Raw genomic sequence first — 57,671 nt, 5'->3', positions numbered from 1 at the left:
ATTAAAAATAGTCAGGTTTTACTCTCATTAGGTATCAATGATGACTGGCGATTTGATAAAGAGTTTCAGGCATTCAACCCGGATTGCCGGGTGGTGGGGGTAGACTATACCGTCGGACTTGGCTTTATTGTTCGTAAAACCCTGCAAAATAGCATCAAGTCTTTGCTCAACACCTTGCTGTTTCGCCATGATAAACGCCAAAAATACTGGACGCGTTTGTTAAACTGCGTGTTCTTTTACAGCTTCTTCCGAGGTAAAAACAGCCATTTGCAACGCCGTGTTAGCAAGACTTCAGGCCAGCTGGATATCAGCCTGGATGAGCTCATTCAGCAACATTGCGGGACGCCGGAAGACACGGTTTTCCTGAAAATGGATATTGAAGGCGCGGAATATCAGGTGATTGATGACCTGTGCAAGCATGCCGACCGCATCAATGTGGTTGCTGCCGAGTTTCATCATCTGGATACGCACACAGAGCACTTCAACCAGTTTATTGCAGCGATGTCTGAGCGCTTTCATATTGTGCATATTCACGGCAACAACTATGGCAGATATGTCGATACCATCGACTTTCCCGAAACCGTAGAAATCACTTTTATCAATAAAACCCTGATGCCGGACGCACGACCTTCAACTCACTCCTATCCGGTTGCAGGGCTAGACTTTCCAAATAACCCTAAAAAGCCAGATTATTCGTTAGCGTTCGAATAATCAGATCTTAATCACCTCACCACGCAATGGTGCCAGCCTGGCCAGGATCTGGTTTTGCGTGGTGTGGGCAATACCCGCTTCGGTCATGGCGTTGATCAGCAGCTCAACCACACGGTTAAAGTCGGCTTCGGTGATCTGCATACCGGTGTGGATCTGTACCATAGAGTCGCCCTGATAGTCGCAAGGGCCGTCCAGGGTGTCGCACAAGTGCGTGATAAAGCCCTGGCGGAAGTGACTTACATTGGCTTTGGCAAAATAGGGTAAAATGACTTTATCACGTCCTATCTGGTCAATAAATAAATCCACCAGACTTTCCAGCCCAGCCTCGCCACCAATTTGTTGATACAAAGTGGGCTGGCTGGCAGACTGACAGCCACTTAATCCGACGCTGGCCAACAGTAAAATCAGGCCATACAGCACACGACTGGCATTGCGTGTTAGTTTCTTCACCACAGCGCTTCCTTAAAAATAGCCTGTGACAGACACATACCAGCCGGTTTGGTCCGACTGACCGGCAATGCTGCCCAAATCCAGCCAGGCCGCGGTAATATTGATCTGCTTATTGATAAACCAGGCGACAAACACATCCTGCCACTGTTGCTCGCCAAGTCCCAGGTTGTCGGGTTTTTCACGGTACTCGTAGCCCAGCGCCAGGTTTTGACTGAGAAAAATAGCCGTACTGGCTTCGAGATAAATACGTTCGCTGCCCTGCTGGCCACCATAGCCCAGCAGACCAAGTTGATTGGCCTCGGTATGGCGCGCGGTGATATTCCAAAATGTGTTAAAGCCACCCAGTGCCCCCAAGTGCAGCTTGCTGGCAGCCAGATAGATATCGGTGCCGCTGTCATCCTCAGCGCCCAGCAAAGCGGCAACGGCATCGTCTTTGAGTGATTTATGCTGCATACCCAAACTCAACTGCGGCCAGGTGCTGTAAACAATATCCCCATACAGGCGCACTTTAACGCCGCTGACCGACTGTTCTATATCGGTATTGAGTGCCGGTACGGCAAAGCTTTGCTCGGCATAACTGAGCTCAACACGGTCAAACAGGTTGGCCTGAATACCACACACATCAAGGCGATAATCATCGACGCTGGCGCGGCTGCAAAAGCCGCCGAGGCTCCACTGCTCTTCGCTGGCATAACCTGCCAGTTGTGCCCAGGGCACGATGCCCCCCCCTGCGCTCCCTTCGACCTGAGACACGCCAGGAGTGGCCAGTAACTTACCTGATCCGGCAATGCCTGGCGTACTGATACCTAGCGCACAGCAGGCCAAAACAAACCTGCACAAGTTAGCCCGCTTCATGATACTGCCCAAGCCATTGCGTCAATAACTCCGCCTTCAACGGCTTACTCAAGTAATAGCCCTGAGCGTAATCACAGCCCATTTCTTTAAGCAGCTCCAAAGAGGCTTTATCTTCTACCCCTTCAGCAACTACAGAGAAGCCAAGTTGATGTCCCAGACTGATGGTGGAGCGCACAATACACTGATCCTGATGGGTTTCAGCCAGTTTGAGAATAAACACTTTATCCAGCTTAAGTTCATCAATGGGCAGCATTTTTAAGCGGCCCAGTGAGGTTTGCCCGACCCCGTAATCGTCCAGCGAGATATGCACACCGATTTCTTTGAGCACTTTCAGCGCCGCGATGCCTTTTTCTTCATTTTCAATCATATCTCTCTCGGTCAGCTCTATGGTGATCAGTGACGGCGATATCTGGTAGCGATCCAGCATGGCTTCAAGGTGTGGCACAAAGTCGGGGTCGGCAATGTCCTGGGCCGACACATTAATGGCCGCTTTCATGGTGATCCCCTGCTCGACCCAGTTGGCCACCTGTGCCACCACTGTTTTGAGCACCCACTGAGTCAGCTCAACAATCAGGCCTGACTGCTCTGCCAGATCAATAAAGAATTCGGGCGATACCCACTCACCATTGCGCCGCTGCCAGCGGATCAGTGATTCAACCTTATCCACTTGCTGACTATGCATATTCAGTTTAGGCTGATAGGTCATAAACAGCTGGCCATCGTCGCTTTGTAGCGCGGCTTTAAGTTCATCAATGATCAGCAAACGCTCCAGGTAGGCTTCGTCTTCACCGGTTTGATAGAAGTACACGGCATTACTGCCCTGTTGCGCCGCATTGTCGGCCGCGATCAGCGCCCGGCGCACCAGATCTTCCGGATCCTCAGCCTGCTCAGGGTAATGCACCACCCCAACGCTAAAACGCAGGGTGATCTCCAGGTTTTGCACTTGATAGGGCAGGTTTAGGGCACTCAAAAAGCCCGCAACGCAGCCCTCCATTGAGCTGTCTTCTTTGGCCGCCAGCACAGTTAAAAACTCATCGCCACCCAGGCGAGCATTCAGTCCGTCAAAATCGGCGCCAGTTTGTTCAATACGCTGTGCAACAGCCTGAATACAGCTGTCCCCCACGCGCGGCCCCAGTTTATCGTTTATGTGCCTGAGCCCTTTAATATCGACCACCAGCAGGTAATACACCCGGCCATCTTGCAGCAGCTGAGTCAGTTTCTCCATAGCGGCTGCCCGGTTATAAAAGCGGGTCAGACCGTCGTGACTGGCCTGATAACGAATTTGCTTTTCCCGTGCCTGAATATCGTCGCCCATTTCATGAAAGGCATCCACCAGCTGGCAGATCTCTTTGGTGGGACGAGACTCATGTACCGTTGCCTCGTAATCACCCAGCGCAAAACGGCGTGCCATCACAGTGAGCTGTTGCAAGGGCGTTGCCAGGTTACGGGCCAAAAAGCCACTGGCCACAAAGCCAAACAACATAGTCACGCACGACGTCAAAATAATGCTCAGCACCAGCTGATCAAATTCCTGATAGTCTTTGGTCATATCGGCGCTCAGCACCAGGCTTACTGGTGAAGAGTTGAGCGCAGGTAGCGCCACTTCAGCATTGATGTAAACAGGGAATTCACTCAGCCAGCGGGTGATTTTTTGTTCGTGCAGATAAGCGAACAAGTCCTGAGACTCAGGTAAACTTAACGAACTGGCCTTGATCTGCTCACCATGACCGATAAAACTCATTTCCATGCCAGTCAGCTCACGCAGCTGCCCGGCAACCTCTTTATCAACGGCAAACCCGACAATCGTAAAGGCAATGGTCCTCGGTGCCTTCACCGGCAAAATAATGGCCTGATAGAGCTGCTTGTCGAGACTGACAAAGGCCGATTGCTCGGTGTGGTTAAGTAGCTCCCTGAGCAGCGGGCGCAAGTCTTCGGCCAACTCGATTTCGGCCTGATTGGCGGAGATCAGCTGACCGCGCACGTCGAGCAACAGCATCAGATCGGCGTCAATACGCTGACTGTGATTAAACAGCACACTTTCTATGGTCGGGGCATCCCGGGTGGCAACGGCCTGCTTAAAGCCAAAATCCTGGGTCAGTACTGTGGCGGCGGTGACCAGCAGGCGCTCTTTGGCGCTGAGATATTGCTGATAAACATTTTGCGCCGTCTGAATATCCTGCTGTACCTTGCGCTCGTTGAACTGGCTGGTAGACCACCAGAAGCTCACTAAGCTGGCCACGGCGGTCAGTAACACCAAGCCAACGCACAGTGCGATAATGCGATTTTTAAAACTAGTGCCCATGATGCTCCTTAAACATCTCCGAGAATGTGTTTCTGGGTGCCGGTGTCTGTGTCTCTACAATAACAGACCCGGATTGTTGTAATTGTGTCACCGTCACTATCCTGCGCGTGTCGATTTCCTGTGTTTGTTGTGCATGCCAGATGGCCACTTGCTCTGCGTAAGCGGGGACCTTTACTGCGCCCTGCTGATCGCTGATAAGTACATCTTTTGATTTAGAAACATAGATATAACCCACCATTGAATCGTGAATATTACATCCTAGAACAACCACGCCGGGTTGTTCAAATCGTATCGGTTGAATGGGCGTACCAGCATATAGTTTTAGCTCAAAGCGCTTAGTGTCTGAGAAGGAATACACATGATGGCGAATATCATCGCTATTGGGAAAGCTCACCGCCTGGCCCTGCATAATGGTGAGTAATTTGGGCTGGAACTGTTTAGCAACCTGATCCATCACGGCCACCTGTTGCACCGAGCCGGTATACACTGGCGCAACGACCTCAACCACGACATCGGGCAATGGAGCACCATGCTGGTCGCGCAATTGAAGGGTGTACCCGTTACCGGATCCGTTACCGGATCCAGTATCGGCACCAAATGCTGGGCCGGTCATAGCGATCACGGTCAAAGCCAGTAAAGCCCAACCAAACGTGACCCACGCACAGCCCGCAGCTCGCCTGATCATGTTCAGACGCCCTGGTGCTGTCCTTACCGGGTTATGCCCGCTGACGTTCATGGATATTTGCCTGAGCCAAATGCATACCCTTAAGTAAAAGTGACGCTGAAAAGAAAAGCAAGGACTAACCACAAATGACTCCACCACAATATTATTCAAGACAACAAAAAAGCGGCAATCTGCCGCTTTTGTTACTCAGATAGCGCCACTCAGGCGTCTATCAGGCCATATTCTTTATCCAGCACGGCAATCACCTCGTCGCGCGGGCTTTGTGGAATAGTAAGCTGCTTGCCGACGATTTTACTGGCAATGCCGACATAAGTGTCAGACACCGACATCATCACCGACTCTGGCAATTTGTAGCTGGCAGCCAGCTGCTCGCGCTCACTCATGCGGTCTTTGTTCAGCAATACGTCGCTGTCGGGCACATTGTTGATCAACAGCTGGCGGAAACCTTCTTTTGAGTTCTCAACGATTTTGCCGTCACGGTAGGCCGGGCCATCCCAGATCCGTGATGAATCAGGTGTACCCACTTCATCAATGTAGATCAAACGCTCTGTGCCATCTTTGTCTTCGACATAACCAAATTCGAACTTGGTATCAACAAAGATCTGATCCAGCTGCGCCAGCTCTTTAGAAATCAAAGCAAAACCTTCGCTCAATAGCTTTTCATACAGTGCGACATCGGTTTCGGATTTAAAATTAAATGCATCCAAATTATCCGTGATATTGCGACGGGTGATGTTCACATCATCGACTTCTGGCACATCTGGCAAGCCACGAATGATCCCTTTGGTTGACGGGGTGATCAAAACCTCATCCAGCTTCTGATGGGCACTCAGACCTTCTGGCAGATTGATCCCGCAGAACTCGCGTACGCCTTTACTGTAATCGCGCCACATGCTGCCGGTGATATACTGACGGGCAATGGCTTCGACGCGCACTGTGCTGGCTTTACGCACAATCCAGACATAAGGATGTGGAATATCCACGATGTGGTTACCAGCCAGACCGGCTTCATCGAACAACTTAAACCAATGGGCGGCAACACTGTTCAGTGCGATACCTTTACCCGGCACACCATTGAGGCCATTTTCGCCCTGCCAGATGCAGTCGAAGGCCGAGATGCGATCCGAGATCACCATGATCGCCAACTCAGTTCCGGTGGGAACATCATAGCCTTTTTCTTCAATTAAGCGGGCGCTGTCCTGATCGGTTAACCAATAAACTGAACGTACTTTACCACTGTGCACAGCACCTTTGGTGCGAATGGGTAGATCGTCATTGACGTCTAGAACTTTGTAGCTACTCATTGTATCTCCATAGAGAACGGCTGCGTCTTGCTAAAGGACGCAAAATACAGAGGGGGTTAGAGCGGTGTATGATAGTCGAGCAGCCGTTAAATCACAATTGCTTTACCGCACTGTTCGGCAATATGCCGCAGGCAGGTTTAGCTTGGGGCACAAGTATTTTATGATGCAGGCGTGATCCGCCATTGATGTGAGACTATGCTAGAAATTAATGACCTGATATTTCGCTGGCCAGGCCAGACAGACGCCACACTCAACATACCCAAACTTGAAGTCGCCGCCGGTGAGCGGGTATTTTTACATGGCCCGAGCGGCAGTGGTAAATCAACCCTGCTGGGGCTTTTGAGCGGCGTTAACAAACCCGAGTCTGGCAGTATACGCTTGCTGGGTAAGGATCTGGCTCAGCTCAGTGACGCCGCCAGAGACAAGTTTCGGGCCGATCACATTGGTACTATATTTCAGAACTTTAACTTGCTGCCCTACCTCAGCCCGATAGAAAACGTCACGCTGGGTTGTCATTTTTCCCGCAGCCGCACCGAGCGCGTCAAGGCATCAGGTAATACACTGACCCAGCAGGGCGAGCAGTTGTTACAGCAACTCGGTCTGGATCCCAGCATTATGGCCCGCTCCGTGGCCCAGCTGAGTATTGGTCAGCAACAGCGGGTTGCCGCAGCACGCGCCTTTATTGGTCAACCGGAGCTTATCATTGCCGATGAACCAACCTCCGCACTGGATGCCGATAACCGTAACGCCTTTATCGAGCTGTTGTTCAAAGAAGCCAGCCAATATGGCGCAACCATTTTATTCGTCAGCCATGACAGCAGCCTGGCCGCTATGTTTGATAAATATCTGAGCCTGAGCGACATTAACGAGGTGGTTCAATGCAGTTAATCACCTTAGCAACCAAAAGTATGTTCAATCGCAAGGCCAGTGTGCTGCTGACCTTGTTTACCATAGCCATCAGTGTGATGCTGCTGCTGACCATTGAGCGAGTGCGTCAGGAAGCCAAAAGCAGTTTCAGCAATACCGTGTCGGGCACCGATCTGATCGTCGGTGCACGCAGCGGAGATATTCAGCTTTTGCTGTCCAGCGTATTTCGCATCGGTCATGCCAACAACAGCGTCAGCTGGGACAGCTATCAGGATATCAAGTCGCAGCGCGGTGTAAGCTGGGCCATTCCCATCAGCTTAGGCGACAGCCATAAAGGCCACGCAGTACTGGGCACCGACAGCGCTTACTTTGAACACTTTCGCTATGGCAAAAAGCAAAACCTGGCCTTTGCCGCCGGCCGCGCGTTTGTTAATGCACAAGAAGTGGTACTGGGCAGCGAGGTTGCCAGTAAAATGCATTACCAGCTTGGCCAGCAAATTGTGATCTCACACGGCATGGGCAATACCAGCTTTCACCATCACGACGATAATCCGATGACCATAGTGGGGATCCTGGCGCCTACCGGCACGCCGGTGGATAAAACCGTGCATGTGCCACTGGCAGCCATCGAGGCCATGCATAGCCAGCCTAAATCGGCGTCCCGGATGATAGGTAAGCCAAAACAGTCGGCCGCACACAGTCACAGTGATACTGACGAGCATGATCAAAACCATACAGATGAACATGGACATAATGACAGTCATGACCACGAGCATGCGAATGAACACAAGCACAATGATGGCCATGACCACGACCATGCAGATGAACATGGACATAACCACAGTCATGACCACGACCATTCAGATGAGCATGACCACGGTCATGACAAGCCCGACACCGTCGCAGTTACCGTGCCTGCACCCGCACATTTGCATGGCGATCTGATCGGCGAGCCAAAACAGATCACCGCATTTTTGATGGGTCTGGATTCACCTCTGTATACCCTGCAAACTCGCCGTAATATCAACAATTACAAAGCAGAACCCCTGCTGGCCATCATGCCCGGCGTTACGCTCAGGGAGCTGTGGCGCATGCTGGGCCTGGTAGAGAAGATCCTGTTACTGTTTTCAGGTGTCGTCGTGCTGATCAGTCTGCTGGGTATGCTCACCACCTTACTGGCAACCCTCAACCAGCGCCGCCGAGAACTGGCCATTTTGCGCTCTGTGGGCGCGCGGCCTCGGCATATTTTTACCCTGATGAGCAGCGAAGCCATATTAATTACGGCAGCGGGTTGCGCACTGGGTATTGCCCTGTTTTACGCCCTGATAGCGCTGGCACAGGGCACACTGCAAAGTCAGTTTGGGATCAGCCTGAGCATTTCACTGCTCAGTCACTATGAACTCATGCTGATCGGGGTTATTATGGCGGCCGGCACTTTGATGGGCATATTGCCTGCAACCCGGGCCTATTTCTATTCGCTCAGCGATGGCATGAGCATTAAGCTATAAGAGGTTTTGAATGACACCATTACGCACTTTTTTCTGGCTATGTACTGCGCTATTGCTCATTTCAGTACAAGTGCAGGCAGGACCCCCTAAAGAAATTTTTTGGGAAGATCTGATCCCTCAGGGCCATGTCCAGATCAGCAATCAGGACGCTGCCTCCAGCCATGATGGCGACCAGCAAAACTGGGTGCAGCCGGACCTGGATGCACCTGTGGTCAAAAGCCTGGATGGTAAGCAGGTGAGTTTGCCCGGATTTGTGGTACCACTGGAAGGCGACAGTGAAGTGATCACGGAATTTCTGCTGGTCCCTTACTTTGGTGCCTGTATTCACGTGCCACCGCCGCCGCCCAATCAGATTGTCCACGTTAAAATCAAGAATGGCGTGCCCATCGACAGCCTGTATGATGCCATCACTGTGACGGGAACTATGAAGGTTGCAACCTGGAAAGGCGACCTGGCACAAACCGGTTACCAAATGGATGCGGTTGGCGTCGCGCCGTTTGAGCTATAAACGCCGGGTGATGTATCTGAAAGTGGCTCAGGGGTGAGCCACAGACTACTGACTCCGAGCCTTTAGCACAGGCAACTTCTGAAATGATAGGTATCACACTTGGCGGCTATGGTATTACAGGTATCACGCTCAGTGTAATACACGCCCCCGGCTATTTGAGGGGTTTGCGCCTTATCCAGTGAACGAGTTTGGCGGCCTAACTGCTTAATTGCTTTTTTATGTAACTGTAGTTTCATTGTGTATTTCCTTATTGTTGCTTTTAAACATGTGCATTAGCACTTTCTCACCATTGCATACATTTCGACCAAATGCAAAGCTACACATCGGCCAGTTGTTTGCAGAGTATGCGCATCAAGGCTGGGTCTTCCTGCATCACTACTTTTAGTTTGTCGACCGGGATCCAGATGATTTCACACGGCGTTTCGGCCAGGTATTCCAGTGCCGACACGCCACTCAGCAAAGCGGTTACGCCCAGTGCCTCACCAGGTCCTCTGACCACGACTTGACTGTGACCCTGCGCACCGGCTGCCACTTCTCGCACGCTGCCACGATATATCACACCCAGTTTGCTGAGCGACTTGCCGTGGCGGATCAGTACCTGTCCTGCGTCATACACGCCGCGTTCCTGACACGCACTGATTTGTTCTCGGGTGGATTGCGTAACCCCATGCAGCCAGGGGATCTGCTGATCTAACTGTGCCGCTTCGGTCTGGCGGAAAATCGAGGCTTTTTGTAATGCAGCCATGCGCTTTTCAACATCTTCCAGCAAGCGACTGGCTTCGGGTTTATCGAGCACCGCAAGTTTTAACTGCTCGTTGATCACTGCACGCTCACGGTTGAGCAACAACCGGGTCGCTGCCTGCGATTGCAAAGCCTGAACGATATCCGGAAACGTCTCCTGAAGCGTATTAATTCGCGCTATGGTTTGAGCGATATTATCCTGAACCTGCTGGCGTACCTCTCTCGCTATCTGGGCATTCGGCGAAAGCGTATCAATATGGCTTTGCAGTGCCTCCTGGGCCTGGATAAAGCCCCTGGCCACGTCATACCCTACCACCAAGCGCTCAAAGTACAGCCTTAATAACGAGCGCTCTAACCAGGCAATACCGCGCAGTCGCTCCAGCCAGCCGGGCACCTGCCAGGTTGCAAACAGGGTATCGCGCTGCCCGATACAGGGCTCACCGTCGAGTGCCAGCTCCACCGCTTCCACCAGCAAGTTGGTGGCCCGTTTGCCCAAAGTTCCCTGCTCAAACTGCGTCCAGTAATGCTTGCGTTCGGTTTCCAGCAGGCGACGTAAAAAGGCGGTATTGAGATCATCCTTATCTATCGGTGTTGCCGTGTCTGACGGTGCCATCGCCCCCAGCTTGACCTGGCTTTTTACCTGCTGCCAGTCGGCACCGCGTAAAAACGGGCTGTCCATCATAGTCGGCAACATAGTTTGCAGGGTATTGGCCACCTGCTGATTGGCTTTATCCACCGTGGCCTGTTTGGCCGGAGGCAGGCTGTCGAGACGCAGAAACTTCAGCAGCATGCCCATAGTGCCGCCGTTAATTAAAATCGTCAGTACCACAATGCCGGCACACAAAAACAGCATGCGATCGCTGACCTCTTTGGGGATCGCATCGCTGGCAGCCACAGTCAGCGCCAGCGCTAAAGAGACCGCGCCGCGCAGGCCACCCCAGCACAACACGCTGGCTTTCTCAAACGTAATGCCAACGCCGATACGACTCAGCAATGGGGTAAACACCGTAATGGAAATGGCCCGGATCAACATGATCCCCACATACAAGATGCCCAGCGTCTGCCATGCCTGGAGGTCGTCCAGTGGCACCCGAATGGCCACCAGGATCCCCACTAACAGGAAAATGCAGGTATTGGCAATATGTGCCATCATTTCCCAGAAGTGGTGTAAAAACCCGGCAACCTCCGGGCTTATCCGGGTACGGCCAACGCTGGCCAACACCAGCGCCAGAGTCACCACCGCCACCACCCCGGAAACATGAAATGACTCGGAAATGAAAAACGCCGAATACGCCGCCGCAATAGTGAGGGTGATCTCTATCATAGGATCGTTAAACACCCGATCGATCCACATGATACACAACCCGCCCAGCACCAAGCCTATCGCCAGTCCCACCAGCACCACCCCGGCAAACTGGCCGACTGCCTGGACAGGCGAGGCCATCATGGCCCCTTCTCCCCCACTGCTGGCCAGCACCCAAACATAAAACAAACTGAAAAACACAATGGCGGTACCATCGTTAAGCAAAGACTCGCCCTCAATCAGGGTTTCGAGACGTTTACGTGAGCTGACTTCCTTCAGCAAGGCCACCACGGCCACCGGATCGGTGGCGCTGATCAGGGCACCAAACATCAGGCACATGGCCCAGCTCCACTGCCAGTGTTCGGGCACGCTCAAATGTAATAACTCGGCCGTCAGCCAGATGGCCAGCATCAGACCTGGCACCGCCAGGATGGCAATCTGGGTAAACATGCGCCGGAATAAATGCACTTCCATGGCAAAAGCGCTTTCAAAGATCAGGGTAGGCAAAAACAGGAAGAGAAACAGGTGCGGGTCGATGTCGGCTACCAGCGTCAGGGTATCACCCACCATCTGCATATCGCCGTCAAAGACCTCACCGCGCTGCGCCAGGCCGATGCAGATCCCAATCACCAGTAATGCCACGGTGTAAGGGATCTGGGTGTTTTTCAGGGCATGGCGGGTCAGTGCACCAATAAACAGGGCCAGGATCAAAAATACCAGGACCAGAATGCCAGATTCAAACTGCATACCTGCCACCTTAATCACCGCGCTCACAATGGTGTAAGCTTAGTTCACCCAGGCTGGCCCTGTTAGTTTAAGGGTAAAAAACTCAGCGCTCGGTTTTGCCCGGATAATAAATGGTTACCGGCTGTGAGTAATTCGGCACATCATCATAGCTAAACACCGCATAATACTTGGCAATATCCGGCGTGCCGAAGTTGTCCAGCGTATAGTTATCCGGCCCGCCGTAAAGCTTCACCCCATCAAACGGCGAGCGCGGCGGATGGAAGCGGTTGCGCACCACAAAGAAGCCGACCAGATCCTCGTCTTCTTCATTTTCCCAGGTCAGCTTGACCACGCCGTTTTCGACCTGAGTTTGCAGATTATGGGGCGCTGCCACCGGATGTTTACGGCGCTCGATATAATCGATCTTCAGTTGTGCCGGTTGCTGATCCTGACAGTTGGTCCAGTTCACCAGTGCATCCGTGGCCTGCGACTCCGCCGTGGCACGAATAATAAAGTAAAATGGCGTCTGTGCCTGATGCAAACGTTCCAGTTCCTGCAAGCTGTAGCTGTCAAAGATAAAGTGATGCTCGGCGCGCTCTCTGAGTTGCTCATTGCTCACCTCATAGCCGATGTATTCAATCTTCTGACGCTGCTTCACATGCTGATAATCCACATCTCTGAGCTCCACCAGCTCTATGGTAAAGCGCACATCCCGCGCCGAGGCAATAGAATTACAGCAGCGTACAGTGAGGCAGGCATTGGTAAATACAGTGCGGTCCACCGGCAAGTCCACATTCAGATCAAACGACATCTGGCCATATACAATATCGCCTTCGGCATCAAAACCCGACGCCAGCTTATCGGCCACCACTTTGTCCTTGTAAATGGTATTACAGGACAGCGGGCTGAGGGCAAGCTGTTGCTCAGGTAACTGATACACCAGCTCCAGGTTGGGCCGATAGTGCAGACCACTGCCAAACGAGCCGTAGCCAATGTCGAATTGCATGACCTGAGAGTCTTTACCCAGAGGCAATTTTTTGGGCCCCTGTAAGCGCAGCAATAAGCGCTTCTGCTTGAGCAGCTTAGCCAGCAGGCTACGTTCAACCCCGTTAAACAGCCATTTCATCCAGATCCCCTGGGTGAGCTTGTCGGATTCAATGGTTTGCCCCAACGTATGCAAAGGCTTAGCGTCGGCAATGCAGCTGTAGTCATAGATGTCCTCAACCTGATCGGCATCAAGAATCGCCACCGACCACTCGCCATATTTTTCAATTTTGGCGGCCACCCGATTCATCGGATAGATAAAAAACTGGGCGCTTAAGATCTGTGAGCCTTCCACAATACTGCTGAGATCAAACTGCACCACGCCCATGCTGATCCCCCGCTTTTTATCGACGCCGATAAACATAGAGTTATAACCAAAGTGCTCTTTGTTCTTGGCCTGATTGTTCTGCGATAAATAGCCCACCGTTTCGCGCGAAGGAAATAAAGTACGGGCGCTTTCTGTGCGGCCCAGACGCGTTTTCAGGCGCAACTCCGGGCTGAACGGGGATTTAATTTTAGTGACCTTATCAACGGCGCGAATGTTATAAAAATAGCTGTGCCCGCTTTGCAGCTGGCGATCGATAAAACCCTGTGTTTTGGTGATGGCCACCAGGGTTTCTTCACCACAGGGGTTTTTGTTGTGCTGGCTGCGATAAACTTCAAAGTAGATGTCGTCCCGGTCTTCATACTGCCACTCCAGCTCAACACTGTCATGGGCCACGGATTTAATGGTAAAGCCTTCAACCCGCTTAGGCGCTAGCGGCGAGTAATTAATGGCCTCGCTCAGCGCATATTGTACGGCGGGAATATTTTCGGCCACACTCTCAGACATGTTTTTCATGTAATCCGGAATGTTGCGCGTGCCCACTTCCACCACAGTGGCGATGATCCCTTTGCGATAATAATACTCGCGACCACTGCCGTGGATCAGCTGAGCCGGCGGCTTGCCACGGTGGATCCCATACTGACGTCCCGTGACCTTTTTGATCTCGTGGTTCATATTGGCGCACAACACATTCAGATCCGTGCCTTCGATCTCCACCTCATGGTTAAACTTATGGGCAGGGAAAAACACGTTACCCTGAGAGTGATAATCCAGTGCAATGCGAATATTTTCATGACTTTCCACAAAATCGCGAATGGCACAGGTTTCCGGTTCCGAAAAGGCATGAGGACCGCCATAGGTATTCGAGCCGGTATTCTGATTGCGCATAAACTTGGCATCAAAGTTACGGTTCAAGTCCACCCCAAAGGTGCCATCGCCGTTGTTGCGCCGGTTCTTACGCCAAAATGAAAAGTGGTTACGAGAGTACTCAAAGCCATCGGGGTTCAGACAGGGCACCATGTACAGCGTATTACGCGTCAATGCATGTTGCAGCTTAGGGTTAAAACGATAGTTATCAATTACATACTGAACAAACTTCACCGCCAGCTCATTGCCTATCCACTCTCTGGCATGAATCGAGCCGGTATACAGTAAGGCCGGTTTATCATCGGCATAGGTCACGTCCAGGGAAATGGTCACCAGCATGATCGGTCGGCCTTCCCAGGTCTCACCTATGCTCTGTAAACGGATCAAATGGGGATGTGCGCTCATGGCGCTTTGCAGGAACTCTATGGTGTCCTGATAGGACGCATATTGGATTTTCATAGCGGTTGCTCAGTTGCAGAAAACGAAAAGCCATAACCCGGATCAGGCAGCCTGATCCGGTACAGCCAGAAAGCATTAATGTGTGGTCAGCCCGGCAGGCATCACCTGTTGCCAGTGCGCCACTATTTTTTCCAGTTTCTTGTCCTTCAGATTTTTCACGACACATAACTGCTGTGGCTCGGTATTCAGGGCTTCAACCACACCATGTGCACCAAACGTTGCCATGATCTCATCGATCATCTTGTCGCCGATCCCTTTCACCTGAGCCAGGATCTCCCTGATCTGGGCATCATCAAACATCGGAGCCGGGTAGCTGTTAAGCTCCACACCCGCCTGTTCATCGCTACCCGGAATAGGTTGCAGGGCTTTGGCTTGTGCCGATTTAGCTTGCAGCACAAAGTTGTCTTGCAGGTTCCAGACCTCACTGGGCCATTCTTCGATGCGTTGATACTGGGTATCGAGAATTGGAAACTGTTGTTCATCCATGCCGTGGAAAGTCTCACCACAGTCCTGGCTCGGTGTGTAACTGGAAAAACCAATGTGGCGCATAGTGCGCAGCAAGCGTGAGTCGATTTTGCCCAGCTCTTCCCAGTTATATAGTGGAATACTTGGTTTACGGAAGTGACCGTCAGACAGTAACCACATCAGATACTGACCGATCCAGTCACGAATATACGGAAACGCCGCAAACGCGGTGGCGCATTCCAGGATCCTGAGTTTGCCATCTTTACCCAGTGCAATGTCGCAGGCCCAGTACTCGGCGTTGGCCGCTTTAGACGCGGCAGTCGCCAACTTCAGAACCGACTTAGGTACTGCCTGATAGTCCATACTGCCACCCTGGCTGGTGTTGGTCAGCCACTCGCCTTCCGGAGGGCGACGCCAGAACGCACACACTGGCTTATGACCCACCAGCATGACACGAATGTCTGCTTCCATCGGCACAAAGTCTTGTACATAAGCCGGGTAGTATTTTTTCTCTGTCAACAGTGCCATCGCTTCATCATAATTATCTACTTTATGTACAAAGTAGCCGCCATAGTTAGACGGGCCATAAGATCGCTTGATGATCTTCGGGTAACTGGCCTGGCTCAGGTAGCGCTTGGCTTTTTCCGGGACATAGAAGATTTCGGTGTGTGGTGCAGGTAGTTTGTATTTGCGGCAAAAATGGGTCACGTTCTCTTTTGACTTGTTAGAGAACTGGCTGTCCAGCGAGGGCAAAAAACGCACATGCGGCAAGGCACGGGCGATTTCACGAAACGTTTCGTAGGCCGTCGCGGGAATATTACCGATCAGCACATCGATTTGCTTGCGCTTCACTTCGGCAATAAAACGCGCTTTGTCATTGCCCCAGTGATATACCACAGTTTCAATTTTATCTGGCCAACCTTTGAAGTTGGATTTGTCAAAAAAGCGTAAGACGTAATCCAGATAGAGAAGTCCAATCTTTGGGAGTTTGGGTTTTGCAGTCATTGCTCGGGCCACCTTGGCAAAATTAATGGGTTGGTAAAATAACTCTGTGCTCTGGCCATCAGGCCACTTTGTGTGTATGCAGCGCATTGTGTTGCGTTGCAGTGCGCTCGATCAGCTCCACCATGGCATCGATCTTGGCCTGGTTAAAATTGATCCCCAGCGCTTCTTGTTCTGGCGTTGCAAAGGCCGGAATGGTGTTTACTTCCAGCACCACATATTCCTCACGCTCGCGGTCATAAATGAGATCGACACCTGCGATTTCCAGACCTAAGGTACTGGCTGCACGCAGTGCCAGCTCTACTACTTCGTCGTCGGGTTCGCGAACAAACACCGAGCCACCACTGGTGATATTGGTTTTCCAGTCATCCTTTGGCGCTTTGCGGCCATAGCAACCGACAAACTTGCCATCCACCACATCAATGCGGTAATCGGTGTTGTCGTAATCAATAAAGCGCTCAACGTAGAAATAACGTAAGTCGGTGCGGCTCAAAAACGGCAGCAGCATGTCAAGTGCCTGTTCACTGTCGATTTTGACAATGCCAACACCACCCCAGCCGTCGGTGGGCTTGTAGATCAGCTTGCCGCCAAAATCCCGCAGCGCCTGCTTTAACCCGTCCATGTCGTTTTTGTGGCACAAACGATAATCCGCCGTGCAGATCCCCTGGCTGTTAAGCAAGTGAGAGGTGCGAAATTTATCTTCCGCCAGGGCAAACGCGTCGTAATTATTGAGCGTCGGAATGGCCTGGCTCAGCGCCTGATAGAGATACACCTGAAACTGAGTTTGCTGACCGGCGTTGTAACTTAAAAACGCATCCAGCTGCTCCATCACCACGCCGTTACAGCTGATCTGGCCGTCCTTTGCCCGGGCGTCGCGCAGATTCAGCCCGGTACTGGTCTGGATCCCGCGCTCAGCCAGCGCATGAACCAGGCGCTGCTCTATCTCGCGCCCTCCCCCATTTTCGTACATCCAGATGCCAACGTGCGGTGCCGTGACTGAGCGTGTCATAAAGTGTCTCCTTGGTCCTTGAACAGGTGCATAAAATTTAGTCAGGAAGGCTATTTTACAGGGCACTGTGTGACAGATTTTTGATCGTTTTTCTGTACCTATCGGGATCCAAAAACTGTTCATAATTCCGTCACCTCACTGTCATCGAAAATCGCCACGATGGGCCAAAATTACCGCAGGGACCTGTTATGGATAGTCTGGACTTTAATGAACTCGCGTCTTTAATTCGTTGTAATTCTTACAGTAAGCATAAAGCTGGTGTGGATGCGCACGGCGAACAAATGATTGAACTGGCGGCGCCGTTGGGCTACACGCTCACCCGCTATCAAAGAGAACATATTGGCGATCATTTGCTGCTGCGTTCGCCCAGAGGCGCTGGTAAAAAAATACTCTTACTGGGTCATCTGGATACCGTCTATCCCCCCGATACCTTTGTCGAATTCAGTGAGGATGAAGAGTGCGTTTATGGTCCTGGCGTGTGCGATATGAAAGGCGGCAACTGGGTTGCACTGAATGCACTGCGTCAGCTCAAGCGCACCTATGGCAAGCTCCATAATATTGACTGGCTGCTGGTCAGCGATGAAGAAATTGGCAGCGACGACAGCAAAGCACTGACCACTAAAATCGCCAAACAGTATGACGCCTGTCTGGTGTTTGAAGCCGCCGGTAAAAATCACGAACTGGTGGTGGCCCGCAAAGGCATTGCCACCTACACCATTACTATCACAGGTAAGGCGGCCCATGCCGGCAACCATTACCGGGATGGGATTGATGCGAACTTTGCACTGGCAAACATGCTGATGGAAATGTCGGCCCTGACCGACCTGAAACGAGGCAGCACCGTCAATGTGGGCAAAATCCACGGTGGCATTGGTGCCAACACCATTTCCCCTTCAGCCACTATGGTGGTAGAAGCACGCTTTACCAAAGCCTCTGAGCAACAGCGTTTACTCGAAGGTATTGAGAACATCTGCCTGGCCATTGAAGTGACTGGGGTGTCGGTCAAATTAGAAGGGGGTCTGCAACGTGGCGTTATGGCCCCGACAGACAAACAATCGGCTTTACTGAGTGAGATCAATGAGATCCTGGGCTATGAGCTGCCAGTGGAACATCGCGGTGGGGTATCCGATGCCAACACGGCCGCAGCGACCGGCACACCAACGTTAGATGGCTTTGGCCCCTATGGTGACGGGGACCACACCATTCACGAGCGGGCACTCAAGTCCAGTTTTGCACTGCGCATTGCTCAGGTCACCCAGATCCTGGCTAGTCTGTGCTATCAGGCCGAGTCGCAGCCCGCCCTCAGCGACAGCGATTAACGCTGACACTGTGGGCAGTAAACGGTACTGCGCTGACCCAGGCGGATCTCTTTGAGTGTGGTTTCACAGCTGACACAGGGTTCGCCTTTACGACCATAGACCAGCAGCTCCTGGGCAAAGTAACCCGGTTTACCGTCACTTTGCGCAAAGTCTTTGAGGGTGGTCCCGCCCTGTTTAATGGCACTTGCCAGCGTCTCTTTGATGATAGGCGTAAGACGCTCATAACGTTGTAACGAGACTTTCCCAGCTTCCCGTTTTGGGTGGATCCCGGCTTTGAACAAAGACTCGTTGGCGTAGATATTACCTACCCCGACGACCACCTGGTTGTCCATAATAAATTGTTTGATCGCCACCTTTTTACCGCGACTGGCCGCATATAAATGCTCGGCGGTAAACGCCTCGGTAAGCGGCTCCGGCCCCAGTTTTGCAAATACGCTGTGCTCCTCAGTAACCCCTTGCCACAGGCAGGCACCAAAGCGGCGGGGATCGTTCAGGCGCAATGCCAGCCCGTTGGCAAAATGAAACTCTATGTGGTCGTGCTTTTTGAGTGGCGTATCCTGCGCCACCACGCGCAGGTTGCCCGACATGCCCAGGTGTAAGATGGCCGTGCCCAGCGGACTTTCCAGCAGTAAGTATTTTGCCCGACGTTTTACGGCACTGATGACCTGCCCTTCCAACAGACTGACCTGCTCAGGGACCGGCCAGCGTAACTGACGCTGATGCACAATCACTTTGCTGACACTTTGATGCTTGATATGGGGTTCGATGCCTAAACGGCTCACTTCTACTTCAGGTAATTCTGGCATTACTTCAACTCAATAGGGGCAAATAACTGTTGTGCCTGTGTTTTGTCGACACTAAACCAACGCTGTGATTGTCTGGCAAAAAGATAATAGCTTTGCTGTTGCTGATACAGCTGAAAACTCACCGGTAATTCACTGCCAGCCAGCCAGAACTGGGCAACGCTGAGCGCAGCACTGCCCGGCAAGCCAGGGTTTTCAGTCAGGGTCAGCTCACTTTCCTGCCACCGGGTGATCAACGCCTCCAACTCAGCGGGTTGCGCCTGCCAGACAGCATCCTTATCAGCACTGAGCCGCCAGGAGGTGCCAATGCGCTCAATCTTAAAACCGGGAAACCCCAGTGCCAGGACAAAACTTTGTTGCTCAAAAAGCGGCATACTGCCCAGTTCTTCTTTCGGTGGATTAATTTTCTGATGAATACCATTAAGAAAAAAGATCATGATCAACATAGAGAAGATCACTACATTGTTCCAGGCCTTGCGGCTCAAACGCATAACTGCTCCAGTGCTTGTTTGCCCGCAATGCGGCGGGTTAGTCAGAGCCTAAATCATATCCCGCAGCGGGTGTTAAGTACACTCAGATGCGAAAGAAGCCAATGTTTTTGCTCAATACACCCGACATTTGTGACAGCTTTTTAGTGGCCTGTTTGTTGTCATTCAAAGCACTCATGGCATCCTGAGCGGCCTCGGTGATCTCTTCCATATTCGAGGCCACCTCGTTGATGGCCGACGCCTGCTGTTGCGCCACGTTGACCACCTCTCCCACCTGAGACAAAGAGTTTTGCGCCTGGGTGTCGATTTGCTCCAGCAGCTCAGTGGCTTCAAAGGTCAGCGTCCGGCCATGTTCAACCTGGGGCTGAGTTTTTTCCATGGCTGCCACAGTTGCCGAGGTTTCGCTTTGTACTTCCCGGATCATGGACTCGATCTGATCCGTGGCCTCAAAGGTTCTGCGCGCCAGCTGACGCACTTCGTCTGCCACCACCGCAAAACCGCGTCCGGATTCTCCGGCGCGTGCAGCCTCAATGGCCGCATTCAGTGCCAGCAGGTTAGTTTGTTCAGAGATCCCACTGATCACATTGGCGATGCCGCCGATCTGCTTAGTCTGCTCTGCCAGCTTTTGAATTTGCGACACAGTGCCATCGACCGTTTGCGCTATGGTATCCATTGCCTCTGCGGTATTACGAATTGCCTGGCGCCCCTGATCAGCAAAAGTCACCGTTTGCGTCGAATTTTCTTCCGTTTGTCTGGCAATATCACTCACCCGCATCATGTTTTCTCGCAATGAATCAAGCATTCTGGCGGTATTACTGGTGGCTTCTGCCTGATGCTGCGCCGCGTCATAAATCTCTCCAGACGCGCCCGTTACCGCATTAGCCTGCACTGAGAGCTGCTCAGAGACTTCTTTGATACTGGTGACGATCCGGGTTAATTCACCAGACATGCGGCAGACAGAGTCCAGCATGCTGCCCGGATAGTCGGTCTGGATCTGCCCCGTCAGATCGCCCCCTGAAATACGTGTTACCGCCGCTGCGGCATCTTGCGGCTCACCACCGAGTGAGCGCTGGAAACTGCGCTCTATCGCCCAACCCACCAGCACACTGATGGCCACGGCGAAAAAGGTGAACCACAACATCAGCTGGGAAAATCCTCCCGCAGCTTCACGGGCAGCCGGGGTCAGGGTTTGATTTTGCTGCTCCTGATAGTCGATAAACTCGTTGATCACGTTGAGCCAGGTAATAAAAGCCGGACGTGCCTCATCCAGTACCAGGGCATCTACGCTCTGACCGGCTTTTTTATTACTCAGTATGGTGCGGATCAGCGGGAGTGTTTTTGCTTCAATCCGTTTGATCCGATCCAGGATCTCACGCTCCTGGGCGCTAAAATGGGCGCCTGAGTTAATCATTTGCGTCATCTTAGCGTCGGAATCCTGATAGAAGCGGGCAAGCTGCTCGATTTCCCGTTCATATTCACCCAACTCAGACGCGCTGCGGGCGATGGCCACATCGCGAATGGCGATTGCCCTGTCATGTACACTGCCCCGAAAGTTAATGGCATAACGTTGCTTGACCGAATTAACGTCGGTGATCTCGGTTAACGTGTGATCGATAAAGGTTACGCGATTACTGCCTATCACAGTCATGACAATCAACAGCAGTAACGCAATACCAAACCCGACAACCAAACGGCTTTTAACCGTTAACCCCATTAACCACTGCACCATAGCGTGCCTCCATGACAGCAACATACTGAAAGTTCAAAGTTAGTCGCAGGATAGCAAGCTGTAAAGTAGATAAAACAAATCACCATGATTGAAAAAACAGCTGGTTACTTTAGCCACAGACATTAAACTGCAAGATTCTGTTGAGACTATATTGGGAACTTAGTTATGAGTTTCACTTATCGCACAAGGATGACATGTGTATAATTTTCGCTTCGCGCCTAACCAGCTTATCTGGCGCTATGCTCTGATATGGTTGTCGGAGCAAGAATTTGGAATACTCACAATGAAAAAAACACTACTGTGCCTGATCACAGGCCTACTCTCCTCACCCGTATTCGCTGACGCGACATTTGTACCGGCCAAACTGATTGATGACGGTAGCTCAATACGCCCTTCAGAAGCGATACGGTAATGCATTTACCACTTTGCTCAAAATGCGAGAGATCAAAAACAAACAATTGTCTCAGCAAACTATCACGGAGTTTAGTGCGCAACTACAGGAACAAATTGACGCCAACCCGGTCATCACGGTCACTGCCAAACTGGCTGAATTACGCACCTGGCGCCATATTCTTAACCGCAGCACCATCTCATTCAGTACAGAAAACGGCAATCTGAACACCGTGGCTTTGTATTGCCAAAATGGCTATCAGCGCTTCAGCGAACTGCCGGTGAAAAGCTATCAGGTTCCTGAAACTTACGGCAGCTGCTATCTTGCAGTGCAAGGTGAAGCCGACACCCAAATCACCTATCGCGAAGAGGGTGATGCCCGTTTTGGACTTTATCTGTAAATTTGACAAAAAAATGAAAAACCAGTGATCCGAATAATCAGACTATTCGTTTTATAGGATGAAGGGTTCGCAGTACGGTGTACTAAACAATCCCCTTCACGACGGCACTGATAAACGCGCACTTTAAGTGCGCGTTTTCTCTTTTATCAAACCGATAAACACTTATTTGCTCACCACATCAACCAGATTACCCCGAAGCACATCTGAGCACTGACCCGCCTGACGCAACAGCGTGATAAACGCCTGCGTAAGAGGAGGCGGTTGCTGCGCGTTGGCCCACAATGCATAGACCGGCCGCATATGCTGCCACTCGCCCACATAACAAAACGGTTTGTCCAGTTCCGCTACTTCTGTCATCGGCAAGACGGCCGCCCCCAGCCCGGATGCAACCATTTGCCTGGCTAACGTGATGTCTCCCACGTAAGAGAGATGCTCAAAGCGGGACACTAGATCGCGCCACAATGCAGAATCCGGAATTTGTTCCTTTCTAAATGGCATGAACAAGGTGTTCGTTTCTTTTGCCTGCTCAGACACCACACACTTTAGTGCAATCTCGCCGATACGCGTGTGATAGCAGTTGGAATCCTGCAATGTGCCCACCCGAATAATCACATCGAAACGCTTCTGACTCAGTAACACATTGGTATTGTCCGGTTCAATATGCAACACAAGGTTCGGATGGGTGCGCTGAAAAGATTCAACCACAGGATATAAAGGACCATTGATCAAATTCTGCGGACACAATAAATGAAATGCGCTGACTTGCGGGCTTAACAACGCGGTGCAGTCAGCTTGCAGGGCCAGCAACGACGGGGCCATTTTTTCATAGACGGCCTGGCCGTGAGATGTGGCTAACACACCGCGTGCTGAGCGATTCAACAGGCTGTACCCAAGCCGTGCTTCCAGCGCGGCGATCCGTTTAGAAATGGTTGGTGCGCTAAGACTTAGCGCATCAGCCGCTTTCGCAAAGCTGCCCCGGCGAGCCACCTCCACAAAGAGCAGCAGATCATCGAGCATGTGGTTTTCCTTAATCTTAGCTTGCTTATTCTGACATTCCGCTTCTGCTCGCACCCGCTATGATGGGTATGAAACGGAGGAGCCGATGCGAAAACTGATATTCACGACATTATTTTCATTTTGCCTGTCGACACTGGTGTCGGGCTGGGTCACCTATATCAACCTGGGTGTCGCGCCCGGATTTTTGCAGCACTGGTTCAGGGCATTTATTCATGCCTGGCCCATTGCTTTAATCACGGCTTACCTGCTCAGCGGGCCAATCCACTCTCTCACTCACTTTATTCTGGAGCGAAACCATGTCAAATAACACTGAACACACCCCAAGCGACGGTGCAATCAATCTGGTCGCCTATATTAATCCAAAAGCCGCTTACTACCAAAGCTGTAAGTCGGCGATTGAGGATATCATTGAGGTAACACGACAGGAGCCCGGGTGCCTGCGCTTTGAACTCTATGAAAACGCCGCGCAGTCTCAGCTGACGTTGATAGAACGGTTTGCCGAGCAAAGTGCGTTTGATTTTCATCATCGCCAGCCATACACTCAGGCGGTCTATCGACTTTATGAAAAGGCACTGGAAAAGCCCGCTGAATTGCATTTTATGAGTGGCATCAGCATATAAAGCGGGGCAAAGTGCCCGCACACTGCGGGCGCTCTGGTGGGGTCATCTTTTTTCAGGGCGAAGCGACTCGATCACCTGTGCATCCACCCAATAAATATCTCCTTCTGCCAAGCCGGCATCACGGTTAAAAAATAGATATTTACCATCGGGCGTTACAGTGGCTGAAGCTTCCCGGCCCGGCGTATTCACTTGAGGGCCTAAATTGATGGCCTTACCCCAGCTGCCGTCTGTTTGCCGAAAGCTGATATACAGATCACTGTCGCCAAACCCGTCTTCCCGCTGACCATCCCAGATAATATAGGAGTCATCAGGCGCAATAAACGGATGCGCATTGTATTTGCCGGTATTGACCTCAGGGCCAAGTACCACTGGCGCCTGCCGCTGACCGTTGAGCACCTCAGAAATACGAATGACATCCCCGCTTTTGTAATCGTCCAGAATATAAGTGCCTTTGCTGGACGAAGTCAGGCGCATGATCCCCCAGTCATCCCGGTCAAACATCGGGCCGAGCACCTGCAATGAACCCCAGCCACAGGCAGTACGTTCCATATAGTATTTTCCTAAATGCATGGTTTTTCCGTCCGGTGCCAGAAAAGGCCGTCCCACTCGCGGGCCAACCATCTGCTCATGCCATTGATTGTTACGCTGGATATAAGACATTAAGGTCCATTTACCGGTATCCTTATCTCTGCGAGTGAAGTAGAACTCCGTCATATCGGGCGAGAAGAAGGCATTATAGTCCCGGTGTATGGTAGAGACTAATCCGGGGGCAAACACTTGCGGTACACCTCCCGGTTTTTTTTGCCCCAGATAGGGTCCGGTAAGTGCGTCTAAAGTCGATTTGGCCTGGTTCTCTGTACTCATTAATGATGCTGACACCAGCACCATCAGTAACTTGATTGGCTTCATAGTAAAACTCCTTTGGCTAAGCCGTGATCACTGAGATCACTTAGCTTAAGGAGCTCACCGGGTATAACATGAAGTTTGCCTGATGTTTCGCTGAAACAATTAAAAAGCAATTAAATCAAAAGGAAAAAACAAGAGTTAAACCATTTGTGCACTGCGTGTCTTACTCAGCTGCTCAAGAACATCGATTGCTTTGAGGTACAACTCACTGGAGTCTTTACTATGTCCTCCCATAGCAGAGGACAATTGGTAGGTATGACGCATATCACTCAGCAAATCGTGTTTTTTGAACGGATCTTCATTCATCGAGGTGGGTGCGCCTATCGCCATCATTTCACCCGTGCCGATAAAACCGCCATCAAATAATTCCCTGGATAAACTGCGCATGTCACCTGCCGACATTTTGTGCACATCATACTTGGCTGCAAGTGCTTGCCACTTATTTTCCGCTTGCCGGGCTGTGTCACTGAGTGTGACGGTATCGCTTTTTGCTGTATCCGCAGCGGTTTGCTCGTTGGTCGCGTAACCCGTACGTGTGGTGTAGACCTGACTGGCCGCGCTGGTGCCTGTATTTGCATTAATTGCGTGCATTTAGATGTCCTTCCATTTCACTGAGATCAGCGCGGGTTAGCTCTGCGATAAACCCAGCAGACCCGCAATTGGTCTTTCTATTTCACAATTAGCAGCAATTAAAGTGCCAGCCTCATTACCCGAGCTCATTTCCCGTATACTGAAAGACCGCTTCCAGGGGTTCGCCAAATACCCGGGCAATTTTAAAGGCCACTTCCAGTGACGGAGAGTATTTTGCCGCCTCAATTGCCATAATGGTTTGCCGGGTCACACCAACGCGCTCTGCCAGTTCCTTTTGGGTCATCTCACCCGCCATAAACCTCAGGGTTCTGATTTGGTTTTTGATAGTGCACTCAGCCATAAGGTGTCACCATGCGGTTTCTGATCAGCTGAGTTGCGTAATTAACCAGTTCCGCCAGCAAAAAGGCGCCTACCATGATGTGTAACGTGAAAAACGGCAACGGCGCACGCTCGGCAAACCCCATACCGTTTTGCTCAAAAGCATATTGTCCAATCGCAAAACAGACCCCGGCCTGAAGCGTCCACAACGCATATTTATTGCCCACCAGCGACACCTGTTTTTCTCGCTCATCCATAGGCTGATCGACTTCGCCATCACTGACCAGCTCCAGCAATAGCTGACTGACAATAGACATAGCAATCGAAACACCCACAACTTTGACGAGCAATTGAGATATCCAGACCCCACTGGCGAGCTGTTCTGCTGTAGCCATCATCAGACTGGAGGCGTAGAAATAGACCACAGCACCGGTCACCAACAAGTCTAAGGTCAAAGTCAGATCCCGAAAGCTCAGCGAGTCGAGCAGTGCCTTGAGCACTTTTAATTTTTCATTGCTTGTCATGACTACCATCCTTAACTCAAAGTAAAAAATATTTGACCTTATACTGGTCAAAATTCCAACCAATGTCAAATATCTTTTACTTTTGGTTATAAATGCATGACATCACAGTCCCTGATGGGCGTCATCGCTTATGCAGAGCTGGATGCTCAAAACCTCAATAAACGGGCCTGAGGTCGTCGATGATTTTTGCATCGACCCAGAACAAGTCGGACTGCGCTTCGCCTGCTTCTCCTTTAGGCTTAACCATTCTGTTGAAAAATAAGTATTTACCATCTGGCGTCACCTGAGGTCCCCCTTCTTCGGCGGCCGTATTGACCCGCTCACCCAGGTTAATCGCCTCACCCCAGGCGCCATCAGGCTGGCGGAAACTGATATAAAGATCGGAGCTGCCAAACCCCTGCTCCCGCTCACCATCCCACATAACATAAGACTCGTCGGGCGCGATAAACGGATGAGCATTCCACTTGCCGGTATTAATTGCCTTACTGAATGCTTTTGGCGTCTGCCATTCACCCTTATCCCAGCTTGCATACCTCAATACGCCATTGCCGTCGCGGGTAAACTCGTCGAACACCAGGGTGCCCTTACGCGACATTTTAAGGCCCATCATAGGGATTTCATCAAATGCGGGACCAAGCTTTTTCATTTCAGACCACCCGTCTGAGGTACGCGTTTTATATTGCTTGCCGTAAAACACCCTTTGACCATCCGGGCTGTAATATGGCGCACGACCGGTTTGCTTGGTCACGACTTTTTGCCAGCCTTCGGCGACTCTTTTGAATACCACGGACGCCGTTTCACGCTGGCCTTTGTTCACCCGCCATCGGGACACATAAAGCACTTCTTTATCTGGTGCAAAATGTACTGCATCTCCCCAATCGGGTGTAGATACGATGCCAGGGGCAAACACTTCGGGCATGAGTCCAGGAAGGTTTTGGCCCAGATAAGGGCCGTTCAATCCGGGCAGCACACCTTGAGCATGGCTGTTGCTGCACAGCAGCAAGCCTATAACGGGCACAAGCAACTTTAATTGTTGAGGCTTCATTCTTTATTCTCCAGATAAATGAGTTGATATCAGCCCTGACATTACCCATACCAGAGTCAAACACTGGATTGGGGTGTGACTTCTCACTGACTTTATTCTTCTAATAAATTAAAAATATATTTATCAAAGCTTTAAGTAGGTATAGGGTGAGATTTCTTGAGTCATAAGTAGAGCAGCTCAGGTGTGGTTAGCAGCCGCAGTGTGGCAGATAAACCGCAGCAGAAGGTAAGCAAGTACCGTGATATCAGCGGGTTTTTCATCTACGCTTTACAGACAGTAGATTCGGTAACTCTGTTATGAATGCGTCTATTTTCGTCCAAATTGCGGCCTACCGGGATCCTGAGTTACTGGCCACCATAAGGAGTGCTATTGATAATGCGAGCGACCCGCAGCGGCTTGTTTTTGGTGTGTGCTGGCAGTATATCCCCGGGCTGGATGAATACTTGTTATTCCCCTCTGAACTTGATGCTGATATCAGACTGGTTGCGGTGCCCGTTGAGCAAGCGCAAGGCGTATGTTGGGCACGCCATGTGGCGCAAAACCTATATCGTGACGAAGATTATGTACTTTCCATAGACAGCCATACCCGATTCGTCGCCGACTGGGACAGGCGCATGATAGAAGAATTAGCACGCTGCCCGAGTGACAAACCCGTGCTCACCACCTATCCGGCCCCTTTTCGGGCGCAAACATCCCTCGCAGATACGCCCATTGCCCGATTAAAAGTGGGGCCAGTTATGGACGGCAGTGTCCGTTTCGAGCCGTTTTTTGACGCTGATTCGGCACAGCACACAACCCCCCTTGCCAGTCACTTGTGTGCCTGTGGTTTTTACTTCGCACAAGGCCAGCTCAATCACGATTTACCAATAGACCCTGTCATGTACTTTAATCAGGAAGAGTTTACCCACTCGCTGAAACTCTGGACTTTAGGGTACGATTGCTTTACCCCGTCTCAGCACTTGGTATTACACCAGTACGGTAAAGAGAAACCCGTATTCGAGCAGCATGTACACTGGAATGACGACGCTAAATGGGTGGCGCTGAATACCCGCGCGCAGATCCGCCTGCGTGCACTGATTGAAAACACCTTTGACCCAGCCTGTGACAGTTTTCCTGTCGAGCACTTCCCGCTGGGTAAGGCCCGAACAACCTCGCAATACTTGTCATTGCTGGCACTGGAATATCGGGATGGCGAGCTTTTCCCCCTGGCCAAAGAAACGCAGGCGACGCGTTAGAGGAGCACTATGTCACTACCTAAGATTTCCTGCTTTTGCTGCACCTTTGGCCGCCCACACTTGCTGGAAGAGGCTATTGAATCCTTTCTGCGCCAGGATTATGCCGGTGAGAAAGAGCTGATTGTGCTCAATGACTTCAGCGGGCATCGTTTACTGTTCGAACACCCGCAAGTGACCGTTATCAACCTGCCGACCCGCGTTGTTCCTTTGGGTAAAAAGTTCAATCTGGCTGCCAGTTACTGCACAGGTGACATCTTAATGCCCTGGGAGGACGATGATATTTATCTGCCCTGGCGACTCAGTGTCAGCGCCGCGCAGATCCGCGATGGCGTTTTCCATACCCGCCAGGCCTGGCTGGAAAACAGCGACCATGAGCTTGAATATTCAGAGAATCTCTATCAATGTAACCTGGCGATTGAACGCACGGTGTGGCAGCAAACTGGCGGTTATTTAGAGCATGATGTCAGTGCGATTGATTTAGCGCTGTTTCGTGCGCTGGGAGGCAATAAACACACGCAAATATTGCCGCGGGAAGATATTTTTTATGTCTATCGCTGGCAGTCATCCGGTGCGTTTCATGCATCTGAAGTAGGCGGAAATTGTGCCAGTATCAGCGATCATGCCGGCTATATTGTTAATCAGCTGGCCATCTCGGGGAAACTGCCACTGGGAGACGTGCAGCTTAAGCCACACTGGCAAAGAGATTATGTGGCACTCAGTCGGTGTGCCAGTATTCCAACCCGCTCACCATCGCCGCAGTATGTGCCCGAGGCGCAGCAAAACACGCGTCCTGTCACCCGAGGTTTTCAGGTTGACGAACAGGTGTTTATTAACAGCCCACTTCACGACACCTGGTTTTTGCTCGACCCCTTAGCAAGCAGCATCTGGCAGGGGCTGCAAGCGAGCCAGTCAGTATCAGACATCGCGCTCACATTGCATCGTCAGTATGGGACCGATGTCGCCCATGCCAAAGCCGATATCCAAGCTATCACGGCAAACTTCAGCCAGGAAGGCTTGCTGCGCGACTGGTGCGAACCGCTCTGGCTCGATGTGGCGGGACAAGCCGTTGTCGTAGTCATCGAGCAGGACAGGCTGCGCAATGACTTTAAGCGTCTCTTTACCCAGCTCCGGTGTGACTGGCCCGTCAACTGGGATCACCTTCTAGAGCTGCGCGAGGAGCGGGAATTTTATAGCGTGTATCTGGATGCTCAGCAGGATGCGGAGTTACTTTACGCTGATCAGGCTCTGTACCGCTTAATTGAATTGCAGCAAACGCTCCAGGCTTCAACCACCCAGCACACCACTTATCTCAGCGGCTTGCTACTTAGGGTGAACAATCAGGTGATTGCGGTTTGCAGCTCAGATCTCAGCCACAACTCTGTCAGCCTTGAGACCCTGGACGCACAGCACGTCGAGGTTCTCAGCTACGGCCGCTTTGTGTTAACCAGTAATGGCGATGTTCAGGCTGTTCGCGCCCCACACATAATCCCGGCGCAACAGCGTAAAGCATTGCACACTCAGCCCGTTACCAGTGCCTATTTTAATGGCCAGTTGCATCATATCTGTGAGCCCCTGCCTTGCGACGAGCGGGCGCGCTATCAGGTTGATCACTGTATTATTGTCACTGAACAGCTCCCTTCAGGTCAGCACTCTGCTGCACAGGCATTATCAGTACTTTTGAACGAGGGGCTGATCCGAACCGCTTATTTGAGTCAGGCTCAGACAACGCACCTGATCAGCTGGTTAGCCTCTGCTAATCCCGTCGCGATTACACCCGATGCTCTGACGTTCAGCACGCTGCCGCTTTGCCTGGATAAAGCCCAAACCGATATCTCTGCGCCGTCTCCTTTGCAGATCCCCCAGTTTAAGCGCTTTGATAAACAACGTACTCAATTGACTTTGCCCGGCGTTTTGCCAACAAATCAAGACAGAGCAGACAACAGACAGCGGTATGCCCAGGTTAACATCAACCCCTCTGTTGACTTAGTTGAATGGGTAAGCCAAAAGCTCCAGGCCGGTGAAAGCAAGGCACAGGTATACAGAGATCTGATTGAATCTGGCTACGCCATGGAAATGGCCGAAAAAGCCATGTATGGATTCAAACCCAAAATAAAGACCGAGCAAATAGAAGATGCCAGCCTGCGTGAAAGCACACACACCAAGCCTAGCCTCTATTTTGCCTTTGCTAACATCGCCATCACACGCAACCCCAACAGCATCCGCGTTGCAGATGTACGCGCACAAATTTATCGCTTTGAAGGGGCTTTTTCTGAGCAGGAATGTCAGTCTTTGATAACCCGCCTGGAAGGCCACTTTCAGCCCTCGACCGTCGTTGACCAGCAGGGCGACAGCAACCAGGGTTACCGTACCTCCTATACCGCCTGCCTGGAACAGATCAGTCACCAGGAAAACATCAGAATAAAAAATAAGATCAGTGCCCTGATGGGTATTGATAGCGCGTATCTGGAGTCTTTACAGATCCAGCGTTATAGCGCCGGGCAAGAATACAAAGTGCATTGTGATTTCTTTCACGAGTCGTCCCCCAGCTACCAAAAATGCCTCGACAGTGTCGGTCAGCGCACCTGGACATGCGTTGTCTATTTAAACGATGACTTTAGCGGCGGGGACACACACTTTACCCAGCTGGATATGACTGTCACGCCCCGCACCGGCATGGCCTTATGCTGGAACAACTTGTCGCCACTGGGTAAACCCAACGAATACACCTATCACTGCGGCCAGCCGGTTGAGTCAGGATTCAAATACATTATCAGCGCCTGGTTTAGAGAAAAACCATTTATAAAAACGCAATAATAAAAAGCACCATTACAATGAACAGTGCTTTGCTAAGTTATACCGGTGGAGGTGGTGCCCCGCCAAAGGTTGTAGGCGGCGGCGGTGGCGGTATATTACTAAAGGTGGTTGGCGGTGGTGGCGGCATAGCTGTGGGTGCCGGTGGCGGTGGTGGCGTCACCACAGGCTGATCCGTCACATTTGGATCTGTATCATCCAGATCGGTATCGTTATCAACATACCCGTCCACGTAGTCTACGCAGCTCTGAATGCTAATATCAGCATTACCAAAACCATCATAATCACTGTCCTGATAGAGTGTGTAGGGTAAAAAATCCCCATGGTTTTGAATATGCTTATTGACCGCTTTCATTGATACCGTGATCACGTGTACATCGTAGCGACTGTGGTGACACACATCGATTTTTTCGCCTTTAGCGGCGACTTGCATCGATGTTGCCATAAGTACAGCCACAGCAACACGTGTTAAGTTGGAATTCATGAGTACCTCCAAGGCAAGTGGGCACTCATACAGTATGGTCAATAACCCGACAAGTTCAATGCAAAAAGCTGAACAATCAGCTTCGCGGTCGATTTACTTAGTCGTCTCCTGATAACAGTTGGCTCTGTACACCCGCAATGAGCGGCTATAGTTAAACGTATCACCCATTCACCGAGCGATATTTATGGCTGAAACACGTGTCTTAATTACAGGAGGTGCCGGATTTATTGCCCACCACCTGGTGCTGGAGATCTTACGGCGAACAGACTGGCACATCATCACGTTGGACAGGCTCGACTACAGCGGCAATCTCAACCGACTGCAGGATGCATTTAGCGAGCTTCCTTCGGCTGTGACACGGCGGGTAAAAATTGTGTTTCACGACTTAAAAGCAGCATTAAACCCACAAATTACTCAGGAAATTGGCCAAGTAGATTATGTCTTTCACCTGGCTGCGGGATCTCATGTCGACAGAAGCATTGCCTACCCAATGAGCTTTGTGCTGGATAACGTCGTGGGCACCTGTAATATTCTGGACTTTGCCCGCACTCAGGATAATCTAAAACGGTTTTTTTACTTTAGTACGGACGAAGTGTTTGGTCCGGCGCCCGCCGATGTACGCTACAAAGAAAATGATCGCTACAACAGCACCAACCCTTATTCAGCAACCAAAGCCGGGGGAGAAGAGCTCGCCGTTGCTTACCACAACACCTATAAAGTACCCGTGGTGATCACCCATACCATGAATGTGTTTGGACAGCGACAGCACCCGGAGAAGTTTATTCCACAAAGCATCAGAAAAATACAGCAAGGAGAAACCGTCACGATCCACAGCGACAAAACCTGTACCATCCCAGGATCGCGTTTTTATATTCATGCACAGGATGTTGCCGATGCCCTGCTGTTTTTGGTTGATACCAACTGGTCAGAAAATGCCGATCATGAACAAACCCTTTGCCCAAAATTCAATATCGTTGGCGCCAGGGAGTTAAATAACTTAGAACTGGCCCAGATCATTGCACAAGTGCAAAACAAACCTTTGCATTATGAACTGGTAGACTTTCATTCCTCACGGCCGGGGCATGACCTGAGGTATGCCCTGTGCGGCGAAAAAATGAAACAGCTGGGCTGGTCACCTAAGGTGGACCTGCTTGATCGTCTGGAGCAAGTGGTGCATTGGACCTTACTTAATCCCAGATGGTGCTAATCCCTCCAGATAAGAAACCATAGCATTGGTAATTCAACGCCGATGTTATATTCTGCTGATATTAGTTTATCCACCGCCCGGGCACTTATACGGGTTTGAATGATAAGCGGGCCGGACTAACAACAATAATAACAAAAGCAGCGCCACACTGGCCGAGTGGCAGTGAAAGCGCCAAGCGCACTAGGGATGTTATGACACAGCAATACTGGGTTGGTGAGTTTTTTGTAGACTTATCGCGTAACCAAATCACCGTAAACCAAGAGGTCAAAACCTTAGCACCCAAAGCATTGTCGGTACTGACCGTACTGGCTCAGCAGCAGGGCCAGGTGATCAGTCAGGACGCAATACTGGATGCAGTCTGGCAGGACACCATAGTCTCGCCTAATACTTTGCAACGCTGCATTGCTCAGTTAAGAAAAGCACTGGGTGATGATGGCAAAGAACAGCATTTTATCAAAACCCATGCCAAGCAGGGCTATAGTCTGGAATGTGACGTACGCTGGCAAACCCAGTCGCCAAGCGCAGCACCGACACAGCACTCAGAAGATACTCATCCCGAACCAAGCCACACACCTGCGCCCGCGCAAATACGCTCCCGCTCGCAATTCGGATTTGCCCTGTTTGCGGCGGCCTTTTTTATTGTCGGTCTTGCTGCTTCTGTATTGTTTGAGCCCAGTTCAAGCGAGCAGCTGACCATCAGCGAATTTCGCCCCCTCACAGCCACCGATAACCGCGAAGTGGCCGGGGTTTACTCACCCGATGGCGAATATATCGTATTCCATCGTTTTTCGACTGAACTGTGCCGTAACAGCATTTGGGCAAAGCGCATCGACACCCAACAGGAGTTTCGCCTGACGAACAATCTGGATATCAACGGGCAGCATCAGTTTTCGCCCGATGGCAAAACCCTGGCATTCGTGCAAACCTCAACCTGTGTGCAACCCGTCACCCAGAAACTCTGTTATCACCTGATGACGCTGGATTTCGATAAAGCGCTGCAAACACCGCAAACCCCAACTCGTGTGCTGGAATGCAAAAACTCACAGATCAGAGAGCCGCAATGGCTCGACAGCGAGCATATCGCCCTGCTACAAAAAACGGATGAGCGTTGGAAGCTGATCCGCTACTCAATGATAGATAACAGCAGCGCACCTCTGTATGAGGTAAGCGACGGCGACATCATTAGCTATGATTACTCCCGTAAAGACGGCCTGCTGGCGGTGATACGCCTTGGCGAGGGTGAGCACTATTATCTTGATATGCTGAGGCCCGATGGCGAGCTGGTATCCAGTCACCGCATACACTACCCAAATACCATTGCCCGGTTCAGGCCCATCTATCCCAATTTTTCGCCCTATGAGAACCAACTGGCTTTCAGCACCGGTCGCCAGTTATATACCCTGACCTATCAGGGGCAGGTCAGCCCGGTGACCCTGCCGGTTGACGAACCTATGGGCTCACCCGTGTTTCATCCCAGTGGCAGCCGTATGTTGGTGATCAAAGGACAATACGACAGTGATATTTTGACTATGCCGTTTGGCAATGAAGCCTCGCTACAAACGTCGCAAGCGACAATCCTCGAGCGCTCCACCAAAGAAGAAAGTAATGCGGTGTTTCAGCCGGGTGGTAACCTGCTCGCCTTTAACTCAGCGCGCTCCGGACAAATGCAGATCTGGCTCAGCGACGGGCAAGTACCCCGTCAGCTCAGCAACTTCCCGATGGATACCTTTTTATACGAAACTCACTGGTCAGCCGATGGCAGTGAGCTGTTAACCAACGCCGACAAAGCATTGGTGAAGTTCGCGCTGGATGGCACTGCGCACGCTATTGCTCTGGCGCACCCGATAGAGCAATTGTTTTACTGGGACAGCCACGCTCAGACGGCACTTGCCCAGCTCAAAATAAATGGGGTGCTCACCTTTGCCGAGCTGAACCTGACAAACTCAGCCATACGTGTTCTGAACGACCGCGAAGTCACCTGGGCGCTCAAAACCGCTGACGGCAGCCTGGTTTACACCGATCATATGGATCGCTTCTGGCGATCCGGCCCGGTTGAAGATGAGTTGATTGAGCCACTGCTGGATCAGGGCAGCGAACGGCGCTTTACGGCCTACGGCAATACCTTGTACGGGATCAATGAAAACGCACAATTGTGGTCTTACGATCTACACAGCGGTGACTTTGAGATCATAACTACGGTGGACAGTGAGATTATTCGTATTTCGGCCGTCAATGATGATCAGATCTTGCTGATCAAGCAGCTTACATCCCGAAAAGAAGTGGTGGAGTTGCTGCTGGCGGAGTAATAACAACTGTAGAGCATGTCCCTGTCACTGGTGTCTACCTCAATTTGTTGTTGGTAACTACCTCGGCGAGCCATTTTCTGCATTGACTTCAACAATGCACGAGCTGTCGCCATCGGCATCATGGTCGTTGGCCTGCCTTATTTGAAAAGCGTCGATACCTGGTGTCGTTATGGATGGCTACTCATTGACATTTTCGACTAACCAGTTGATAAACTTTTCTATGGTATCACCGATCATACTGTTAGAGCGAAAATGCACATGGTAGTGTCCCCAGGGCAGCTCATAGCTGAATTGAGGCAAAGCTTTAAGCGCCCCTTGCTTGATGAGGTCATCCACCATAAAACCACAGCTTAACGCAATGCCTTTTCCAGCTAACGCCGCGCGAACGGCTAACATAGCCAGCTCGAACTGGTGTAGATGTAAGTTAACCGGCTTACGAATTTGGTGTTGTTGCATCCATAAATTCCAATCCTCAGTTTTTTCTGATGAATACAAGGGCAAACCCAGTAATGATTCAGGATTGGTGCTGTCGATACAATCTATCAGTTCAGGCGTGCCAACGGGAAACCAGTATTCATGTCGCAGTTTTTGCGTTACAAAGCCTTCCGGTGTAGGCCAGGTGCCAATGATGATGTCATAGTCACTGGCGTTGAAATTAGCAGCATAAGATTCCATACCCAGTGCCAATTCAAGATCTGGATACTGACTGGCAAAGCTGGCCAGTCTCGGCGCCAGCCAATCGGCGGCAATGGAAGTCTGTGCCATGACTTTTAGGGTTAGATTTTCAGAGCTGAGTAAATGGTTAGTAATTGCACCAAGGCGTTGAAAGCTGTCTGACACCACGGCCAAAAGCATATCCCCCTCTTGAGTCAATGCCGTGCGCTTCTTCTCTCTGATCAACAGCGACTTGCCAAAAAATTCTTCTAGTTGCTTTATTTGATGGCTTACCGCGCTTTGAGTGATACACAGCTCCTCTGCAGCACGGCTAAAACTTTTGTGCCTAGCGGTGACTTCAAATACCTTCAGGGATTTCAATGGTGGCAGTTTATGGCTCATCTGGGTATTAGTATTCCTCATTACATGATGATTTTATATCACTATTTCTAATGCATAGGCTAGTTTAGAGTGAACTTCCATTCATAATTGTGAGAAGTAAGAAGATGATTGAGACCACACGCTTACGACTGCGCCAATGTCAGTCAGATGATGCCCGTTTTATTCAAGAACTGTTTAGTCAACCAGAATGCATCGAGTTTATTGGCGATAAAGGCCTGACTGAGTTAGCACTAGCAGAGCAATACATTAAAGAAAATTTGCAAGCCAGCTATCAGGAGCATGGTTATGGCTTGTATCTGATGGAGCTAAAATCCAGCGGTGAACGTATTGGGCTGTGTGGCTTAGTTAAACGCGACTACCTGCAGTTACCAGATTTAGGTTTTGCTTTACTTAGTCAGTACACAGGCAAAGGCTTAATGCTTGAAGCTTCTAAAGCCGTACTGTATTTTTGCCAACAGCAGTTAGGCCTGGATGAGCTACTGGCCATCACCAAACCTCATAACCTGCGCTCAATTCAACTGCTTACTAAGCTCAACTTCAAACAAGTCATACTCGCTTCTAAGCGCGAGGAATTGTCGCAAGTCAATACATTTCATCTAGATTTAGTCGAGAGTTTGACGAGGTAAGGCGATGATCAGACCTGCTTTTTCTTCACGCATAGGCTTTATCTTTGCCGCTGCAGGCTCTGCGGTTGGACTGGGTAATATCTGGAAGTTTCCATTCGAGACCGGGGCCAATGGTGGCGCCGTGTTTGTACTTATTTACTTAGGATTTTGTTTTTTACTCTGCTATCCCGTAATGGTGGCGGAGATTGCCATTGGCCGTCATACCAGGCGCAATGCCGTGGGGGCATTTAGTGTACTTGGCTTCCCACGGTGGAAGCTCGTGGGGTTACTTGGCGTGTTGTGCGCTGTGTTGATCTTATCCTTTTACAATGTAATCGCCGCCTGGGTCATCGGTTATCTGTTTGAAATGTTGCGGGGCAATTTTGCCATCGGTGATAATTTCAGTAACTTTACGTCCGATGCAATCAAAATCACCTTATACGCCGGTATCTTTATGGCGTTGACAACTTATGTCGTTAGTAAAGGGGTCAGCGCTGGTATCGAATCTGCTGCGAAATTTCTTATGCCTGCTTTAGTTGTCGTGATGATAGGCATGAGCTTGTATGGGCTGTCTTTACCTGGCGCCAGTAATGGCGTTGTATTTTATCTGATGCCGGATTTTTCTGCGGTAAATTTATCCGTTGTCTATGCCGCGCTTGGGCAAGCTTTTTTCTCATTGTCGTTGGGCATGGGGACCCTGATGACATTGGGCAGCTACTTGCCTCGACAAGCCAACATAGTGAGCTCTTCGGCAATGGTCACGTTAGCAGATGTCGGCATAGCCTTGATGGCTGGTCTTCTTATTTTCCCTTTGGTATTTAGCCAAGGTCTGTCACCAACGGGCGGAGAGGCCCTTATTTTTGAAGCCTTGCCACGCGCTTTCGAAAGTTTCGGCCCGGTTACGGGCAGTGTGCTTGGCAGTGGATTTTTCCTGCTGCTGGCCTTTGCTGCGTTAACCTCCACCGTATCAATGCTGGAGGTACCCACCTCCTATTTGGTCGATGAGTTTAGCCTTAGCCGAAAAACAGGCGCCGTCATAGCAGCTACCTTAATCTTCATCATCAGTATTCCATCGTTACTCTCAGCCGGTGCAGTAGAAGAGCTAACGCATTTTGTTGAACTTGGCGCAAGCCAGCAATCAGCCAGCTTTATGCGTGCAGCAGGAATGTTGGCCAGTGATACTTTGTTGCCCGTAGGCGGCTTTTGTATTGCCGTATTTAGCGCCTATGTGTGGTGTCGACAAAACCTCAAAGAAGAATTAACTGCGGCCAATGTTGAAGTGAGCCCACTATTGTTGAGCTATCTAAATGTTTCGCTGCGTTACGTTTGCCCTTTGTTGTTGGCAATCGTGGTAGTTGTAACCGTCGCAGAGGGATTCTTCGGAATACCGTTTTTTTAATTTAAAGATAGGGAGTAAAAATGCATACACTTATTCAACTTTGTTGCGGATTGATTTTGTTTTGCCATGTTGCGCTGGCAGCCGTTGAGCTGCCATTACCTCAACACCAGGTGATGAAACTGGATGAGGGCGAGTGGTCCGCCAAACTCAGCTTCTTTGCCGATGGTCAGTTACAGAGCGAACATCAGTGGCATGAAAGTAATACTATGTTGGGTGATCTGTGGTCCATAGGCAGTCTATACGGCAGTTTGAACGGCAAGCTCTTTAAGGGCTACGCTACCTTAGGCTACGATCCTAAACAGGGGAAATTTGTTGGTACCTGGGTGGACTCCATGTCGCCAGAAATTTTGCAGATGCATGGCGACTTTGACTTTAAAACTAATACTTTAACCATGTTTTATCAGCTTACCGATTCATCTGGCCAAGTTCAGCAAAGAAAAAACGTGATGGTTTATAAAAACACATCGCACCGAGATTTCATCATGTACATTCAGGCGCAAGACAAGTGGGTGAAATCCATGCATATAGACTATCGACGAGTGGAAAATCACAACAATTAACCGAGGGGAATTACAATGTTCAATGCATCAAGCTTAACTAAACCGTATTCAACGACGTTGGCACTTTTTATCTTATTGTTGACCATACCAATACAAGCAAAAACTGACATTAAAATACTAAAGCAACAGGTATGGGCAGCCGAATTGGCATTTGCCAAAACCATGGCAGATCGCGACCACCAGGCTTTTACTGAATTTCTCGCCGTTGATGCGGTGTTTATGGGCGGTGGCAATAAGGTGAATCGTGGCAAGCAGATGGTGTCAGACAGTTGGGCAAAGTTATTCGATAGCCCCAAAGCACCATTTGCCTGGAAGCCTGAGCGAGTTGAAGTATTAGATAATGGTACCTTGGCTTTAAGTACAGGACCAGTTTGGGATGACCAAGGTCGTTTTCATACTTACACCTCGATTTGGCGCAAAGAAGCCAATGGCCGCTGGAAGGTTATTTTTGATAAAGGCGACCGTTATTGTCCGCCGAAGTCAAAGGAGTAACTTTGAGTCTGTTTAAAAAACCGCTTGATCTACATAAGTAAATCAAGCGGTTTTTAGAATGGGGTGAGTCAGCCTGTAAGCCGGGTTCTGTTCTCTCCCGAGGGAGATCGATAATCATTCGTCTAGGCTTGGGATCGCTCCCAAGCTCGAGCAACCTACCCGGTTCCGATGCGGGCCACACCATAAGGAACCCTATTTGGTCTTGCTCCGGGTGGAGTTTACATTGCAACCAACTGTTACCAGTGGCCCGGTGCGCTCTTACCGCACCCTTACCGGTTCCGAACAGTACACCGCCGTTTAAATCAAGACCCAGTTTAATGGGAGACAGACCCAGTCGTTGCAGCCAGTAAAGTGCAGTAGCTTATTCAACCACGGTTACCGAAACCTGCCCGCGCAATGCCTCAGCCAGTACCTCCTGTGCTGTAGCGGAGGCAGTCTGTGGAGCTAATGTAACTAAAGTTGGTTCACCCGACTCTATGTCAGCCACGGTAAAGCCGCGATACTCAAAAAGTATCGCGGCTTCAAACTTTTTATACGCTACTGAGCTTATTCAAACTCAATGGTGACCATCTGCTTCTGGCTTTGACCATTGCTACTACTGTAAATGTAATAACTAAATGAGTCGCTTGCCCCATTTGCACTGCCATTTGGCGTATAAATAAATTCACCTGAGTATTCGCTGATGGCGACCTCGCCGTAGGCTGGCGCATCTGCTAACCCAAATGTGACTCCAGTACTACCTGGCAGCTTGCCAGTAAAAGCAGCATACTCAGTCGTTGTAAACTTAACATCAAGGTTATTACCTACTTCAACTGCGCCATAGATAGTTCCGTTAAATTCATCTCTCGCTACGTTGTTCGCTCTGTCTTGCTCGAAGTCATAGTACAACAATAGGTCTTCTTCACAGCCTGATACCATTTCGGCAGTACAAATACCAACTTCTTCCTCAGTTAACGCACGTGTCCACACCGCCACATCATCGATGTAACCTTTGAAACTATGTACCACTGTTTCGTCGCCGCTGTATGCACCAATACGAATAGGTAACGTATTGTTTACTTGTATACCCCCTAAAGTAGCTTGTCTAACAAATGTACCATTTACGAAAACCTTCCACTTTTTATTTTCCATATCTACAACTACAGCGACATCGTACCAACGGCCATCAGCCAAGTTACTCAAGCTATACTTAGAACTATTAAATGCAATAATATTCCTGCTTGCATTGCTGTCATTGACGAACCTGAACTCAAGTCGATTCGAGTTATTGATTCGTAATAGCCAACCGATGTCGTCATTAGAGTCAGATGCTTTTTTAGCTGCAATTACGCGGTTACTATTTTTACTACCTGGTGCTTTATAAATCTTCGCTTTAATAGTAAGGCTGTTGCCACTAGTAAAGTTCAGCTCATCATCATGCGCGATTTCAACATAGTCACTATTGCCATCGAAGGCAAAGTAAGCGTTGTGTTTTTCAAAGGTCGGTGTGTTAACCAGTTCCATCGTGCTTTCACCCGTCAAGTCTTCAACTTCGCCATCTAATTCGTTGTCGAAGCTATAGTAAGACAACAAGCTTGAATCACTTAACGACGCACCTAAGTTGCGATGTGCAATAATAGAGTCTTGCGATTTTGCATAATCCCAGACACGGATTTCGTCAATTTGGCCATTGAACATCTTGCTTACACGGTCATTACCTGCACCCCATACAAAGTACACGTTGGCGTCATTAGCGGCATTCACTTCTGAAATAACCAACTCACCATCTAAGTATAAAGATACTGTTTGTGTTGGTTGATCATAAGTTAATGCGTAATGTTGCCACTGACCTACAGTAATCGTTTGTGTTGACTTGTATGCAGACTTGGTAGCTTTTACTCGTAAAGTACCATCTTTCAAAATACGGATAGCTGCATTTGAAGAATTTGCACCTTCAGAGAAAGTAAACAAGTTAGCGTTGTTCTCAGGGTCTAAAGCATTCACTTTTACCCATGCTTCAATTGTGTATGAACTGTTTGGATTGAAACCTGAGCCCATGGTTTGAACCATAAGCTGGTCAGTGCCGTTCAGCACAATTGATTGACCAAAACTGTTCATAATAGACAAGTCTTGATGGAACGGGCTTTCCACATACGTCCACTCAGAACATTCAGGGTCACCGAATAACGTACCGTCATTTGGCGTTACACAAAAAGCAACATAGCTATCAATATCTTCTAATGACAAGGTGTATGATTGGTAAAGTCCACCATCAATTACCTGTGCATCGTCCTTACTGCCTGTAGCAGAACGATACCATTGGTAACGAGTCCCTGATTCCAAGTCACCTTCATGGTCGGCATAAGTGTAAGATCCAGTTAATATTGATTTGCCGACATACTCGCCTGCTACAGTTACATCAGACGCAACTGGCGCATTGTTGCCAAATGATAATACTGGTTCACCACACGCTGCGCTGTTGCTACATAAGTCGAATGACAATGCTGTAGTGAAGGAGTTTTGTGCAATAGTGATTTCCGTTGGTCCACCAAAGTCTGTGTCGCCGGCCGTAACCACTTTCTCGCTGTCTAATAATGGTCCATAAGAACCTTTTTCAAACATCAGACCTTGGTTACCCATAGTATAAACTTGGTCAGCTGAACAAATCGCTTCTTGCACGTTGTATTCAAACTCAAGCAATTTAAATGGCATTCTAAAGAATGCACTCATCTTACTGTTATTAACAAAGTTCGATGCTGCATTAACGGTTAACGTTGCGTCAATCATGCCATCATTGTTAACGTCATGGCTTAGCTCAGGTGTAAAGGTAATGTCTTCTTCCGGGTCAAAGTAAATCTCAGTACCATCTTCTAGAACTAAAATAGCGCTAGATTCAATGTTCAACTCAAAGTCTTGTTTTAAATCAAGCGCTGCACTTAAGAAAGTATCAAGCGTACTGTATTTGTAGCGACGATATAAATCTTCACCGGTCGGTGCGAAATACCCATCAATACATTGTTCCGACGTACCTTCCATTGCCTCCATGCCTGCTGCAGCATGCCACTTGGTCCAGTTAGAACCCCAGTAGACCTCTTCCGATACCCAATCAACTAAGTCGTGACTAGCTAAGAAACGTAACTTATCTACGTCTAAATCAATCGCTTTTTCAATCGCTTTCCTCGCATTAGAAGATAATTCAGCTAATGAATCACGCGTTAAGTTTTTAATAAATAGAGCGATATTCTCATAAGATACATTCGCCGGAATATATGCAATGGTTGTCGCTGTCGGATCAGAAACATCTGTACTGATAATTTCAACGCCATCAGTTAAACCGAAGTGAGCGTATACAGCGTCGATAATTTCCACACCGTTTACCACACTCGTACCAAAGCTAATGTCATCACTTCTGGCTTTTGCGTTTTCAGTTGCAACAGCAACGGATAACTCGTAGAAGTAGCTTTCTGTCAAAGACGTAATTTCTTCATCCGTTAAGTTACGAGTTAACTCGAAAACTTCTACACCGTCTTCCAACTCATAGCAATCGGCACGATTAAGCGCGTTAGCACAGTTGTCACCGTAAACACCAAAGGATTCTGAACCAATCGTTTTCTCATAAGAAGCGTAATCGATTTTGGTTTGACCATTTAATTTTTCAAATAACGCTGACTCGTATTTGATTAAATAGTCTTCAAAAATTAACTCAGCCGAAATTTGCACACCAGGAGACGACGCCATGAAGTTTGCGTTTTCACCAACGGTAAACTTGGTTGCTAAATTAACTGGCTGACCAGCAGCTATTTCATCTGGGAATCGTAAGTCCATCTCAAGAGGAATGTCGGCTTCAACCCAACCGCCGAATAAGTTCATGCCGCCCACATAATGGATTTTACCGTGTGATTCAATTCTAATAATTGCAGGATCATCTGGTAGATTTTCTTCTGGCACAGTCCAAGTATGCTTAGTTTCTGTTGACGCCCACTCAGGAGCACTCATGCCAAGCAAATCTAAAACCGTGTTTTCGCCCCAGTAACTGCCTTCACCACTTACATCACCTTCTAAAGTGATCTCCATCGACTCCATGTTTAATACTTCAACAGTGATTTCTGCAGTGTCAGTGGTGTTGTATTGGTCGTAAACGATGACTTCTAAGGTGTACCTTGAGGTGTTTTCATAGTCCAAACGAGAAACCGTATCGCTAATGCTTAACACACCCGTTTGTGCATCTAATACTAAGTCACCGTCTTCGTTACCACTTAGGATTTGGAAGGTTACATAGTCACCAATATCGTTAGGATCTGCCTCTAATGTGCCGATTTGTGTACCGCTCGCCGATGCTTCACTTACAGAGAACTGTTGTGGGTCGATAGTAGGTTCGTTGTTAACCGTAACGGTTAAACCGTCTTGCACTAACATAGTTGCTGAGCCAGACGTGAACACTTTATAAGTGATGTTGTCGATCACTTGTGTTGAACCAGAATCAACCCATTGGTTGTTTGATGCACCAACAAAGTCGTCGTTGTCGCCTAAGATACGTAAGTTTGAGTTGCTGCTCACACTCTTGTTAAGCGTGATTGCATTAGCACCCGAACCACGGATATCAAATACTTCAACGTTACGAACACGAGAAGCTTGAGTTGCAAGGTCAAGGTTAATGCCTGAGCCGTCAAATACTAAGGTATCTGTGTTACCACCAGCATCAATACGTGTGAAGGTATTATCAGAAATGTAGATAGTATCTTCACCAGGGCCTGCGTAAACGGCATCAGTGCCACCGTTAGTGCGAATGACGTCGTTACCAGTGCCAGTCGCAATGTTATCTGCTGCCGCTGTACCTGTGATAGCGTCGTCACCGTCAGTCCCCCAAAGCGTTACTAACTTACCGTCACCATTAAGAACATACACAGCACCTGTGTTGTTTAAATTGTTTTTATTCGCAGAAGGTGTACCAAATTGAATATCTTTGATACCGTCGCCATTGATGTCACCAGCACTTGCAATAAACTGACCTAACTGCTCACCGCCGTTACCTTCAGAGTAAAAACCTTGTTGAGTTTCAATAATTTCACTAAGGTAAACAGGCTCAGTGCCTGCACGGCCATAAACGGCGTATACACGACCTTTGTTATTTTCAGCAAACGGGTCGCCAATGATGATATCGTCAAAGCCATCACCATTAAGGTCACCCGCCCCACCGATTGAACCTAAGATAACTTGTAAGTCACTGTGGTCGATATTTGATGCATCGTTGTGAATAACAAAACCGCCGTTACCGTCAGCAATGTCGGCAAGGTTAATTTCGTCAGTAGAATCAGCACCACCGAAGATTATGTAAGCACGAGGATCGTCGATTGCAGAACAACACCCTGTGTCTGTCAATAATAACGCGATATCGTCAACACCATCGGCGTTTACGTCACCGACATGAGAAGTAGTAAAAGATGGCAAAGCATTAAGAGTGGCATTACCGAAGTCAAACCCGTAGTTGCCACTGCCTTCTGGCGTGATCTTAATACCGTGTTCGTCTTTGTAAATGTTGTTGTATTTAATCGCTTCGCCACCGATACGGCCATAAATAACATAGCTTGTGCCTGCTGTATCAACGTATAGACCGTTGCTCACGATGAAGTCCGTTAAACCATCACTGTTAAAGTCACCCGTTGGTAAAACTTGTGCGCCGTAATGCCAGTCGCTGAATAACTTTCTGTTAGGACGAGTAATGGCAAAACCCTGTGTATTGTAGTCTGTTGCAACGTTGGCTAACTGAACAACGCTTTTATCTTTTTTACCGTAAACAACATACGCCAGGTTTGGATCAGCGGCGCTGTCTTCTAATAAATTTCTTAATGCAAAAGAACCTGTACCAGCTAAGAAACGAGAGACTGTTTCACCGATAACAATATCGCCAAGGCCGTCACCGTTCACATCACCAACGACTAAAGAACCACCAGAGTAGTCTTGAGTGTAAGCACCGTGAATAGCAAAACCTTTGTCGCTGCTGCCATCGTTTAAGTATTGAAGCGGCACATAGTTAGTATCTGACTTACCAAATACGACATAAGTAGAACCGGAATTGTCGCCATTAGTGCCTGCATATGGTGCACCTACAACAACATCAGATAATCCGTCGCCGTTGATATCAACGCCACCAGCTACGGAAAAACCTGCGTTATCGCCAGCTTGTGCACCAAGGATACCAAAACCTCGTGTACCGCCTTGAACTTGAGTTAACGTTGGGAACGTGCCCGTTTCATCACTAAATAGTACATAAGCCGCACCATTGTCTTCTGTGATAAGCACACCGTCACCATCACGAACATCAGTTTGAGGCGCACCTACGATGATGTCGTCAAAACCGTCCCCGTTGACGTCACCTGCTGGCGCCACTGCCCAACCCGCCCAATCGGCTGCTTCTAAACCGTCAATAGATTGTGCGTTATTGTTTAATGAGTCACTGATGTCATTGACGTTGATAGTTACTTGTGAATCATAATTATTGCCTGCGCCATCAGTCACACGAACTGTGATCACATATTGGTTATTACCCAATTCGTAATCTAGTTGTGCTTGGTCAGCAACTTTGATGTCACCTTTAATTGGATCAACGGAGAAAACACCAGCATCGTTACCAGCAACAATTGAATAGGTGTAATGTTCTAGTGGGATATCCCAACGACCAGCTTCGAAGATTTGATAATGCAATTCAAATTCGCCAAAACGATTTGGCACAAGGTTTTCGTTATCTGAATGCAAATAACCTTGTAACATCATTGGCGCGATGTAGTTTATACGCACTGCTGCGTCGAAGATCTCTTTATCTTTACCAACCGCTTGAACAAATACAACTGGCTCCCTGTAAGACTTTGAGAATGTAATGGAGAATGGATTTTCGATGTCAGTATCAGAAACTGTGATCACGCCCGTTTCACCAACGATAGCACTGGCTTCTGTTACTAATAAACCCGTGCCTTGTAATGCAAATACGTTGACGTTTTCCGCCACGTGCGCTGCATCATCAAGGTTATCAATATGAACTTTGACTTTGTCTGCAGATAACTCTTCAATTGCAACGCCACTTTGAGAGGTACCATTGTATGAAGATAAAGAAGTTAGAATGACCGGGGTGTCTGTCATTGGCACGCTGAACGCATGACCATGAGTATTGTGAGTAACCGTTGTGCCTGTGCTTGACACATCGATTGGTTTGTCATTCCAAAACGCTGAAACAGGTTCAGCAAATGCAATCCAACCTAATTTTTCACCTGCACCTGTATTGGTGAAATTTTGGATAACACTAGTGCCTTTTTTGTCTAACTGTGACTCAAGAACCGCTTCAAAACCTGAGGCCGTCACATGGTTTAAACGATGACGCATTAACAGGTCGCGGTGGTTTTTATCTTCAACGCCATTATAAGAATAGGTATTTACTTCATACTCTACCGTATAATCACTGTTAGACTGGATCTGGCCAAAAACAATAGGCGCTTGGGCAAAGGTCGATGAAAATGAGATGGGCTCAAACACTTCACCGTTTGTGACCCAGTTTTTGATTTCTGTTGTTCCAACCTCTAAACGCACCGTTTTATCTGATACGCCATCAAGAAAATGAACAGTACCAATGGTTGTGTTCGTTTTAGTATTTTCATCAACTTTTATTGTCAATGGGGCCAGAGTTGTCTGAGCAAAACTAGGGAAACTAGTCCCCACAGTCAGCAATGCCAGGTACAGTTTGTTCCGCATTATAGTATTCATACCCCTCTATCTAGTCGGCAAATACAGCTTAAGATATGAATTTATCTCACAAAAATGAGATTTAAATATGGATACAATGAGGAAGTGTAAACATTTCTCATTAACTCTTAGCGCCCTGAGTATGCCAAAAAGCCCAAATTAACTGGAATAAAACAATGAGATATATACAAGCACATTTGTCATGTAACGTATTGCGTCGCTAAGGCGTGAAGTATGAGATAGGTCTTCAAAGTAGGTTAGCAAACGCTTGCAAAAACAAGCGTTTGCTAATGTAAAGAGGGTGAGTCAGCCTGTAAGCCGGGTTCTGTTCTCTCCCGAGGGAGATCGATAATCATTCGTCTAGGCTTGGGATCGCTCCCAAGCTCGAGCAACCTACCCGGTTCCGATGCGGGCCACACCATAAGGAACCCTATTTGGTCTTGCTCCGGGTGGAGTTTACCTTGCAACCAACTGTTACCAGTGGTCCGGTGCGCTCTTACCGCACCCTTTCACCCTTACCGGTTCCGAAGAACTTAGGCGGTCTTCTCTCTGCTGCACTTGTCGTAGGCTCACGCCCCCCAGCCGTTAGCTGGCACCCTGCCCAATGGAGCCCGGACTTTCCTCCCCCTGATCATTTTCGTCACAGGCAGCGATTATCCGGCTGACTCAGGCGGGCGATTATACGCACCTTTACCAAAAAACGCAGCATCAATTTACGTTATTTGAGTTTATTCTCCCTCACGCTCGGCGATAATGGCTTTATACAGGGCGTTTTTCTTCAATCCGAAGTACTCGGCAGCAATGCCACAGGCTTTTTTCAGCGGCATTTCCCCTTCCAGCAAGCCGATCAGCTGCTTGGCCTCCGGCGTCATTTCACTGCTCACCTGGTTTTTACCCGGCAGCATCAGCACCAGCTCACCCCGCTGGCGCTCAGGTTCGTTTTCAAGAAAGGCGATCAGCTCACACACAGGCCCGCTGAAAAAGGTTTCATAGGTTTTGGTCAGCTCTTTGGCGAACACCACCTGCTGTTGCTCACCCAGTGCTGTTTGCAAGTCAGCCAGGCTGGCCATGATGCGGTGGGTGCTTTCGTACATAATGCTGGTGATGCCGGACTCATGTGCCTCTTTAAAGAAACTCTGACGGGCCTGACTTTTAGCCGGTGTAAAACCGATAAACTGAAAGCGATCGGTTGGTAACCCTGAGCAGCTTACCGCAGCAATTGCAGCACAGGCGCCCGGCACAGGGGTAACCTGAGCACCCGCTTCACGACATAAGTTAACCACCGCGTAGCCTGGATCGCTAATAAGCGGCGTGCCGGCATCGGATACCAGCGCGATGTCCATGCCCTGCTCCAGCCAGGTTAGGATCTGCTGCGCCTTTTGTTTTTCGTTGTGGTCGTGCAGCGCAAAGGTTTTTGCTTTTATGCTGAAGTGGCTCAATAATTTACCTGTGTGACGAGTGTCCTCGGCAGCCACTAAGTCGACGTCTGCCAGCACTTTCAGCGCACGTTCACTGATGTCTTCTAAATTGCCTATGGGTGTGGCAACGATATACAGGGTGCCAATTTTGTCTGAGATTTCGGCATTTGTCATTGAGCTCTCCAGGGTCAGTCAGTAAGATATCCACAAACAAAAGGTATGAGTAAAGGTTTGCGAGTGCGACTGAAAAATATAAGTCTAGTGATTGCGGTATTGTCGGGGTTATCGGCCTGCGGCACAACCCCTAAAACGGCATCAACACAAGACAAACAGACATTAGCGACAACCACCACCGCACCAGCCGAACAACTGGATGCGCAGGGCTTGTTTGAGAAAGCTAATCGTAAACAAGGCGCAAGTAAAATTCAGTTGCTGTATCTGGCAAGACAGGCCGCCATTGACGAGCAAAACTGGCCCATTCTGGAAAAAGCCTGTAGCGAGCTCGAAAGCAAGGCCAGTGTCGACCATGTACAAAACAAGCTGTATACCGCATTGGCCCGTCAACAACAGCAAAAATACAGCAGTGCGCTGGCGTTACTGCAAACCTTAGAAAGCAAATTAAAGCTGCCAGACCATCAGGCCTGGCATCAGTACCTAATGGGCAGCGTATATGCCGCTCAACAGCTTCCCAAAAAAGCCCTGGTGCATTACTTTAACAGTGCGGATCTGGCCAACAAACACCAGCTTGTTATTGCAGGTCTCAACCAGGATATCTGGCAGGCACTGCAACAGCTGTCGTCGTATGCGCTGGAGCGTTTTGATCGCGGCACGGTGATCCAGCAGGGCTGGGTTAAGCTGGCCAAATATCATCAGATTTACCTGGGTTCGACGGTACAGCTTCATCAGGCGCTGAATAACTGGCAACGCCGCTATACCAGTCATCCGGGCAGTGAAATCATCCCGACGGAAGTGAAAACCACTCTGGATCTTGCACCGTATGATGTCACCCGCATTGCTGTACTGTTGCCTACCTCGGGCAGTAGTGAGCGCCTGGGCAGAGCCCTTAAAAACGGTTTTCTCGCGGCGATGGATAGCAATCGGGTTGAAGAAATTTTCTTTATTGACGAAACCCTGGATGTGGCACAGATAGACAAGGAGCTTGGGCAAAGTCAGGCCGAGTTTGTGATTGGGCCACTGCTAAAAAGCAATGTCGAAAAACTCACTGAAAGTACCTATTTAGCGACAACACCGGCGCTGTTTTTAAATACCCTGGATACGCCCGCTGCGCTTGGCAACCCCAACCATTATTACTTTGCGTTAGATCCCGAGCATGAAGTGGAACAGGCTATGGTGCATTTCCTCGCGAAGGGCTATCAAAAACCTATGCTGCTGGCCCCGGATACGGCTTCCGGTAAACGCCTTATCAGCCACTTTGAAGCTCAGTGGCAGCGTTACAGTGAAACCCGCCCTGAAGTGGGCTTTTACTCTGACAGTGAAAACATGGCCGAAGTGGTTGGCCAGCTACTTGAGGTCGACAGCTCCAAACAGCGGATCAACACGATTAAGCGTATGTTCCGTAAAGAACTGGAAAGCGAAACCCGCTCTCGCCGTGATATAGACGCCATTTATATCCTCGGAGATGCCATCGAAACCCGCCTGCTTAAACCGTATTTGGATGTCAACGTCAGTACCTTTGCCGATCGTATCCCGCTCTATGCCAGCTCACGCAGTTACAGCAAGCAGATAGATAAAACCGACAAAGGCGATCTGGAAGGCCTGTTTTTCACCGAAGTGCCCTGGATGCTGCCCGGCGCGGTTAAATCGCAAAGCTTACGCGAGCAACACAGTCAGCTTTGGCCTGAGCAATCGGATATTGAACAGCGCCTGTTTGCCATGGCCTATGACGCGCTGAACCTGATCCCGGAAATAAAACAGTTAAGTAAAATACCAGGCAAAGAATTTGATGGCCTGACCGGCGCACTCACCATTAAGGAAGCCAACCGCATTAATCGTCAGCTCAGCTGGGCACAGTATCATAAGAACCAGATCCGCCTGGTCAGTTTAGATCAGCGCCCACCTACGCCGCTGTTTATGAAACAGCTGTATGAAGATTATCAGGCACAAAGGTAGACGATGTTCGGCAAGCTATTCAGTCATAGCCGGGAGAAAGGTCAGCACTATGAAGAGGTTGCTGAAACTTATCTCAAGAAACAGGGTCTTAAAGCCATGGCACGCAACTACCTGTGTCGCTATGGTGAAATAGACCTGATCATGAAAGAAGGTGAAACCTGGGTGTTTGTCGAGGTCAAATTTCGTCGTGGCGGCGGCTTTGGTGGCGCAATTCAGGCACTGAGTCAAAGTAAGTTACAAAAATTGCGTCGCAGTATATATAATTATCTGCAACAATCTGCGTTGCACAATGTCCCTGTACGGATCGACTTTGTGGCAATTCAAGGCGATAAAAACCCAGATATCCAATGGATTAGAAATATTACTTAGTATGCAAGAATCAATAAAAGAGATCTTTACCGAAAGTATTCAAGCACAAATTGCCGCAGGTGAAGCACTGCCTGAGGTCTTGGAGTCGACGGCTTATGCCATTGCGCAATGTCTGATCAACGGCAATAAACTGATCTGCTGCGGTGTGCCTAGCTGCCATATGATTGCAGAGCATTTCAGTAACCTGCTGGTGAACTACTTTGAAACAGAGCGCCCTTGCCTGCCTGCGCTCACCCTGAGCCAGACGCAGATCAACCTCAGCAATGGCGACGAAAGCCAGGGTGCAGATTACTTCGCCCGTCAGGTACGCGCCATCTCCAATCAAAATGACTTGCTCTTTGTTGTGGCCATCGACGGACACGAAAAGAGTGTGATCAGTGCGGTTGAAGCAGCGCTGACCAGTGATCTCAATGTCATTGCATTGATTGGTGACGATGGTGGCGAACTGACAGGCTTGCTGGGCCCGAATGACGTAGAGATACGCGTGCCCAGCAAACGGGCCAGTCGCATTCTGGAAACCCACCTGTTTACCGTACACTGCCTGAGCCAGCTTATCGACAATATTCTCTTTCCACAGGACGCATAAAAGATGTTAAAACGACCTGCACTGATACTTTGCTCCGTATTACTGATCCAGGGCTGTGCCGCAGCTGTGGTTGCCGGGACTGCTGGTGCAGTTACCTCGGCCAATGACAGACGGACTTTAGGCTCGCAAATTGACGATAACAATATCGAAATCAAAGGCACACTGGCACTCAAACGTATTCCCGCGCTGGCCAATCACGCCAATATCAGCCTGGTCAGTGTCAACGGCCACGTACTGATGGTCGGCCAGGTCAGTACCGTCGAAATGAAACAACAAGCTCACAACACCCTCAAGGGCGTACAGGGCATTAAACGTATTTATAACCAGCTGCGGATCGGCAGCAATATCGGCATTACCACACAAACTAACGACAGCTGGCTGACCACCAAAGTCAAAACCAAGTTGATTGCCGATGACCACATTGATGGTGGCAATATTAAGGTGGTCACAGAGAACAGCGAGGTCTTTCTGATGGGCCTGGTCAATCAGGATGAGGCAGAACGAGCGGTTGATATTGCCCGCAATGTACACGGCGTGCTGAAAGTCGTTAAAGCCTTCGAAATCTTGTAATCGCTAATAAAGAGATATAAAAAAACCTGCCAGAAGGCAGGTTTTTTTGTTGTCTGACGTGCTACTTTATCACTCTCAGGTGAGAGGCTTTCTTCGCTTTTTCAGGCGTTTCTTTGTCTGCTGAAGGGGCTTCAGCAGGTTCCTCTGTCACCTCAGTCTGAGCAGGCTCTTCTAAGTGTTCATCATCCTGTGGATGGTCCGACTCAGAGAAAATTGTACCTTCACCATTTTCACGCGCATAAATCGCCAGTACAGCACCAATGGGAACATAAACCTGCATGGGCTGACCAGAGAAACGCGCATTGAAGCTCAGTGCGTCATTGTCCATTAAAAAGTTAGCAGCTGCTGAAGGACTCACATTCAGCACAATCTGCCCCTGCTGAACAAACTGACGTGGCACTTCAACTGCCGGATACTCAGCATCGACCACAATATGTGGTGTGCACTGGTTATCTACAATCCAGTCGTAGAAAGCACGTAATAGGTAGGGGCGATTCGAAGTCATTAGCTGCGGATCTCACGCTCGGCTTCAGTCAGTGAAGCCTGGAATGAATCGCGCTCAAACAAACGCAGCATGTATTCTTTGAGCTCTTTTGCACCGGCACCTGACAAATCAATGCCAAGTTGCGGCAAACGCCACAATAGTGGAGCCAGGTAGCAATCAACCAGGCTGAACTCTTCACTCATGAAGTAAGGTGCTTCACTGAAAATAGGGGCAATCGCAAGTAGCGCTTCTGTCAGCTCTTTGCGTGCCTGCTCGGCATCACCACCACCTTGGGTGATTTTTTCTGCCAGGCTGTACCAGTCAGTTTCGATACGGTGCATCATCAAACGGCTGCGACCACGCATAACAGGGTAGACAGGCATTAATGGAGGATGAGGAAAACGCTCATCTAGGTATTCCATTATGATATTTGCCTGATACAGACCAAGCTCTCTGTCGATCAGAGTGGGAACTGTACCATAAGGGTTAATCTCATGCAGTGCCTCTGGCAAGTTGTCCTTTTCAGCCAGATGAATATCGACACTTACCCCTTTCTCGGCCAATACGATACGAACCTGATGGCTGTACATACAGTTTGCACCGGAGAAAAGAGTCATAACAGGGCGCTTATTGGCAGCAACGGCCATGCCTACCTCCATAAATTAATGACAAAGTAATAACATCACTTTAATACCAATTTTATGTAATAAAATCGATAAAAACAGCAATAGGGGCTAAAGCCCCTATTGCATCAATTGCTGGTAAGTGTCCAGATTAATGGACATCTCTCCAGTATTCTTTCTTCAGCAGGAATGCCAGAATGAAGAAGATAACCAGGAAGCCAAGTACCTTAATACCCAGAGCTTCTGATTGCAGGCGTGAAGGTTCACCAACATAAGCCAGGAAGTTAGTCAGGTCGCGAACTGCCTGATCATATTCATCCGCACTTAGCTCACCCGAGCCGTCTGTTGTAATGCTTTTCACTTTCTGAACTTTTACGCCGTGCTCTTCCACTTCTTCAAATTCAGCAGTGGGCACACCTTGTAGCTCCTGCAGTACGTGTGGCATACCAACCAGTGGGAACACTGAGTTGTTTACACCAAACGGACGGCTTTCGTCTACGTAGAACGACTTCAGGTAAGTATATACCCAGTCAGCGCCACGTACACGTGCAACCAAAGTCAGATCAGGTGGCGCAGCACCAAACCATTTTGCAGCATCATCAGTATCCATGGCGTTAAGGATATGACCACCGACTTTTGAATCATCAAAAATCAGGGTTTCTTTACCAATTTCAACCGGAATACCGATATCACGGAAAGTACGCTCATAACGTTGATACTGCATCTGGTGACAACCCAGACAGTAGTTCATGAACAACTTAGCACCGCGCTGCAATGACGCATTGTCAGTCAGGTCGTTGTTCGCTTCCAGTAGTGGAACCGACGGACCCGCTGCCATTGCAAAGGTAGGCAGCAATGCGAATAAACCAATTAGTAGCTTTTTCATCATTTCGTCAACCTCGTTGGCAATGGCTTAGTAGTTTCATTCTTCGAGTACACAAACAGCAGTACGAAGAACATGAAGTAGGTTACCGTACAAATCTGTGACAGGATTGTTGAAGTCACAGTTTGTGGTGTTGCACCAGCCCAACCCAGGATGAAGAAGGTAACAACGAACTGAGCAATGTTCAGCTTGTGGATACCACTACGGTAGCGGATTGAACGAACCTTACCACGGTCTAACCAAGGCAGTAATGCCAGCATCACGATAGACACACCCATGGCGATAACCCCTAACAGCTTGTCAGGAATCGCACGCAGAATGGCGTAGAAAGGCGTGAAGTACCAAACTGGGAAGATATGCTCTGGTGTTTTCAGCGGGTTAGCCGCTTCAAAGTTAGGCGCTTCTAAGAAGAAACCGTTCATTTCAGGCATAAAGAATACCACCCAGCAGAACAGGATTAAGAAGCCAGCAACACCCAGAATATCTTTAACGGTGTAATACGGGTGGAAAGGGATCGCATCAACGATGTCTTTCTTACTCGTGTAGTACTCATGGAACTTGAATTTAGGCTTGTCTTCTTCAGCAACAGTGCCTTTTTTACGTTTAATGTCGATACCGTCTGGGTTGTTAGAACCCACTTCGTGTAGCGCAACAATGTGTAGAAATACCAGAATAACCAGTACCAGTGGTAATGCGATTACGTGCAATGCAAAGAATCGGTTCAGGGTTGCGCCTGAGATTACGTAGTCACCACGGATCCACAGTGTCAGGTCATCACCAATCACCGGGATTGCACCAAACAGTGAAATGATTACCTGTGCACCCCAGAATGACATCTGACCCCAAGGTAGTAAGTAACCCATGAAAGCTTCAGCCATCAGTGCCAGGAAGATCAGCATACCGAATACCCACAGCAATTCACGCGGCTTCTGATAAGAGCCGTAGATCATGCCACGGAACATGTGCAAATAAACCACTATGAAGAATGCCGACGCACCGGTCGAATGCAAATAACGAAGTAACCAACCGTACTCTACATCACGCATGATGTATTCAATTGAAGCAAATGCGCCTTCGCCTGAAGGAACATAGTTCATTGTCAGCCAGATACCGGTCAGGATCTGGTTAACCAGTACCAAAATGGCCAGCGAGCCAAACAGGTACCAGAAGTTAAAGTTTTTAGGTGCTGGGTATTGCGCGATATGCATATTCCAGACACGTGTCATAGGAATACGATCGTCAATCCAGTTTATCACAGCGCCGATTGCGCCTGGCTTATCAACCTTCGCAGTCATTATGCAACCCCTTCTTCTTCACCTACCAAAATGGTAGTGTCGTCAATAAAGGTATACGGCGGGATCTCCAGGTTCAACGGAGCTGGTACAGCCTGGAATACCCGGCCGGCCATATCGAACTTAGAACCGTGACAAGGACAGAAGAAACCATGTTCAGTACCTTCAACCTTTTCACCAAAACCACCATTGAGGAATGACGGAGAACAACCTAAGTGAGTACAAATACCGACTGCGACAAAAATCTCAGGACGCTTAGAACGGTGAGGGTTTTTGGCAGAGTCGAGCTGTTGTGGCTCTTCTGAGTTAGGATCACGAAGGTTAGCTTCGTGTTTTTTCATTTCATCCAACATCGCAGGCGTACGATACACAACCCATACAGGTTTGCCTCGCCACTCAACACGAATCAATTGTCCAGGCTCAAGCTTGCTGATATCTACTTCTACAGGCGCACCTGCAGATTTAGCTCGCTCACTCGGATTCCAAGACGCAATAAAAGGAACAGCAGCTCCAACCGCACCAGCGCCACCTACGACAGAGGTTGCGATAGTTAAGAAGCGACGTCGGCTGTTGTCTACAGGCGCATTGCTCATCCACTTATCTCCACTATGATTCTCAACACTTGCTATATTGAGAACATCAGTTACAGCAGGTTAATTTTAAGAAACTACAAAATAGACGCGATCATAAATAAATCCCTTGATTAAAACAAGGTTATTCCAGCACCATGCCCGAATAAACCCACGAATATTAGGGGATTGGTTACTTCGAGCATGCAGCCGATTTACTATGATAAAACGTCATACGCGACCTTTCACTGACTAAGATCAAGCCCTGCAGGCGAGCTATCAAAATTTAACCAGTGTTTTCGCGACTCATTACTTGCCCCGCAATTGTAGCAAAAAAATGCGCTGAGATATCGTCCGAACTCGACTAATTATTATAATTATTGAACTTTTTTGACCATAAATCTGGTCGAGGGGTTGGTTCAGGGAGCGAGGAAAAAAATAGACAGTGAAAAGTGTGCTGTTTTGCATATTGCCAGACACAAAAAACCCAGCACGAGGCTGGGTTTTGCAATTCTGAAACGTAATAAATTAACGTTTTGAGAACTGAGTCTTCTTACGTGCTTTCTTAAGACCAACTTTCTTACGCTCAACTTGACGAGCATCGCGAGTAACAAAGCCAGCTTTACGCAGAGTTGGACGTAGTGACTCGTCAAACTCCATTAGTGCACGAGTGATACCGTGACGGATAGCACCAGCTTGACCAGTTGAACCACCACCTGCAACAGTGATGTATAGGTCAAACTTTTCTGTCATTTCAACTAGCTCAAGCGGCTGACGAACAACCATGCGAGAAGTTTCACGACCGAAGTACTCTTCGATAGAACGCTGATTAATTACGATGTTGCCAGTGCCTGGGCGTAGGAATACGCGAGCACTTGAACTTTTACGACGACCTGTACCGTAGTATTGATTTGCCATGAGTAGTGCTCCTTAAATGTCTAGAACCTGAGGCTGTTGAGCCGCGTGGTTATGCTCGTTACCAGCGTAAACTTTCAGTTTACGGAACATTTCACGACCCAGAGGACCGCGAGGTAACATGCCTTTAACTGCTTTTTCGATGATCATTTCAGGCTTTTTAGCTTGAAGTTTTTCGAAGTTTACAGATTTAAGGCCACCTGGGTAACCAGAGTGTGCATAGTACATTTTGTCCTGAGCTTTGTTACCAGTTACAGTAACTTTCTCAGCGTTGATAACGATGATGTAATCACCAGTGTCAACATGTGGAGTGTACTCAGCTTTATGCTTACCGCGTAGGCGAGAAGCGATTTCAGTAGCAATGCGACCTAAAGTTTTACCTTCAGCGTCAACTACGTACCAGTCACGTTTTACAGTTTCTGGTTTAGCAACAAACGTTTTCATTATAAAAATCCAAAGTTTTCAGTTAAAACCACAGGTAGTCCGAATGACTACCGCTCTACTTTTTGGTGCTTTAACCCCTTCGAGTTTAAGACTTTTTTGCCGCTCAAGTCAGTGGCTAAGCCGACGAGGGCAATAGTAACGCAACGTGGCAGGCCGCGGATTATAGCAAGGGTTTTGCCACGATGCTAGGGGATGGCTGTTTTTTCCACAAAAAACATGCCATTCTCTGAAATAGGTGTGA

At 49.2% G+C, this 57,671-nt stretch carries 50 protein-coding genes and 2 other RNA genes (1 of these 52 only partly in view); 20 read left to right on the top strand and 32 right to left on the bottom strand.

The genetic code is table 11. The features are described 5' to 3' along the window. A protein-coding gene (locus TW77_RS12835) for an FkbM family methyltransferase (protein WP_046005375.1) crosses the window boundary here: on the top strand, nt 1-711 show its 3' portion. It extends 99 nt beyond the left edge of the window; 711 of the gene's 810 nt are visible here — the last part of the coding sequence; the start codon falls outside the window, past its left edge; its stop codon occupies nt 709-711. On the opposite strand, the gene TW77_RS12830 is transcribed toward TW77_RS12835, so the two are convergent. From TW77_RS12830 to TW77_RS12810, 5 genes are all read right to left on the bottom strand, one after another. Next, a complete protein-coding gene (locus TW77_RS12830; RefSeq protein ID WP_082078923.1) occupies nt 712-1,131 on the bottom strand; it encodes a group I truncated hemoglobin in 420 nt (139 codons plus the stop codon). Between the two features lie 42 nt (nt 1,132-1,173). After that, nucleotides 1,174-2,016: a DUF3034 family protein gene (locus TW77_RS12825; RefSeq protein ID WP_046005374.1), complete on the bottom strand. Its 843-nt coding sequence runs from the start codon at nt 2,014-2,016 to the stop codon at nt 1,174-1,176. After that, on the bottom strand, nt 2,003-4,318 hold the full coding sequence (locus TW77_RS12820; protein WP_046005373.1) for a putative bifunctional diguanylate cyclase/phosphodiesterase: 2,316 nt from the start codon (nt 4,316-4,318) through the stop codon (nt 2,003-2,005). The genes TW77_RS12825 and TW77_RS12820 overlap by 14 nt, the downstream gene beginning before the upstream one ends. Beyond that, nucleotides 4,308-5,054, bottom strand: a complete 747-nt coding sequence (locus tag TW77_RS12815; protein ID WP_240479486.1) for a methylamine utilization protein — start codon at nt 5,052-5,054, stop codon at nt 4,308-4,310. The genes TW77_RS12820 and TW77_RS12815 overlap by 11 nt, the downstream gene beginning before the upstream one ends. A gap of 149 nt (nt 5,055-5,203) precedes the next feature. Continuing rightward, nucleotides 5,204-6,307 carry a phosphoribosylaminoimidazolesuccinocarboxamide synthase gene (locus TW77_RS12810; protein WP_046005372.1) on the bottom strand — a complete coding sequence of 368 codons (1,104 nt, stop codon included), beginning with the start codon at nt 6,305-6,307 and terminating at the stop codon, nt 5,204-5,206. Between the two features lie 195 nt (nt 6,308-6,502). Here TW77_RS12810 and TW77_RS12805 point away from each other — a divergent pair, with 195 nt between their 5' ends. From TW77_RS12805 to TW77_RS12795, 3 genes are read left to right on the top strand one after another with little or no spacing between them, the layout of a single operon-like run. Then, nucleotides 6,503-7,195, top strand: coding sequence for an ABC transporter ATP-binding protein (locus tag TW77_RS12805; protein WP_046005371.1), 693 nt, complete (start codon nt 6,503-6,505; stop codon nt 7,193-7,195). Further along, the gene (locus tag TW77_RS12800) at nt 7,186-8,682 is read left to right on the top strand and encodes an ABC transporter permease (protein WP_046005370.1); all 1,497 of its coding nucleotides are present in this window, start codon (nt 7,186-7,188) and stop codon (nt 8,680-8,682) included. Before TW77_RS12805 ends, TW77_RS12800 begins: the two co-directional genes overlap by 10 nt. A 10-nt stretch (nt 8,683-8,692) precedes the next feature. After that, nucleotides 8,693-9,190, top strand: coding sequence for a DUF3299 domain-containing protein (locus TW77_RS12795; RefSeq protein WP_046005369.1), 498 nt, complete (start codon nt 8,693-8,695; stop codon nt 9,188-9,190). A gap of 62 nt (nt 9,191-9,252) precedes the next feature. Here the strand turns inward: TW77_RS12795 and TW77_RS25175 are convergent, their stop codons facing one another. From TW77_RS25175 to TW77_RS12775, 5 genes are all read right to left on the bottom strand, one after another. Then, nucleotides 9,253-9,426 carry a hypothetical protein gene (locus TW77_RS25175; RefSeq protein WP_156158661.1) on the bottom strand — a complete coding sequence of 58 codons (174 nt, stop codon included), beginning with the start codon at nt 9,424-9,426 and terminating at the stop codon, nt 9,253-9,255. An 80-nt stretch (nt 9,427-9,506) separates the two neighbouring features. Then, the gene (locus tag TW77_RS12790) at nt 9,507-11,981 is read right to left on the bottom strand and encodes a cation:proton antiporter (RefSeq protein WP_046005368.1); all 2,475 of its coding nucleotides are present in this window, start codon (nt 11,979-11,981) and stop codon (nt 9,507-9,509) included. Between the two features lie 82 nt (nt 11,982-12,063). After that, the gene (locus TW77_RS12785; protein ID WP_046005367.1) at nt 12,064-14,655 is read right to left on the bottom strand and encodes a M14 family zinc carboxypeptidase; all 2,592 of its coding nucleotides are present in this window, start codon (nt 14,653-14,655) and stop codon (nt 12,064-12,066) included. A gap of 75 nt (nt 14,656-14,730) precedes the next feature. Then, complete coding sequence (locus TW77_RS12780) at nt 14,731-16,125, bottom strand: ATP-grasp domain-containing protein (RefSeq protein ID WP_046005464.1); 1,395 nt, start codon at nt 16,123-16,125, stop codon at nt 14,731-14,733. 58 nt (nt 16,126-16,183) lie between these two features. Beyond that, nucleotides 16,184-17,131, bottom strand: a complete 948-nt coding sequence (locus tag TW77_RS12775; RefSeq protein ID WP_046005366.1) for an ATP-grasp domain-containing protein — start codon at nt 17,129-17,131, stop codon at nt 16,184-16,186. A 188-nt stretch (nt 17,132-17,319) separates the two neighbouring features. Between TW77_RS12775 and TW77_RS12770 the strand changes: the two genes are divergently transcribed. Continuing rightward, nucleotides 17,320-18,450: a M20 family metallopeptidase gene (locus TW77_RS12770; RefSeq protein ID WP_046005365.1), complete on the top strand. Its 1,131-nt coding sequence runs from the start codon at nt 17,320-17,322 to the stop codon at nt 18,448-18,450. Here the strand turns inward: TW77_RS12770 and mutM are convergent. From mutM to TW77_RS12755, 3 genes are all read right to left on the bottom strand, one after another. After that, a complete protein-coding gene (gene mutM / locus TW77_RS12765) occupies nt 18,447-19,256 on the bottom strand; it encodes a bifunctional DNA-formamidopyrimidine glycosylase/DNA-(apurinic or apyrimidinic site) lyase (RefSeq protein WP_046005364.1) in 810 nt (269 codons plus the stop codon). The two genes, TW77_RS12770 and mutM, sit on opposite strands and share 4 nt — an antisense overlap. After that, on the bottom strand, nt 19,256-19,744 hold the full coding sequence (locus tag TW77_RS12760) for a hypothetical protein (protein WP_046005363.1): 489 nt from the start codon (nt 19,742-19,744) through the stop codon (nt 19,256-19,258). The genes mutM and TW77_RS12760 overlap by 1 nt, the downstream gene beginning before the upstream one ends. Before the next feature lie 82 nt (nt 19,745-19,826). Next, nucleotides 19,827-21,470, bottom strand: coding sequence for a methyl-accepting chemotaxis protein (locus TW77_RS12755; RefSeq protein WP_082078921.1), 1,644 nt, complete (start codon nt 21,468-21,470; stop codon nt 19,827-19,829). A gap of 371 nt (nt 21,471-21,841) precedes the next feature. Between TW77_RS12755 and TW77_RS12745 the strand changes: the two genes are divergently transcribed. Continuing rightward, nucleotides 21,842-22,261, top strand: coding sequence for a hypothetical protein (locus tag TW77_RS12745; protein WP_156158660.1), 420 nt, complete (start codon nt 21,842-21,844; stop codon nt 22,259-22,261). Between the two features lie 162 nt (nt 22,262-22,423). Here the strand turns inward: TW77_RS12745 and TW77_RS12740 are convergent, their stop codons facing one another. After that, nucleotides 22,424-23,278, bottom strand: a complete 855-nt coding sequence (locus tag TW77_RS12740) for a LysR family transcriptional regulator (protein ID WP_046005360.1) — start codon at nt 23,276-23,278, stop codon at nt 22,424-22,426. An 85-nt stretch (nt 23,279-23,363) separates the two neighbouring features. On the opposite strand from TW77_RS12740, the gene TW77_RS12735 reads away from it, so the two are divergent. Then, nucleotides 23,364-23,585, top strand: coding sequence for a DUF2798 domain-containing protein (locus tag TW77_RS12735; protein ID WP_046005359.1), 222 nt, complete (start codon nt 23,364-23,366; stop codon nt 23,583-23,585). Continuing rightward, entirely contained in the window at nt 23,575-23,898 is a 324-nt protein-coding gene (locus TW77_RS12730) for a putative quinol monooxygenase (RefSeq protein WP_046005358.1), read from the top strand. The genes TW77_RS12735 and TW77_RS12730 overlap by 11 nt, the downstream gene beginning before the upstream one ends. Before the next feature lie 42 nt (nt 23,899-23,940). Here the strand turns inward: TW77_RS12730 and TW77_RS12725 are convergent, their stop codons facing one another. The 5 genes from TW77_RS12725 to TW77_RS12705 all read right to left on the bottom strand — a co-directional run bounded on the left by TW77_RS12725 (nt 23,941) and on the right by TW77_RS12705 (nt 27,282). Further along, the gene (locus TW77_RS12725) at nt 23,941-24,807 is read right to left on the bottom strand and encodes a PD40 domain-containing protein (RefSeq protein ID WP_082078920.1); all 867 of its coding nucleotides are present in this window, start codon (nt 24,805-24,807) and stop codon (nt 23,941-23,943) included. A 135-nt stretch (nt 24,808-24,942) separates the two neighbouring features. Beyond that, a complete protein-coding gene (locus tag TW77_RS12720; protein ID WP_046005357.1) occupies nt 24,943-25,395 on the bottom strand; it encodes a hypothetical protein in 453 nt (150 codons plus the stop codon). A 115-nt stretch (nt 25,396-25,510) separates the two neighbouring features. Continuing rightward, nucleotides 25,511-25,735, bottom strand: a complete 225-nt coding sequence (locus TW77_RS12715) for a helix-turn-helix transcriptional regulator (protein WP_046005356.1) — start codon at nt 25,733-25,735, stop codon at nt 25,511-25,513. Next, complete coding sequence (locus TW77_RS12710) at nt 25,728-26,237, bottom strand: hypothetical protein (protein ID WP_046005355.1); 510 nt, start codon at nt 26,235-26,237, stop codon at nt 25,728-25,730. Before TW77_RS12710 ends, TW77_RS12715 begins: the two co-directional genes overlap by 8 nt. A gap of 154 nt (nt 26,238-26,391) precedes the next feature. Further along, complete coding sequence (locus TW77_RS12705; protein WP_046005354.1) at nt 26,392-27,282, bottom strand: PD40 domain-containing protein; 891 nt, start codon at nt 27,280-27,282, stop codon at nt 26,392-26,394. Nucleotides 27,283-27,578: 296 nt separating this feature from the next. On the opposite strand from TW77_RS12705, the gene TW77_RS12700 reads away from it, so the two are divergent. Continuing rightward, nucleotides 27,579-28,517 (top strand): GlcNAc-transferase family protein, encoded by a 939-nt coding sequence (locus TW77_RS12700; protein ID WP_046005353.1) that lies wholly within the window; start codon nt 27,579-27,581, stop codon nt 28,515-28,517. A 9-nt stretch (nt 28,518-28,526) separates the two neighbouring features. After that, nucleotides 28,527-31,331, top strand: coding sequence for a PqqD family peptide modification chaperone (locus TW77_RS24800; protein ID WP_052713168.1), 2,805 nt, complete (start codon nt 28,527-28,529; stop codon nt 31,329-31,331). Nucleotides 31,332-31,368: 37 nt separating this feature from the next. Here the strand turns inward: TW77_RS24800 and TW77_RS12690 are convergent, their stop codons facing one another. Further along, nucleotides 31,369-31,812 (bottom strand): hypothetical protein, encoded by a 444-nt coding sequence (locus TW77_RS12690; RefSeq protein ID WP_046005352.1) that lies wholly within the window; start codon nt 31,810-31,812, stop codon nt 31,369-31,371. Nucleotides 31,813-31,996: 184 nt separating this feature from the next. Here TW77_RS12690 and TW77_RS12685 point away from each other — a divergent pair, with 184 nt between their 5' ends. After that, nucleotides 31,997-33,019 carry a dTDP-glucose 4,6-dehydratase gene (locus TW77_RS12685; RefSeq protein WP_046005351.1) on the top strand — a complete coding sequence of 341 codons (1,023 nt, stop codon included), beginning with the start codon at nt 31,997-31,999 and terminating at the stop codon, nt 33,017-33,019. Between the two features lie 191 nt (nt 33,020-33,210). Continuing rightward, nucleotides 33,211-35,325: a winged helix-turn-helix domain-containing protein gene (locus TW77_RS12680; RefSeq protein WP_046005350.1), complete on the top strand. Its 2,115-nt coding sequence runs from the start codon at nt 33,211-33,213 to the stop codon at nt 35,323-35,325. A gap of 177 nt (nt 35,326-35,502) precedes the next feature. Here TW77_RS12680 and TW77_RS12675 read toward each other — a convergent pair whose 3' ends face one another. After that, nucleotides 35,503-36,381, bottom strand: coding sequence for a LysR substrate-binding domain-containing protein (locus tag TW77_RS12675; RefSeq protein WP_046005349.1), 879 nt, complete (start codon nt 36,379-36,381; stop codon nt 35,503-35,505). A 104-nt stretch (nt 36,382-36,485) separates the two neighbouring features. Between TW77_RS12675 and TW77_RS12670 the strand changes: the two genes are divergently transcribed. The 4 genes from TW77_RS12670 to TW77_RS12655 are packed head-to-tail and all read left to right on the top strand — an operon-like array spanning nt 36,486 to nt 39,437. Then, complete coding sequence (locus TW77_RS12670) at nt 36,486-37,007, top strand: GNAT family N-acetyltransferase (protein ID WP_046005348.1); 522 nt, start codon at nt 36,486-36,488, stop codon at nt 37,005-37,007. Between the two features lie 4 nt (nt 37,008-37,011). After that, nucleotides 37,012-38,385 carry a sodium-dependent transporter gene (locus TW77_RS12665; protein WP_046005347.1) on the top strand — a complete coding sequence of 458 codons (1,374 nt, stop codon included), beginning with the start codon at nt 37,012-37,014 and terminating at the stop codon, nt 38,383-38,385. 20 nt (nt 38,386-38,405) lie between these two features. Beyond that, a complete protein-coding gene (locus tag TW77_RS12660; RefSeq protein ID WP_046005346.1) occupies nt 38,406-38,945 on the top strand; it encodes a DUF1579 family protein in 540 nt (179 codons plus the stop codon). Between the two features lie 15 nt (nt 38,946-38,960). Then, complete coding sequence (locus TW77_RS12655) at nt 38,961-39,437, top strand: YybH family protein (RefSeq protein ID WP_082078919.1); 477 nt, start codon at nt 38,961-38,963, stop codon at nt 39,435-39,437. Between the two features lie 60 nt (nt 39,438-39,497). Here the strand turns inward: TW77_RS12655 and rnpB (TW77_RS24590) are convergent. The 4 genes from rnpB (TW77_RS24590) to rsmI all read right to left on the bottom strand — a co-directional run bounded on the left by rnpB (TW77_RS24590) (nt 39,498) and on the right by rsmI (nt 48,739). After that, nucleotides 39,498-39,829: RNase P RNA component class A (gene rnpB, locus TW77_RS24590), an RNA gene on the bottom strand. 154 nt (nt 39,830-39,983) lie between these two features. Continuing rightward, the gene (locus tag TW77_RS12650) at nt 39,984-47,168 is read right to left on the bottom strand and encodes a LamG-like jellyroll fold domain-containing protein (RefSeq protein WP_082078918.1); all 7,185 of its coding nucleotides are present in this window, start codon (nt 47,166-47,168) and stop codon (nt 39,984-39,986) included. A gap of 277 nt (nt 47,169-47,445) precedes the next feature. Next, nucleotides 47,446-47,816: RNase P RNA component class A (gene rnpB, locus TW77_RS24290), an RNA gene on the bottom strand. Between the two features lie 59 nt (nt 47,817-47,875). Then, on the bottom strand, nt 47,876-48,739 hold the full coding sequence (gene rsmI, locus TW77_RS12645) for a 16S rRNA (cytidine(1402)-2'-O)-methyltransferase (protein WP_046005344.1): 864 nt from the start codon (nt 48,737-48,739) through the stop codon (nt 47,876-47,878). Between the two features lie 63 nt (nt 48,740-48,802). Here rsmI and TW77_RS12640 point away from each other — a divergent pair, with 63 nt between their 5' ends. The 4 genes from TW77_RS12640 to dolP are packed head-to-tail and all read left to right on the top strand — an operon-like array spanning nt 48,803 to nt 52,220. After that, nucleotides 48,803-50,695, top strand: a complete 1,893-nt coding sequence (locus tag TW77_RS12640) for a penicillin-binding protein activator (protein ID WP_046005459.1) — start codon at nt 48,803-48,805, stop codon at nt 50,693-50,695. A 3-nt stretch (nt 50,696-50,698) separates the two neighbouring features. Continuing rightward, the gene (locus TW77_RS12635; RefSeq protein WP_046005343.1) at nt 50,699-51,064 is read left to right on the top strand and encodes a YraN family protein; all 366 of its coding nucleotides are present in this window, start codon (nt 50,699-50,701) and stop codon (nt 51,062-51,064) included. A gap of 1 nt (nt 51,065) precedes the next feature. Next, complete coding sequence (locus TW77_RS12630) at nt 51,066-51,650, top strand: SIS domain-containing protein (RefSeq protein ID WP_046005342.1); 585 nt, start codon at nt 51,066-51,068, stop codon at nt 51,648-51,650. Nucleotides 51,651-51,653: 3 nt separating this feature from the next. Then, nucleotides 51,654-52,220, top strand: a complete 567-nt coding sequence (gene dolP, locus TW77_RS12625; RefSeq protein WP_046005341.1) for a division/outer membrane stress-associated lipid-binding lipoprotein — start codon at nt 51,654-51,656, stop codon at nt 52,218-52,220. A 61-nt stretch (nt 52,221-52,281) separates the two neighbouring features. Here the strand turns inward: dolP and TW77_RS12620 are convergent, their stop codons facing one another. From TW77_RS12620 to rplM, 7 genes are all read right to left on the bottom strand, one after another. Further along, entirely contained in the window at nt 52,282-52,725 is a 444-nt protein-coding gene (locus TW77_RS12620) for a ClpXP protease specificity-enhancing factor (RefSeq protein ID WP_046005340.1), read from the bottom strand. Then, nucleotides 52,725-53,351 carry a stringent starvation protein SspA gene (gene sspA / locus TW77_RS12615; protein WP_046005339.1) on the bottom strand — a complete coding sequence of 209 codons (627 nt, stop codon included), beginning with the start codon at nt 53,349-53,351 and terminating at the stop codon, nt 52,725-52,727. The genes TW77_RS12620 and sspA overlap by 1 nt, the downstream gene beginning before the upstream one ends. A gap of 127 nt (nt 53,352-53,478) precedes the next feature. Continuing rightward, nucleotides 53,479-54,216, bottom strand: coding sequence for a cytochrome c1 (locus tag TW77_RS12610; RefSeq protein WP_046005338.1), 738 nt, complete (start codon nt 54,214-54,216; stop codon nt 53,479-53,481). Beyond that, complete coding sequence (locus tag TW77_RS12605; protein WP_046005337.1) at nt 54,213-55,505, bottom strand: cytochrome b; 1,293 nt, start codon at nt 55,503-55,505, stop codon at nt 54,213-54,215. The genes TW77_RS12610 and TW77_RS12605 overlap by 4 nt, the downstream gene beginning before the upstream one ends. Beyond that, nucleotides 55,505-56,095, bottom strand: coding sequence for a ubiquinol-cytochrome c reductase iron-sulfur subunit (gene petA / locus TW77_RS12600; protein ID WP_046005336.1), 591 nt, complete (start codon nt 56,093-56,095; stop codon nt 55,505-55,507). Before petA ends, TW77_RS12605 begins: the two co-directional genes overlap by 1 nt. Before the next feature lie 504 nt (nt 56,096-56,599). Beyond that, on the bottom strand, nt 56,600-56,989 hold the full coding sequence (rpsI, locus tag TW77_RS12595; protein ID WP_046005335.1) for a 30S ribosomal protein S9: 390 nt from the start codon (nt 56,987-56,989) through the stop codon (nt 56,600-56,602). A gap of 12 nt (nt 56,990-57,001) precedes the next feature. After that, nucleotides 57,002-57,430, bottom strand: a complete 429-nt coding sequence (gene rplM, locus TW77_RS12590) for a 50S ribosomal protein L13 (RefSeq protein WP_010386604.1) — start codon at nt 57,428-57,430, stop codon at nt 57,002-57,004. Between the last annotated feature and the right edge of the window lie 241 nt (nt 57,431-57,671).

Source organism: Pseudoalteromonas rubra, assembly GCF_000967655.1.
GTDB lineage: Bacteria > Pseudomonadota > Gammaproteobacteria > Enterobacterales > Alteromonadaceae > Pseudoalteromonas > Pseudoalteromonas rubra_A.
This window is presented reverse-complemented; position numbering and strand designations above follow the sequence as displayed.

What these genes read in the sequence shown, in the direction of transcription:
- TW77_RS12825 (WP_046005374.1), bottom strand. Translation starts at nt 2,016, where the DNA reads ATGAAGCGGGCTAACTTGTGCAGGTTTGTTTTGGCCTGCTGTGCGCTA.
- TW77_RS12820 (WP_046005373.1), bottom strand. Translation starts at nt 4,318, where the DNA reads ATGGGCACTAGTTTTAAAAATCGCATTATCGCACTGTGCGTTGGCTTG.
- TW77_RS12815 (WP_240479486.1), bottom strand. Translation starts at nt 5,054, where the DNA reads ATGAACGTCAGCGGGCATAACCCGGTAAGGACAGCACCAGGGCGTCTG.
- TW77_RS12810 (WP_046005372.1), bottom strand. Translation starts at nt 6,307, where the DNA reads ATGAGTAGCTACAAAGTTCTAGACGTCAATGACGATCTACCCATTCGC.
- TW77_RS12805 (WP_046005371.1), top strand. Translation starts at nt 6,503, where the DNA reads ATGCTAGAAATTAATGACCTGATATTTCGCTGGCCAGGCCAGACAGAC.
- TW77_RS12800 (WP_046005370.1), top strand. Translation starts at nt 7,186, where the DNA reads ATGCAGTTAATCACCTTAGCAACCAAAAGTATGTTCAATCGCAAGGCC.
- TW77_RS12795 (WP_046005369.1), top strand. Translation starts at nt 8,693, where the DNA reads ATGACACCATTACGCACTTTTTTCTGGCTATGTACTGCGCTATTGCTC.
- TW77_RS25175 (WP_156158661.1), bottom strand. Translation starts at nt 9,426, where the DNA reads ATGAAACTACAGTTACATAAAAAAGCAATTAAGCAGTTAGGCCGCCAA.
- TW77_RS12790 (WP_046005368.1), bottom strand. Translation starts at nt 11,981, where the DNA reads ATGCAGTTTGAATCTGGCATTCTGGTCCTGGTATTTTTGATCCTGGCC.
- TW77_RS12785 (WP_046005367.1), bottom strand. Translation starts at nt 14,655, where the DNA reads ATGAAAATCCAATATGCGTCCTATCAGGACACCATAGAGTTCCTGCAA.
- TW77_RS12780 (WP_046005464.1), bottom strand. Translation starts at nt 16,125, where the DNA reads ATGACTGCAAAACCCAAACTCCCAAAGATTGGACTTCTCTATCTGGAT.
- TW77_RS12775 (WP_046005366.1), bottom strand. Translation starts at nt 17,131, where the DNA reads ATGACACGCTCAGTCACGGCACCGCACGTTGGCATCTGGATGTACGAA.
- TW77_RS12770 (WP_046005365.1), top strand. Translation starts at nt 17,320, where the DNA reads ATGGATAGTCTGGACTTTAATGAACTCGCGTCTTTAATTCGTTGTAAT.
- mutM (WP_046005364.1), bottom strand. Translation starts at nt 19,256, where the DNA reads ATGCCAGAATTACCTGAAGTAGAAGTGAGCCGTTTAGGCATCGAACCC.
- TW77_RS12760 (WP_046005363.1), bottom strand. Translation starts at nt 19,744, where the DNA reads ATGCGTTTGAGCCGCAAGGCCTGGAACAATGTAGTGATCTTCTCTATG.
- TW77_RS12755 (WP_082078921.1), bottom strand. Translation starts at nt 21,470, where the DNA reads ATGGTGCAGTGGTTAATGGGGTTAACGGTTAAAAGCCGTTTGGTTGTC.
- TW77_RS12745 (WP_156158660.1), top strand. Translation starts at nt 21,842, where the DNA reads ATGACGGTAGCTCAATACGCCCTTCAGAAGCGATACGGTAATGCATTT.
- TW77_RS12740 (WP_046005360.1), bottom strand. Translation starts at nt 23,278, where the DNA reads ATGCTCGATGATCTGCTGCTCTTTGTGGAGGTGGCTCGCCGGGGCAGC.
- TW77_RS12735 (WP_046005359.1), top strand. Translation starts at nt 23,364, where the DNA reads ATGCGAAAACTGATATTCACGACATTATTTTCATTTTGCCTGTCGACA.
- TW77_RS12730 (WP_046005358.1), top strand. Translation starts at nt 23,575, where the DNA reads ATGTCAAATAACACTGAACACACCCCAAGCGACGGTGCAATCAATCTG.
- TW77_RS12725 (WP_082078920.1), bottom strand. Translation starts at nt 24,807, where the DNA reads ATGAAGCCAATCAAGTTACTGATGGTGCTGGTGTCAGCATCATTAATG.
- TW77_RS12720 (WP_046005357.1), bottom strand. Translation starts at nt 25,395, where the DNA reads ATGCACGCAATTAATGCAAATACAGGCACCAGCGCGGCCAGTCAGGTC.
- TW77_RS12715 (WP_046005356.1), bottom strand. Translation starts at nt 25,735, where the DNA reads ATGGCTGAGTGCACTATCAAAAACCAAATCAGAACCCTGAGGTTTATG.
- TW77_RS12710 (WP_046005355.1), bottom strand. Translation starts at nt 26,237, where the DNA reads ATGACAAGCAATGAAAAATTAAAAGTGCTCAAGGCACTGCTCGACTCG.
- TW77_RS12705 (WP_046005354.1), bottom strand. Translation starts at nt 27,282, where the DNA reads ATGAAGCCTCAACAATTAAAGTTGCTTGTGCCCGTTATAGGCTTGCTG.
- TW77_RS12700 (WP_046005353.1), top strand. Translation starts at nt 27,579, where the DNA reads ATGAATGCGTCTATTTTCGTCCAAATTGCGGCCTACCGGGATCCTGAG.
- TW77_RS24800 (WP_052713168.1), top strand. Translation starts at nt 28,527, where the DNA reads ATGTCACTACCTAAGATTTCCTGCTTTTGCTGCACCTTTGGCCGCCCA.
- TW77_RS12690 (WP_046005352.1), bottom strand. Translation starts at nt 31,812, where the DNA reads ATGAATTCCAACTTAACACGTGTTGCTGTGGCTGTACTTATGGCAACA.
- TW77_RS12685 (WP_046005351.1), top strand. Translation starts at nt 31,997, where the DNA reads ATGGCTGAAACACGTGTCTTAATTACAGGAGGTGCCGGATTTATTGCC.
- TW77_RS12680 (WP_046005350.1), top strand. Translation starts at nt 33,211, where the DNA reads ATGACACAGCAATACTGGGTTGGTGAGTTTTTTGTAGACTTATCGCGT.
- TW77_RS12675 (WP_046005349.1), bottom strand. Translation starts at nt 36,381, where the DNA reads ATGAGCCATAAACTGCCACCATTGAAATCCCTGAAGGTATTTGAAGTC.
- TW77_RS12670 (WP_046005348.1), top strand. Translation starts at nt 36,486, where the DNA reads ATGATTGAGACCACACGCTTACGACTGCGCCAATGTCAGTCAGATGAT.
- TW77_RS12665 (WP_046005347.1), top strand. Translation starts at nt 37,012, where the DNA reads ATGATCAGACCTGCTTTTTCTTCACGCATAGGCTTTATCTTTGCCGCT.
- TW77_RS12660 (WP_046005346.1), top strand. Translation starts at nt 38,406, where the DNA reads ATGCATACACTTATTCAACTTTGTTGCGGATTGATTTTGTTTTGCCAT.
- TW77_RS12655 (WP_082078919.1), top strand. Translation starts at nt 38,961, where the DNA reads ATGTTCAATGCATCAAGCTTAACTAAACCGTATTCAACGACGTTGGCA.
- TW77_RS12650 (WP_082078918.1), bottom strand. Translation starts at nt 47,168, where the DNA reads ATGAATACTATAATGCGGAACAAACTGTACCTGGCATTGCTGACTGTG.
- rsmI (WP_046005344.1), bottom strand. Translation starts at nt 48,739, where the DNA reads ATGACAAATGCCGAAATCTCAGACAAAATTGGCACCCTGTATATCGTT.
- TW77_RS12635 (WP_046005343.1), top strand. Translation starts at nt 50,699, where the DNA reads ATGTTCGGCAAGCTATTCAGTCATAGCCGGGAGAAAGGTCAGCACTAT.
- TW77_RS12630 (WP_046005342.1), top strand. Translation starts at nt 51,066, where the DNA reads ATGCAAGAATCAATAAAAGAGATCTTTACCGAAAGTATTCAAGCACAA.
- dolP (WP_046005341.1), top strand. Translation starts at nt 51,654, where the DNA reads ATGTTAAAACGACCTGCACTGATACTTTGCTCCGTATTACTGATCCAG.
- TW77_RS12620 (WP_046005340.1), bottom strand. Translation starts at nt 52,725, where the DNA reads ATGACTTCGAATCGCCCCTACCTATTACGTGCTTTCTACGACTGGATT.
- sspA (WP_046005339.1), bottom strand. Translation starts at nt 53,351, where the DNA reads ATGGCCGTTGCTGCCAATAAGCGCCCTGTTATGACTCTTTTCTCCGGT.
- TW77_RS12610 (WP_046005338.1), bottom strand. Translation starts at nt 54,216, where the DNA reads ATGATGAAAAAGCTACTAATTGGTTTATTCGCATTGCTGCCTACCTTT.
- TW77_RS12605 (WP_046005337.1), bottom strand. Translation starts at nt 55,505, where the DNA reads ATGACTGCGAAGGTTGATAAGCCAGGCGCAATCGGCGCTGTGATAAAC.
- petA (WP_046005336.1), bottom strand. Translation starts at nt 56,095, where the DNA reads ATGAGCAATGCGCCTGTAGACAACAGCCGACGTCGCTTCTTAACTATC.
- rpsI (WP_046005335.1), bottom strand. Translation starts at nt 56,989, where the DNA reads ATGGCAAATCAATACTACGGTACAGGTCGTCGTAAAAGTTCAAGTGCT.
- rplM (WP_010386604.1), bottom strand. Translation starts at nt 57,430, where the DNA reads ATGAAAACGTTTGTTGCTAAACCAGAAACTGTAAAACGTGACTGGTAC.